We start from the raw sequence: 53,006 nt of genomic DNA on the forward strand, positions 1-53,006 counted from the left end.
GGGCTACCGCCCGCCTGCGCCCGAAAGCATCGTGCCGATGGACCAGAGGCCGACGATGCACTAACAATCAAACCGGACCACCCGATGGGGGCACGCCAAGCCTCTGGATCAACCAGGGCTCCGAGGCCGAAGATGCGGAAACGGGCGAAGAAGCGGTCGCGGGAGGGGTCGAATGAAGCGGACAATCTGGACGACGGTCGCAATCCTTGTTCTGTTTCTGGTCTGGTACATCGCGGCAGATCGCATGACGCCGATCACCGGAAATGCGCGCGTCAAGGTGGTTGCCACCCAGATCGTTCCTCGCGTGACCGGCACGGTGACCGAAGTGCTGGTCGAGAATGGCGATGTTGTTTCGGCCGGGGACGTGTTGGTCAGGATCGACCGACGCCCCTACGAGATCGACCGGGAAAAGGCCGAGGCCGACCTGGCTTCGGCCACTCAGGAGGTCGGGGCATCGTCTGCGGACGTCAGCGCGGCGCAAGCCAGGGTTGCCCGTTCGCAGGTGGACCTGGACACGCTTCGGCTGCAAAGCGCGCGAATCTTCGCTCTCGAGAAGAAGGGTTTGGTTTCGATCGCCCAGGCGGATGACGCCAGGGGCAAACTGGCCGAGGCAGAAGCCAGCCTCGAGAACGCGAAGGCGGATCTGGAGAAGGCCAGGCAACGGCTGGGCGACGAAGGGCAGGACAATGCCAAGATCCAGCGAGCACTGGCCGCCCTTGCCGAAGCCGACCTGAACCTCGAATGGACAGAGTTGAAGGCGCCGGCGGACGGTGTCGTTTCCAATCTTCTGATCGCGCCGGGAACCTATGCCCGCTCTGGCAGCCCCCTCGTCACCTTCCTCGACGGGACGGATGTGTGGATCGAGGCCTACTTGACCGAGAACAATATCGGTCTGGCCCAGATCGGAACACCGGTCGAGGTGGTGCTGAACATGCATCCCGGCCGGGTTCTGAAGGGCGAGATCGAAAGCTTCAGCAGCGGGGTTTCCGTCAGCGGCGCCGATACGCCGGGTGAACTGGCAAGCGCGCCTTCGACAGCCGGTTTCCTGCGCGAGGCCGAACGCTTCCCGGTTCGCATCATCCTGCCAGGCTACGAGGCCGGCAGCCTTGAGGACGACCTGAGATTCCAGTTGAACGGTCAGGCGGATGTCATTCTCTACACGACCGACAATACGCTGATGAATTTCGTCGGCCGCATGTATATCAAAGCGGTGGCGTTCTTGTCCTATGCCTACTGAAGACCGGCGCGCGATCCTGCGATTGACCATCGGCACGGTCGGGGTGTTTGGCCTCGGGCTGCTCCTCGACTGGCCGCTCTCCTTCATCGGCGCAGTCTTCACGGCGCTGTTCCTGCAGGCACCGGCGCCGATGCAGATCAAGGTCGCGGCAAAGCTGTTTCTGTTCGCAATCCTGCTCATGTTCGGGTCGTGGGTCGTCTTTTCGCTCCTTGCCCCCTATCCGCTGGTGTTTCTGGGCGCTGTCGCCCTTGCGATCGTCCTGTCCTTCGGTTGGTCGATCGCCGGAGCAGGCATCCTGCCGGGCGTGCTGGCGTTGATGGCCGCGATGATGATCCCGAACATCATCGTGCAATCAAAGGAACTGGCCCTGGTCCTGGTGGCATGGATTCCGGGCAACCTTCTGATTGCCGGCTTTGCCTCGGCCCTGAGCTTCACGATCATCCCGGCAAAGCCGGCAGCGCCCGGCGCAGCGAAGCCCGAAACGCCCGCGCCGGATTTCGACCCAGTCCGCAGGCTGGTGCGCATGTCCCTGGTGACCGTACCCTTCGCGCTTGCCTTCTTTCTGTTCGGGTGGTCGGCCCTGCTCGTGCTGTTCTTCGTCGCGCTGCTGAGCCAGCAGCTTGCCGCCATGCCGGCCGCCGGCAAGAAGGTCGCCATCGGCATGCTGACCGCCAACCTGCTCGGCGCCGGCATTGCCGTCGTTTTCTACGAGATCAATGTCGTCGCGCCGAGCGCCATGACGGCCATATTGCTGGCAGTGTTCCTTTGCGTCTCGCTCGGAACGCTGAGCAAGTCCGACCACCCGCTGGCGCCCGCGGCAGGATCGGCCCTGTCGACCGTTCTCGTTGTCTATGGGGGCTCGATCGCGCCCTTTTCGGATGAAGCTGACGTAAAGAGCATCATCCGCGTGGTTCAGATCGGCCTCTCGGCCCTGATTGTGATTGTCTCGTACATGGTCGTCGACGAGTTCCTGCCCGAGCGGCGTTCCACGAAGCTGCCTGGCCGAACATGAGCGCCTGCCGTGCAGAGCGCGGAGTTTGGGATCGCCGTTTCATGCTCGGATGTCACGGTGTGGTGAGCAGCGCGTAGCCCGACGGACGCAAGGCGGTGGTTTCGGCGTGATCCGATTGGCTCATTCCAGGCGCCTCATCATCGTGTTGCTCTGGCAGTCATGCGCGAAGTCCGCAATTTGAAAAAAATGTCGGCAGTTCGTTGTGCATTGCTCTGACGGCCGGGCAACGCCCCTCTGCGCTTGCCGCCTGCCTCAGCGCCGGGGTTTCGCGCGCAGGGTCGGATCGGCCTGCGTCGGGTCCTCCGGCCACGGGTGCTTGGGATATTGCGCCCGCATGTCCTTGCGCACATCCGCATAGGAGCCGGCCCAGAACCCCGGCAGGTCGCGGGTGATCTGGATCGGGCGCTGCGCGGGCGACAGCAGGGTGATCTTCAGCGGCTGCCCCCCCACGACCGGGTGCCGCGTCACCCCGAACAGCTCCTGCAACCGCACCGCGATCTCCGGCGCCTCGCCGCCATAGTCGATCGGGATCTTCCGCCCCAGCGGCGTCGTGAACGAGCCCGGCGCCCGCCGGTCCAGTTCCTGCGCCTGCTCCCAGCTCAGCCGGGCCTTCAGCGCGGGCAGCAGATCGAACCGCTTCCAGTCCTCCGCCGATTTCACCCCTGACAGCATCGGCAGCAGCCACGCCTCCAGCGACTCCATCAGCCCCTGCGGCGAGAAATCCGGCAGGTCCGCCCCCTCGGCCCGCACCAGCTCGACCCGAGCGGCCAGCCGCGCCGCCGCGCCCTCCAGCCGCAGGCCCAGATCGCGCACCCCGTCCAGCATGGCGCGGGCGACCGCCTCCTCGGGCACATCCTTCCAGATACGGTCATCCAGCGTGATCGCCCCGAACCGCTCCTGCCGCCGCGCCACGACGCGCCGATCCCTGCGGGACCATTCGCAGATCTCGACCCATTCGATCTGATCGGCAAACAACTCCCGGATCTCGCGTTCCGAGATCTGCGCCGCAAGCCGGATCCGCGCCTCTCGCGGGTTTCCATCCGTGTCCACCGCCACGACATAGGGCGCGCCCGCGAGCGGGTCGTCACTGGCCAGAATGGCCCCCTTGCCCCCCGACAGAACGAAACGCGGCTCGTCGCCCTTGCGCCGCTGACCGATCCGGTCGGGATAGGCCATCGCCGCCATGGCCGCGACACCCTGCGCCCCCGCCGTCCCGGCCTGCCGCTTCAACCGCCCGGCCTCGGCCTTGATCCGCTCCAGCACGCCCATGTTCACCGGCCATGGCCGGTTGCGCTGAAACGCCTTGGCGTCCCGCAGCGCCTCCATCCGCAGCGCCAGGTCCGAGGGCGCCCCCCGCAGCGGATCGCGTTCCGCCATCAGCGCCGCCAGAGGGGCCGCGCCTTCGCCGGCCTGCAACAGCATGTGCCCCAGCCGCGGATGCAGCGGCAGCGCCGCCAGCGCACGCCCATGCGCCGTGACCCGCCCCTTGCCGTCCAGCGCCCCCAGCATGGTCAGCAGCGCCCGCGCCTCGGCCATCGCGCCCTCGGGTGGCTGCGTCAGCAGCGCCAGGTCCCCCGGCTCCGCCCCCCAGACGGCAAGCTCCAGAGCCAGCCCGGTCAGGTCCGCCGCTTCGATCTCGGCCGGCGGAAAGGCGGGCAGGGCGCCTTCCTCGCCCTTCGACCACAGCCGATAGCACACGCCTTCGGCCACGCGGCCCGCGCGCCCGGCCCGCTGGGTCGCCTCGGCCCGCGTGACCCGCTCGGTCACCAGCCGCGACATGCCCGAGCCCGGATCGAAGCGCGCCCGCCGGGCCTGCCCCATGTCCACCACCACCCGGATGTCGGGAATGGTCAGCGATGTCTCGGCGATCGAGGTCGCCAGCACCACCTTGCGCCCCGATTTCTCGGGCGTCAGCGCCGCGCGCTGGGCGGCAAAGGGCATCGCCCCGAACAGCGGCCGCAACACGCAATCCGGCGGCAGCTTTCCGGCCAGCGCGGCTTCGGCCCGCCGGATCTCGCGCTCTCCGGGCAGGAACACCAGCAGCCCGCCGCCACTGGCCCGGCTCTCGCGCTCGGCCCGCACCACCAGTTCGACCAGCGCCTCCAACCGGTCAGTCTGCGCGCGCAAGGGGCGCTCCAGCCACGTCGTCTCGACCGGGTGGCTGCGCCCTTCCGAGGTGACCAGCGGCGCTTCCATCAACCGCGCCACCGGCTCTGCGTCCAACGTCGCCGACATGGCCAGCAGGATCAGGTCGTCGCGCAGCGCCCCGGCCACTTCCAGCGCCAGCGCCAGCCCCAGATCGGCATTCAGCGAGCGTTCGTGGAACTCGTCGAAAATCACCGCGCCCACACCGGGCAGATCCGGCTCGGATTGCAGCATCCGCGTCAGAATCCCCTCGGTGACCACCTCGATCCGGGTGGCCCTGGACACCTTGACCTCGCCCCGCACCCGGTAGCCGACGGTCTCGCCCGCGCGCTCGCCTAGCGTCTCGGCCATCCGCTCCGCCGCCGCCCGCGCCGCCAGCCTGCGCGGCTCCAACATGACGATGCGGCCACCCGTCACCCCGGCCTCCAGCATCGCCAGCGGCACCCGCGTCGTCTTGCCCGCACCCGGAGGCGCCTGCAGCACGGCACGGCCGCGCGCTTTCAGCGCGGCGATCAGATCGGGCAGGGCGTCGTCTATGGGCAGTCTCATCATCCCGCCTTATCGCCAAAGCGCCGGCCCAGGTCCAGCGCCCGCCTGCGGCAAATCCCGCCACCTGCCGGGTCTGGACAAAACACCCTCCCCCACGTCATCTAGGCGAAATTCGCGCGGGGGGGAGATCCATGGACATCGAACAGCTGGCCGAAAAGATCCTGGCAGGCGACCGGCGGGCCCTGGCCCGCGCCATCACGCTGGTGGAAAGCCGGCGCGAGGATCACCGGGCGCAGGCCACCGAACTGCTGGAGCGCCTCTCCACCTCCGGTCGCCAGGCCCTGCGCATCGGCCTCTCGGGCACACCGGGCGTGGGCAAATCCACCTTCATCGAAAGCTTCGGCATGCTGCTGACGGGGCAGGGGCTGCGCGTCGCCGTGCTGGCGGTCGATCCCAGCTCCGCCCGCTCCGGCGGCTCGATCCTCGGCGACAAGACCCGGATGGAGCGCCTCAGCCGCGAGCCGGGCGCCTTCATCCGCCCCTCGCCCAGCCAGACCCATCTCGGCGGCGTCGCCCGCCGCACCCGCGAGGCGGTGGCGCTGTGCGAGGCGGCGGGCTTCGACGTGGTGCTGATCGAAACCGTCGGCGTCGGCCAGTCGGAAACCGTGGTCTCGGAAATGTCCGACCTGTTCCTGCTGCTGCTGGCGCCGGCCGGCGGCGACGAGCTGCAGGGCGTCAAGCGCGGCATCATGGAAATGGCCGACCTCATCCTGATCAACAAGGCCGACGGAGACCTGAAACCGGCCGCCACCCGCACCTGCGCCGACTATTCCGGCGCCCTGCGTCTGCTGCGTAAACGCCCGCAGGACCCCGAGGGGTTCCCCAAGGCGCTGATGGTCTCCGCCATCGAGGAACAGGGCCTGGCCGAAGCCTGGAACGAGATGCAGGCGCTTGCCAACTGGCGCAAGGAAAACAGCCACTGGGCCGCCAACCGCGCCGCGCAGGCCCGCTACTGGTTCGACCAGGAGGTCCGGCACGCCCTGCTGGCGCGCCTGGAAACCGACGCATCAAAGGCCGAGATGGAACGACTCAGCGCCGAGGTTTCCGAAGGCCGCCTCAGCCCCGCCGCCGCGGCCGAACGGATGCTGGCGGCCCTCAAGGCGCAATGACCTCACAGACCTTCACCTTTTGCCAAATACTCCCGCCGGAGGCATGGCCCTGAAAGGGCCATTTCCCGAATTCCGGCCGCAACCGGCGCAAAGGCAAAGATTTCGCGACACCCATCTTGACCCTTCGCGCGATTCCCACTACACGGCTCCAACCAGTTTTCGGGCGCGCCTAACGGCCGCGCCCCTTGTGATTTGGCAGACGATACTCTTGGCTGCCTCCAGAAACAAAGGATGAAACCATGTCGCGCCGTTGCGAACTGACCGGAAAAGGCCCGATGACTGGCAACAATGTCAGCCATGCCAACAACAAGACCAAGCGTCGCTTTCTGCCCAACCTGAACGACGTGACCCTGCAGTCGGAAACCCTGGGCCGTGGCGTCAAGCTGCGCATCTCGGCGGCTGCCCTGCGCTCGGTCGACCACCGTGGCGGTCTGGACGCGTTCCTGGCCAAGGCCAAGGACGAAGACCTGTCGCCCAACGCCCTGAAGGTGAAGAAAGAGATCGCCAAGGCACAAGCCTCGGCCTGATCCGCCTCCACCGGCACCGAATTTCGAAACCCCGTGCTGCTCCAGCGCGGGGTTTTCGCGTTGTGGCAAGAGGCGGGCGCAGTGTGACCCCGTTCACAGACAGGCCATCCAATACAGGCTAGAAAACCGGATCGTTGCCAAGCCGGTGAGTCCTCAAAATGCCTGCTGCCATATTTTCACGAACCTATGTTTTCCTCTCGACAGTGGCCCGCGCCATCAAGCAATGCGCCCAGATGCAAAGCGTGGTCAATCGCAGCCATGTGAGCCCGAATACGGCCCTCGGGTCGCAGAGGGATCACCGCCGCTGACCCACGGGGTCGAACGCCGATACGCCTTTTCGCGTTGCAGTCGGGGGGCTTGCTGTCGCAGGTGACCGATTGCGCTTGAAGCGCCCCGCGGCCCGCGCCTATAGATTCCGCGAGATGAAGACGGTTCTCCGCGCATATCTGGCGCTTGCGCTCGCGATGCTCGTGGCCCTGACCGGGCAGGGCCTTGCCGCCTCGCGTGGCCTGAACGCCGCCGTCGGCCAGATGGAGATCTGCACCGGCACCGGCCCGGTGGTCGTCTACATGGACGAACAGGGGCAGCCCGCGCAGCCGCCCCACTACTGCCCCGACTATGCCCTGACCGTGCTGGGGGCCATCGCCCCGGACCAAGCGCCGGTTCCGGTCGCCCCTCCCCGCGCCATGCCCGAGCCGTCTCGGACCGCGCACAGCCTGATCTCGCAACCGCTGCCCGCCACGCCGGCGCGCGCACCTCCGCTTTCTGCCTGACACATCCCAACCCTCAACATTGTCAGACAAACAGAATTCAAGGAGAGACGCGATGTCGCTCAAATCCACCCTGCTTGCAGCAGCCGCAACCCTCACCCTCGCCGGCGCCGCCCTGGCCGACGGCATGATCATGATCGAAGACGCCTATGCGCGCGCCTCGGGCATGAACGCCAAGGCCGGCGCCGCCTTCATGATGATCATGAACAAGGGCGAGACCGATGACCGCCTGATCGACGCCAAGTCGGACGTCGCCGCCAAGGTTGAACTGCACACCCACAAGATCAATGACGAGGGCGTGGCCCAGATGGTCCACGTCGAAGAAGGCTTTGCCATCCCCGCCGGCGAAACCCACATGCTGGCGCGCGGCGGCGACCATGTCATGTTCATGGGCCTGAAACAGCCCTTCGAACAGGGCGACATGATCCCCGTCACGCTGGTTTTCGAGAAAGCCGGCGAGATCGAAGTGGAAATCCCCGTCGATCTTGAGCGCAAGGACGGCGGCATGATGCACAAGAAGCACTCGAACTGAGGCAACGCCCGTCTTCAGGCCGCGCTGCGGCCCTCATCCATGCGTCAGGCCGGGCGTTGCCCGGCCTGTTTGCGCCTGTGGCCCAGGGGGGTGAACCGTCACCTGTTGACGACGCGCATCGACACCTGCTCGCCCGCGCGTTTGAACCGGCTGGCCATCACCAGCATGACCGCCGCGAAAGCCAGCGCCGAGAAGGCGATGGCCCAGCCCAGCGCCACCATCCCGCTGCCGGGCCAGAAGATCAGCACCAGCCCGATGATCAGCGCCACCAGCCCCGAATTGCGCACGGTGGGCCGTGCCGGATCCTGCGGGTGCATCTGCCCCAGCGACATCAGCGAGCCGATCCCGATGATCAGCGCCCAGGCCCCCAGCAGGAAGAAGGCGACCCGCGCGGTGCCCTCGGGCCAGATCAGCAGGACCAGCCCGATCAGCACCGCCCCGATGCCCGCGCCCCCGATCAGGCCACGCCGCCCGAATCCCAGCAGGGTCAGCCCGCCATCCAGTACCAGCAGCACACCCACCAGCCGCAGCAGCAGCGCGATGCTGCCCGTGGGCCAGAACAGCGCCGCGATGCCCACGGCCCCGGCCAGCACCCCGCGCAGCAGAAAGGTCCACCACAGATCCGCCAGAGTCTGCCCCAGCGCCTCGCGGCCCTCCAGGAGGTCATCCTCCATGATCTCGCCCTGGGGCCTGTCTGGTTCGGTCATCGCTCTCTCCCTGTCCGGTTTTGCGACAGCATAGCCCGCGCCGCGGCCCCGAGTCACCTCTGCCCCAGCAGCCCGTCCACCCAGGCCGGCACCACCTGCGTCGCGGGTCCGAACACGGTCTCGTCAAAGCTCGACACCCCGGCCGAGGGTTCAAGGTTCAGCTCGACCGTCCGTGCCCCGGCCGCGATCGCCTCGTGCACGAAGGCCGCCGCCGGATAGACCTGTCCCGAGGTGCCGATGGCGGCAAAGATCGAGGCCCCGGCCAGATGGTCATAGATCTCGTCCATGTGATAGGGCATCTCGCCGAACCACACCACGTCGGGCCGTGCGGTGGGACGGGTGCAGGCGGGGCAGGGCTCTCCCACCGCCATCTCGTCCGGGGCGGGCCAGCGATGGCCGCAGGCGGCGCAGAGCGCCCCGGCCAGCGTGCCGTGCATGTGGATCACCCCTTGCGCGCCGCCTGCCTCGTGCAGGCTGTCCACGTTCTGCGTGACGATCACCACCTCGCCCGGCCAGTTCCGCTGCAGCCGCGCCAGCGCCCGATGCGCCGCGTTGGGCTGGGCGCGCGCCGCCTGCACCCGCCGCGCATTGTAGAACCCCTGCACCAGCGCCGGATCGCGGGCGAACCCCTCGGGCGTGGCCACGTCCTCGATCGGATGGCGCGACCACAGCCCGCCCTCGTCGCGAAAGGTGCCCAGACCGCTTTCGGCCGAAATCCCGGCGCCTGTCAGAATGACGATCTTTTCCATGTCTCCCCCAGCCGATAGAACGACCCGCATGACCCAGCGAATCCTCTTTGTCTGTCTCGGTAATATCTGCCGTTCGCCCGCCGCCGAAGGTGTTTTTCGCGCCCGCCTGCCTCACCTGGCCGCCGACAGCGCTGGAACCGCCGGCTGGCATGTGGGCAAGCCGCCCTACGGGCCGATGCAGCAGGCCGCCCGCCGCCGCGGCCTCGACCTCGGCGGCCTGCGCGCCCGGCAGTTCACCCAAGCCGACTTTTCCCGCTTCGACCTGATCCTCGGGATGGACGCGGACAACGTCGCGGATATCGAGGCACAGCGCCCGCAGGGCAACGAGACACCCGCCCGCCTGCTGACCGATTTCGCCCCGGAAACCGGCGCGACCCATGTGCCCGACCCCTATTACACCCGCGATTTCGACGGCGCGCTGGACCTCATCGAAACCGCCGTCGAAGGGCTGCGGGCGCATCTGGCCTGACCCCGGCGGTCACGCCTCCAGCACCGCGAGGCGCCCGTTCAGCCAGGGCAGGCGCGCCACTGCCGGATCGACGATCTGGCTCTGCATCAGCCGCCGCATCATCTCGGCCACGTCACGCGGCACCTTGTCGGACCAGTCCGACCGGGTGAACAGCGAGATCGTGCGCGAAAAATCCCCGAACGGAACCGGAAAGGCGTCGATCTCGTCATGGAACCGCGCCGCCCGCATGTAGCCCAGCGGCGTCGTCAGCGCCCAGCCCAGCCGCCGCGCCACCATCGCCATCAGCGCCAGGTGCGAGCCGATCTCGAAGCGTTCCTCGAAGTCCAGCTTCTGCCGCGCCAGCTGCGCCTCGATCTGCCGGCTGATCAGCTGCTCGCGCGCGTAGCGCAGAAAGGGCAGGCCGCGCAGGGCCGCCAGGATGTCCGCACCGTCCGGCACGGCCCCCCTCGGCGCCACCAGGATGAACGGGTCCCGGACCAGAGGGTATTCCACCACGCCCTCCAGCACCTCGCCCGTATGGGCCGACACCGCCAGATGCAGCCGCTGCGACTGCAGCGCCTCGAAGATTTCCAGGCTGGGCAGGGTGATCAGCTTGAACTTCGTGCGGGTCAGGCTGTCGGCCAGCAGGGTCGCCAGCCGGGGCGTCAGGTCGTTGTCGAAATCGTCGATCAGCCCGATGGACAGGGTGCTGAGATGGCCCAGATCCATCACCATCAGCTCGCTCTGCGCCTGCTGCAGCTCGCTCAGCACCGCTTCTGTCCGGGCCAGAAAGCTGCGCCCGGCCTGCGTCAGCCGCATCGGGCGGCGGCCATGATCGACCAGATCGGTGCCCAAGGCCGCCTCGAGGTTGCGCAGCTGCTGGCTGACCGAAGGCTGGCTCAACCCGGTGATCTCGGCGGCCTGCGCCACCGATCCCGTCCGCGCGAGCGCTGCGAAAACCTCCAGCCCGCGCAGGGTTACCCCTTTCATCACCATGCCGCCGTCCCTTGCCGTTTAGCCATTACTGGTGGCAGGGCGGGGTCAGGTCAAGCCATCGTGGCCGCCCAAAGCCTAGCGGCAGGCGGCCTGCGCCAGCTGGCCGAAGGTTTCATAGCGATCCCACAACGCGTCGTCATGGGCCGATTTCGACATCTTGACGGTCTGCGCCTGATGCGGATCCCTGAACCACTTGGCGATGGTGCGCTGTTCCCGGGGCGACAGCGTGCCGTCCGCCACGTCCTGAATGCAGGTGCAGCGCTGCCGGGTGGCCTCGGGCCGGTTGGTCGCCAGACAGGCGCTCTTGATGTCGCCCGTGGCCGCCGGTGCCGGTGTCGGAAAGAATGCGGTCACGGCGACCGCGCAAATGGCTGAATTCAGAAAATGTCTCATGCTCTTGCCTTGTTCCGCCTGTCCGGAGGGGTCTGCGCCCCTCTCGTCAATGGGGGGAGTATGTCGGAGTGTCGGTCGTTTTTCAATCGGCGGGTGAAGGCGGGGTTGCGATTGCCCCCGGATGTCGCGTGGACGCCATGTGCGGCAAATCCCGGCCCCGCGCGACCGCCGGCGTCGTTCCACATGCCTTATCCCGCTTGACGGGGGCTCGATCTGCGGACATATCCCACCCCATGACAGACCTCGCTCATATCCGCAATTTCTCCATCGTCGCGCATATCGACCATGGCAAATCCACCCTTGCCGACCGGCTCATCCAGGAGACCGGGACGGTGCAGGATCGCGACATGAAGGAACAGCTGCTCGACAGCATGGATATCGAGCGCGAGCGCGGCATCACCATCAAGGCCAACACCGTCCGCATCGACTATACCGCCGACAATGGCGAGCACTACGTGCTGAACCTGATCGACACCCCCGGCCACGTCGACTTTGCCTACGAGGTCAGCCGCTCGATGCGCGCGGTCGAAGGCTCGCTGCTGGTGGTGGACTCGACGCAAGGGGTCGAGGCGCAGACGCTGGCCAACGTCTATCAGGCCATCGACGCGGATCACGAGATCGTGCCGGTGCTCAACAAGATCGACCTGCCGGCCTCCGACTGCGACCGCGTCGCCGAACAGATCGAGGACGTGATCGGCATCGACGCCACGGACGCCATCCGCGTCTCGGCCAAGACGGGTGAGGGGATCCACGAAACGCTCGAGGCGATCGTGCACAAGCTGCCCGCGCCCAAGGGCGAGCGCGACGCGCCGCTCAAGGCGATGCTGGTGGACAGCTGGTACGACGCCTATCTGGGCGTGATCGTCCTGGTCCGCATCATGGACGGCGTTCTGAAAAAGGGCATGCGGGTCAAGTTCATGTCGAACGGCACCCTGCACCATGTCGACCGCGTCGGCGTCTTCCGCCCCGAGATGCAGATGGTCGACCAGCTGGGCCCGGGCGAGATCGGCTTCCTCACCGCCTCGATCAAGCAAGTCCGCGACACCCGCGTCGGCGACACCATCACCAATGACCGCAACGGCTGCGAGGAACCGCTGCCGGGCTTCAAACCCGCGCAGCCGGTGGTGTTCTGCGGCCTGTTCCCCGTGGACAGCGCCGAATTCGAAGACCTGCGCGACGCGATCGAGAAACTGGCCCTGAACGACGCCAGCTTCTCCTACGAGATGGAGACCTCGGCCGCCCTGGGCTTTGGCTTCCGCTGCGGCTTCCTGGGTCTGCTGCACCTCGAGGTCATCCGCGACCGCATCGAACGCGAATACGATATCGAGCTCATTACCACTGCGCCGTCGGTGATCTATCACGTCTACATGAAAGACGGCGAAATGATCGAGCTGCACAACCCCGCCGACATGCCCGACATGTCCAAGGTCGACCACCTGGAAGAACCGCGCATCAAGGCCACCATCCTCGTGCCCGACGAATACCTGGGCGACGTGCTGAAGCTGTGTCAGGACCGCCGCGGCATCCAGCTGGACCTGACCTATGCGGGCAGCCGCGCGATGGTCGTCTATGACCTGCCGCTGAACGAGGTCGTCTTCGACTTCTACGACCGTCTGAAATCGGTGACCAAGGGCTATGCCAGCTTCGACTACCAGATGACCGGCTACCGGCAGGACAACCTGGTCAAGATGTCGATCCTTGTGAATGACGAGCCGGTGGACGCGCTGTCGGTCATGGTCCACCGCGACCGCGCCGAGACCCGCGGCCGCGCCATGTGCGAAAAGCTGAAAGAGCTGATCCCGCGCCACATGTTCAAGATCCCGATCCAGGCGGCCATCGGCGGCAAGGTCATCGCCCGCGAGACCCTATCCGCGCTGCGCAAGGACGTGACCGCGAAATGCTATGGCGGGGATGCCACGCGGAAGCGGAAGCTGCTGGAAAAGCAGAAGGCCGGCAAAAAGAAGATGCGCCAGTTCGGCAAGGTTGATATACCTCAGGAGGCATTCATCTCTGCGTTGAAAATGGATGGGTAAATGTTTCTATTCATTGATACAAATGTTTATTTGGATTTCTTTCGACTAAAGCAAGACTCTCTTGAAGAACTCCGAAAGCTAGTTGAACTGATAAAAGCGGGCAAGATCTCGCTGCTTTCAACGAATCAGCTAAAGGATGAATATTTAAGAAACCGGGACTCCGTGATTTCTCAGACGCTTAGCAAAATGGGGCAGAAGCGGGAGTACCCGTTCCCACCTGCAGTTTGAGAATTTGATGAGTTCGAACATGCAGTCAAGGCTCGAGATGAATTCGAAAAAAGTTACGCTAAACTGATAAGTAAATTCCGGGAGAGGGCGGAGTCCATCTCATTGGGTGCAGACAAGCTAACGTCGGAACTTCTCAATTTGGCCGAAGACATCGACGTGTCCGAAGAGCTTTTCCATCGAGCCATCAAACGTTGGCGGCTAGGAAATCCACCTGGAAAGGGCAAGAATACTGTTGGCGATGAAGTCAACTGGGAGTGTTTGCTGGAGTACTTTGATGGCAGAGGCGACGATTTGCATCTTATTTCGGTGGACGGTGATTATTCCAGTGAGCTAGATTCAAAATCTCTTAAGCCTATTTTGCGGAGAGACTGGGAGAAGGCGACCGTCGCGTCTCGTATTTTCTTGTACCGGAGTTTGTCAGAGTTTTTTCGAACTCACTTCCCAGCAATTAAGCTGGCAAGCGAGGTTAAGCTTCATTCGATAATCGATGAATTGGAAGCCAGCAGGTCATTTTCGAGAACGCACTCTGTAGTGTCGGAGTTGCTAGCTGAAGGTGAGCTAACCTTGGGCGCGGCTAATAGAATCCTCAAAATTGCCCAAAAAAATAACCAAGTGGGATGGATCGTCACAGACAAGGATCTCTATGAACTATTCTCCTTAATCAGGAGCGAGCATGGGACAAAACTGAGTAAAGCTGATAAAGAATACTTGGATAGAGTGGTTGATGAGGGCGAAGCCATTTGGGGCGAAGAAGGGGAAGATGAGATCCCGTTTTAATTTATCCGTTCAGTAGCTAGCGAATTGGAAGTGTGGGTTTTGAGAACACACTGTTACTGAAGTCGACCGAAGCCCCACAGTGCTGTTGGTACCGCCGGGCCTCGTCATGCTGAAAGCATGCCTGCGGCATGATCCACCCTCGTCAAACCGAAGGTCTGCCTCTACTAAAACGGGCGGCGCGCTTGCGCCCCGGGGCTCACCCCCTCGGGCCGGCGCTGCCCTCATCTCCGCCAATCAACCGCCACACCCGCGCTCGCCGCCGGGGCGATTTCATCCGACCAAGGTCCGCTGAGCCGGGGGGCGTTTCGTGATATCCTCCGCCCCTCATTATGGGAGGATACACCGATGAAACATCTGACGATCGCTTCCGCACTCTGGCTGTTCGCCGTGCCCGCTTTCGCCTTCCAATGCCCGACCGACATCGCCGCCATCGACGCGGCGCTGGCGGCAGGCACCGACCTCAGCGACGAGCAGATCGCGCAGGTCGAGGCCCTGCGCGACGAAGGCCAGAAACTGCACGACGCCGGGGATCACCAGGCCTCGGTCGATACGCTGGCCAAGGCCAAGGAAATGCTCGGCCTGAACTGATCCCGCCGCCCACCGGCAGACCCGGGCGGGGCCTCACCCCGCCCTGCGCCAGAACCGCCACCGGCGGCGTCGGGACACGCAAGCGATCTCGCCGCCCTCGACCGGTTCCAGCCCGCCGCGTTCCAGGATGCGGCGTTCCTCGGCGCGGGTCATCTGGATCTCGCGCACCCGCAGCGCCGCCTCGCGGGGGGTGACGTAATTGCCGTCCGGCCCCGGCTCCATCCCCGGTATCCCCTTGCCGCGCGACCACCAGCCGCGCAGCCCGCTCAGCGGGTGTTTCCAGCCGGTGGTGGCCTCGGCCTCCAGCTCCCAGATCCGGTTGGCCTCGGGGATCGAGACCAGTGCCGCCAGCGGGCGGCCGTGGCGGGTCAGCACGATCACCTCGCGCGGGTCCTGCGCCCGCATCACCAGCTGCCCCAGCTGGGCGCGGGCCTGCGAAACCGTGTAGCGCATCGGCGAATCTCCTTTTGTACGATTCGGAAGAATGGGGTGCTGATTCTGGTACAAAACGGTAAAAACCGGCCTCTGGCGGCGTTCGCAGGTGCAGAAAGCGGGGCGGGCGGCGCGATTTCGGGCCTCGCCGGATTTTCCCTCCGCAACTCTGCGTCAGATCGGAATTTCCAGACTTATCCACATCGCTTTCCCGGCGGATATCAACATTTTATCCCCGTCGAATTTTCATGCTGCGGTGCTATTTTCTTGTCTGAAACCGGGTCCGATGTAACAGTTTCCCTACCGCAAGGGTTCTTAGGAACCGGCGCGGTCGCAAGGGCCAGGGGGCCAAGGCGGTGAGGGGTGGACCTTCGGGATTTTCCTTGAACCGCAAGGGCTTACCGGTAGTTGGCCAGTCGTGATCGGGTCTCGTGCCCGGGGCGAGTGACCGGCTTCACAGAATGGCCTGTGCGTGCTGCAAGGCGCCTTAGGGGGCCGAGCGGCGGCGGGGGTTCCCTCGGAGCCCAAGCAACTGGGACGGAATGCCCTCTGGGGCGGCCCGTGCCGGCAAGGCGTCAGGAGCGTCCTATGGATGCATGCGAAGACCGCGTCTGAGCACCTGACGCCTTTTTCTTTTGCCTCGGGAGTTTCATACAGGCTACCACTCACAACAAACCCGAGAAGAAAAACGGGGTTCGACTGCGATGGCAATCGGACCCCGTTCTCAGCGTCAGCTGATGCATTACCGCGTCTATGCACCTGTGCCCCGATGAATACTATCGCGGGTCAGTGTTTTCAACCACATATTGCGGTTTCGGGTGTCTAGCCTGCGATATTTTGGGTGTGTGTCCATAGGGCAACCACTGGGTTCAAGTGGCTTCAGAACTTCCTCTGAAGGTCACCCGCCACGTCTTCGATGGCGTCGCCGGCCTTTTGGATATCCCGCCCGGCGCCTTTGGCCGTCTCGCAGGCTGTCAGCGTCAACAGGGTCACACCAATCAGGAACGCGCGGAACATCTTGCTCTCCGTCTCTGCTCGTTTGGTTTTCCCTAGCATCTCTGAAAGCCGTGTTCCAGATACCCGGCAAGCGGCTTATCGCCGGCGTAGCGCCGGGCCCACAAGCGCGGTGGCAACGAACAGAAGCGTCGCGGCGCACACGATGCTCGGGCCGGCTGGCGTGTCACCCAGATAGGCCCCGCCAAGCCCGCCGATCGCTGCGGTTCCGCCGAGCGCCGCTGCCGCGAAGGCCATGCTTTCGGGCGTGCGCACCAGCGGGCGGGCCGCTGCCGCCGGGATCACCAGAAGCGCCGCGATCAGAAGGACGCCGACCACCTTGATGGCGACAGCGACGACCAGCGCCAGGGCAAGGGTCAGCCACAGCTCTTCGCGCCTGGGGTCGATGCCCGAGGCCCGGGCTAGATCGGGGTTCAGTGTCGCGGTCAGCAGAGCGGACCAGCGCCAGGCCATCAGCCCCACGATCAGCGCGCCGCCCAGCCAGATCGCGGCCAAGTCGCCCCGGGTGACGGCAAGGATGTCGCCGAACAGAAAGGCGCTCAGGTCCAGCCGCACATCGGCCAGCAGCGACACCGCCACCATGCCGGCGGCCAGCGCGGTATGGGCCATCACGCCCAACAGCGTGTCCATCGCATAGCCGCGCCCGCGAAACACCGTCACGGTCAGCCCCATGACCAGCGCGGCCATGATGATCGCAGGCAGGAGCGGCAGAGAAAAGCTCAGGGCCAGCGCCACCCCAAGAATGGCGGCATGGGCGGTTGCCTCTCCGAAATAGGCCATGCGGCGCCAGACGACGAAACAGCCCAGGGGCGCGGCGGCAAAGGCGACGCCGAGCCCGGCGAGCGCGGCGCGGATCATGAAATCGTCAAGCATCACTGCGCCTTTTCATGTTCATGTTCGTGGTCATGGTGGTGATGGTCATGGTCGTGCGAATGGCTGTGCTGGTGGCGATACAGCGCCATCGTGCCCTTGGTGCCAGAGCCGAACAGGGCGCGGTATTCCGGGGCATCGGCCACCATCTGCGGCGAGCCCTGGCAGCAGATATGGCCGTTCAGGCACAGCACCCTGTCCGAGGCGGCCATGACCACATGCAGGTCGTGGCTGACCATCACGATCGCGCAGCCCAACTCTTGGCGGACCTGTTCGATCCGCTGGTAAAAGGCGGCGGCCCCCGGCTGGTCGAGGCCCTGCGTGGCCTCGTCCAGCAGCAGAAGCTGCGGGTGCTCGAGCAGCGCCCGCGCCAGCAGGACGCGCTGGAACTGCCCGCCGGACAGGTCGGTCATCTGGCGGTCGCTCAGGTCCGGAACACCGGCGTTGGCCAGCGCCTCGCGCGCCTTGGCGGCACTGACGCGGCGCGGCAGCCCCAGGAACCGCTGCACCGTCATCGGCAGCGAGGCATCCAGGGCCAGCTTTTGGGGAACATATCCGATCCGCAGCCCGGGCGCCCGCGTCACGCGCCCCTGCGCCAGCGGCACGGCGCCGATGAGCGCGCGCAGAAAGGTCGATTTCCCCGATCCGTTCGGACCGACTATGGTGACGATCTCTCCGGCCGCGATTTCGACGTCGATACCCTGCAGGATCGGCCGCCCGTCCAGACGCACGGACACGTCCTTTGCCGCGATCAGGGGGGCGGTCATGCCTGCGCTCCGGCGCAGTCGGGGCAGAGCCCTTCGGCCTCGACCACGATCCTTTCGATGTGAAACCCCGTCTTGCCGGCGGCAATGCCCAGGCGGCCTTGCGTCAACTCGGTCTCCGCCTCGGCCACCGCCTTGCATTGGCGGCAGACCAGAAAGGCCGGCACATGGTCGCGGGTCGGGTGGGCGCAGGCGGTATAGGCATTCAGGCGCTCGATCCGGTGGACGAACCCGTGCTGCACCAAAAAGTCCAGCGCGCGGTAGACCACGGGGGGTTGAGAGCCAATACCCTCGGCCGCGAGGATGTCGAGAATCTCATAGGCCCCCATCGCGCGGTGTTTCTCCAGCAGGATCTCCAGAACCCGGCGGCGGGCCGGGGTGAATTGCAGCTTGCGCTCGGCGCATTTGGACTCGGCCTGCGACAGGGCCGTGGCGATGCAGTGGCTGTGGTCGTGCTGGTGGAAACCGATCGTGGCCATGGGGTGCTCCGCGAGGATGTTTTCCGCTTGATATGTTATAACGTCGTCGCTATCAAGCACGCCAAGATGTAATAACATATCAATGCGAGGGTCCATGCTCCGGTTTTCTCTGGTTGCTGCGGTGTCTGTCTGGGCGGGTGCAGGCGTTGCTGACGTTCCGCGGGTCGCGACCGACATCGCGCCTGTTCATTCGCTGGTGTCGCAGGTCATGGAGGGCGTCGGGGCGCCGGACCTGATCCTGCGACCGGGCGCCTCGCCGCATGACTATGCCCTGCGCCCGTCCGAGGCGCGGGCGCTGCAGTCGGCGGACATCGTGGTGTGGGTCGGCGAGGCCCTGACCCCGTGGATGTCCAAGCCGCTGGAATCTCTTTCTCCGGATGCGCAGAAGCTGGAACTGATGGAGGTCGAGGGCACAGTTCTGCACGACTTCCGGGATCTGTCCGAGCAAGAGGAAGAACACGGGCGTGAAGAGGATCATCACGAGCACGACGAGCACACGGACGCGCACGGCCATGACCACGAAGGCGCGGACCCGCATGTCTGGTTGGACCCGGCGAACGCGCGTGTGTGGCTGACCCATATCGCCGACGCGCTGTCGGAACTCGACCCGGACAACGCGCCGCTCTACCGGAAAAACGCCCAAGCTGCGCGGGACCGGCTTGCGGGGCTGGAAGGCGATCTGGCGAAGCGACTGAGTGCGATGCAGGGTGTCGGCTACATCTCGTTCCACGATGCCTACCAGTATTTCGAAAAGAGGTTCGCGCTGGAGCCGGTCGGCACCATCAGCCTGAGCGATGCCAGCACGCCCGGCCCGGCGCGGCTAGCGGCGCTGAGGGATCGTGTCGCGGGCAGCGGCGTGCGCTGCGCCTTTTCCGAGCCGCAGTTCGATACACGGCTGTTCCAGGCGGCGATCGACGGGGAGCCGGTGAAGACATACGAGCTTGATCCGCTGGGTGTCGGACTTGAACCCGGCGCGGGGCTGTATCCCGCGCTGTTGGAAAAGATGGCCGCCAGTTTCGAGGCCTGCGCCAAAGGCGAATGAGCGCCTGCGTCAGGCCGAGCGGAACCCTTCGATCAACTGGCGCAGGCCAAACGCGGCGCCGGCGAAGATCGAGATGAAGGTGACGGGCGCGCTGATCGACAGCAGGCTGAAGGCGGTCATGCCCTGGCCCACGGTGCAGCCGATTGCCAGAACGGCGCCGACGCCCATGATCGCGGCGCCGACAATCTGGCGTCGCAACTCGCGCGGGTCTTCGCAGGCTTCCCAGCGGAAATGGCCGCGGATCATCGAGCCGATGAAGGCTCCGGTCCAGACACCGGCCACCGAGCCGACGGCGAAGGAAACCGGCCGCAGGCTGCCGGTCATGGCAAAGAGGATGGTTTCTCCGACCGGCGCCGAGAAGCTGTGCGAGACGACCGGAAGCGCCTCGAAACCATGCTCGGACACCCAGGCGGTGCCGCCCCAACCCGATACGATGGCCAAACCGACCACGAGGGACCAGAAGATTGCCTTGGGGCTTTGCCGCAGAGAGGCTCCGCTCAGGGCCGCGGCGCAGATCATGACCCCGATTGCAAGGCCAATGGCGCTGAGCGGCAAGCCGGTCAGTGCCGCGGCGTGGTGCGCAAGGCCCGGCGGGGTCTCGGACGTGACCGGAACCTGCGGGAAGAAGAAATTGCGAACCGGGGCCAGGGGGCCGCTCAGGGCGACATAGGTGAACACGCCCATCACCAGAACGATGACGAAAGACCTCAGATCACCGCCGCCGAGCCGGGCAATGGCGCCGTATCCGCAATTGCCGGACAACGCCATTCCGTATCCGAACATCAGCCCGCCGATGATCGAGGCCAGCGGCATCCAGCGGATCGACAGATAGTAGCTCTCGCCGGGGTCGAGCAGGCCGAATGCAATCAGCGTGAAGCTGCCCAGAACCGCGCTGCCGATGGCCAGGGCCCACATGCGCATGCGCAGGTCAGAACCGCCATAGAGCAGATCCTCGATGGCGCCGAGCGTGCAGAACCGCCCCAGCCGCGCGGCAAGTCCCAGCAGGATGCCCCCGCCAAAACCCACTGCGGCAACGATGTGGTGCTCGGTGAGAAATTCGAACATGGTGCTGCGCGCTCCGGTGACAAAAAGTCATTCCGAGGAACATGCAGATAATATCATGTGTGCGCAAGCAGAGTCACTGCCCTGGATGCGAGCAGGTTTCAAGAAAAAGAGAGCTCAGTTTCCAAGGATCGGAAACTCAGTCCTCTTCTTCGCAAAACAGTTCATAAACCGTTTCCAGCATACGCCGGGGTTTGTCATCGGCCAGACGGTAGTAGATCGCCTTGCCTTCACGGCGCGGAATGACCAGCCCTTCGAGCCGCAGGCGCGAAAGCTGCTGCGAAACGGCCGCCTGGCGCGCCGAAAGCAGGTCTTCCAGTTCGGTGACGGATTTCTCGCCGGACACGAGGTGGCACAGGATCATCAGCCGCCCTTCGTGGCTGATTGCCTTGAGAAAATTCGACGCGCGGGTCGCGTTTTCGACCATCTTGTCGAGTTCTTCTTCCGCCATATCACTTGAAAACTGGGGCAGTGCCATTGTCAAAGTTCCCTACATTCCCGAAAGCCGGTCTTGCGCGAAACCGAGTCGCGAATTGATTTGGTCCGTGCCGTTACACGCTTCCCGCAGGATTTTCCACAGGCAGGAACGAAATATTCGCAACTGATGTTTTGTCAGCTCAGCTTTCCTCTGTTTTTTGTGCTCCATAATTCGTGTGGGTTGTCAAAAGCCGCTCCAGAAGCGGCCAGAAAAAGTTCTCGCCCGGATAACCTTCCAGTCGGGCCAGCTCCTCGCCGCTTTCAACGACAATGAATGTCGGTGTGAAATGCACCGGGCGCTGCAGTTTCAGGTCGTGGGGTATGTCATGGCGCGAAACGCGCCGCAGCGGGGCAAACCGGCCTTCGGCTGTCTTGGGGTAGGCGGGCGCAATCTCTGCGTTCCAACGTTCGCACCAGGCGCATCCGGCCTCTTCGACCATCACGAGTTCGGCTGCCCGAGCAGGGGTCAGCGCCAAAACTGATAAGACGAGGACGATGAAAAACCGAAACATGGGCGCAGCAGTTGACCTTTTTGTTTCAGATAATGTAATATGAATGTATGAATTTTGCAACCGGGACGGTTGCCGAAAGGTCAGGCAGGTGGCGGAATGCTGGAAATCTCCCTGATGGGGGCCTTGGTCGCAGGGGTGCTGAGTTTCTTCACGCCCTGCATTCTGCCGATGGTGCCGTTCTATCTATCCTATCTCGGTGGGCTGAGCATCGCCGAACTGCGCGATGACGGAGAGATCGCGCCCGGTGCGCAGAAAAGACTGCTGATTTCGGCGGTGATGTTCGCGCTGGGCGTCACCACGATCTTCATGCTGCTGGGCATGGGGGCGACGGCCCTGGGCCAGTTGTTCGGCAGGTATCTGGATGCTCTGTCATACGTCGCCGCCGCGATCCTTCTGGTCTTCGGGCTGCATTTTCTCGGAGTTGTCCGCATCCCGTTGCTCTATCGCGAGGCCCGGCTTGAAAGCCGGGCCGAGGCCTCGACGGTTGCCGGCGCCTATCTGATGGGGCTGGCCTTTGGCTTTGGCTGGACGCCGTGTGTCGGCCCGGCCCTGGCCTCGATCCTGATGATCGCCTCGGGCATGGGCGAACTCTGGCGCGGCGCGTTTCTGCTTTTCGTCTATGGTGTAGGGATGACCGCCCCGTTCGTCATCGCGGCGTTGTTCGCCAAGCCGTTTCTGCACTGGGTCCAGCGACATCGCGCTGCCTTTGCCTGGGTCGAAAAGGCCATGGGCGCGATGCTGGTGCTGTTCGCCGTGCTGATTGCAACCGGCGGCGTGAACCTGATTGCCGACGCCATGATCCGGTGGGTGCCCGGATTTTCCAGCATCGGCTGAACAAGGGAGGAGCCTGACATGAAACACCTGATTGGCGGAGTGGTGGCGCTTGCGCTCGCGGCCCCGGTCTGGGCTTCTGAGTTGGGGGATGACGGTCTGCACAAGGCCGCATGGATGCGCGAAACCTTCAAGGATCTGGGCGAGGATTTCGCCGAGGCCCAGTCCGAGGGCAAGCGCCTGATGCTGCTGGTCGAGCAGCGCGGCTGTCTCTACTGCAAGGACATGCACGAAAACACCTTCACCGATCCGAGGGTGCTGAAGCTGCTGGAAGAAACCTATTTCCCCATCCAGATCAACCTGCATGGCGACACCGAGGTGGTGGACATGGATGGCGAGGTTCTCACCGAGAAGGAGGCCGCCCGTCGCTGGGGCGTCCTGTTCACGCCCACGATGATCTTCCTGCCGGTCGAGCCGGACCCCGAACGCTCTGCGGCGGAACAGGCGGTGGCGATCATGCCGGGGGCGTTTGCAGCCGGTACGACTCTGGACCTGCTGACCTGGGTCGCCGAAGAGCGATATCTCGACCAGTCCGAGGAAGATTTCCAACGTTATCACGCACGCATGATTCGCGAACGCGACGACGGAGACACCCGGTAGCCGGGAAATCATGCACCGTTCGGTCATGAAAATATCATTGCGAGACGCGGCTTTGTGGTGAAACAAAACAAAAAATTCACGATAATGAATTTGTTGTTGCGTCCGGCACCTGCTGTGCCCTACGGTATACCAACCGAATTCGCCGCGCCCGGGCGCGGCAGTCTAGGGGAGGACACATGAAACTAGCATCTCTGACATTGGCGGCGGCTCTGACGGGCGGCGTTGCGCTTGCAGGCGAAGTCGCTCCGAAGGAAGTGGCGTTCACCGAAGACGGAGCTATCGAGGCTTCCTTGACCGGAACCCCGGGCGACGCGGCCAACGGCGCGATGATCGTCGGAGAAAAGTCCAAGGGCAACTGCGTGGCCTGCCACCAGGTGTCCGCTCTGGCCGATGTCCCGTTCCAGGGTGAAGTCGGGCCCTCGCTCGATGGCGCCGGAAGCCGCTGGAGCGAGGCTGAACTGCGCGGGCTGGTGGCCAATGCGAAGAAAACGTTCGACGGCACGGTGATGCCGGCCTTCTACAAGGTCGATGGCTTCATTCGGCCGGGCGATGCCTATACCGGCAAAGCGCCGGCCGGGCCGCTCTCGCCCATTCTGAGTGCGCAGGAGATCGAGGACGTCGTCGCGTTCCTCATGACCCTGAAAGACGAGTCCTAACGGAAATATCAGCTGGCCGCGCGCAGCGCGCCCGGCGTTTTGTAAAGGAGAGAAACGATGGATTTCACACGTCGCGAAACCTTTGGCTTGGCCTTGGGTGCTGCGGCCCTGACCGTTCTGCCGTTCCGCGCCAACGCGGCGGCCGAGGACAGGATTGCCGAGTTCACCGGTGGGGCGGACATGGCCGAAGGCGGCGTTACGCTGACCGCGCCCGAGATCGCCGAGAACGGCAACACCGTTCCGATCGAGGTGAGCGCACCGGGGGCCTCGGCCATCATGGTTCTGGCCATGGGCAACCCCGAGCCCGGCGTGGCGACCTTCAACTTCGGTCCGCTGGCCGCGTCGCAGGCCGCATCGACCCGCATTCGTCTGGCCGGCACGCAGGATGTCGTGGCCATCGCCAAGATGGCCGACGGTTCCTTCGCCAAGGCCACCGCGACCGTGAAAGTCACCATCGGGGGCTGTGGCGGCTAAGTGCTGCCCTTCCGCAGAGACAGGAGAATTTGAAATGGCATCTGGTGTGAAACCCCGCGTCAAGGTCCCGAAATCCGCTGCCGCAGGCGAAGCGGTCACGATCAAGACCCTGATCAGCCACAAGATGGAAAGCGGTCAGCGCAAGGACAAGGAAGGCAACGTCATTCCGCGTTCGATCATCAACCGCTTCACCTGCGAGTTCAACGGTCAGATGGTCCTCGACGTGACGATGGAGCCGGCGATCTCGACCAACCCGTATTTCCAGTTCGAGGCGACTGTCCCCGAGGCAGGCGAGTTCGCCTTTACCTGGTATGACGACGACGGCTCGGTCTACGAAGAAAAGAAGGCGATTAAGGTCGCGTAACCCGCGATCAGGATCCCGCCCGCGGGGATGGCGGGCGGGGGCGATCACCCAAGGGAGGAAACCGAATGAACTTCAAGGCAATGACCGCGATTGCCGTCATCGCGACCGCGCCGCTTGCGGCGCTGGCAGGTCCGGACGAGGACAAGCTGGTCGTCAATGGCGAGATCGAGATGGTCACCAAGACCGCCGCGCCGGCGCATCTGTCTGACGCGCTGGACGAGATCTATTCCGGCTGGCGATTCCGCTCGGACGAGACGCAGGCGCTTCAGATGGATGACTTCGACAACCCGGCGATGGTGTTCGTCGATCAGGCCCAGGACGCCTGGGATACCGTCGAGGGGACCGAAGGCAAATCCTGCGCGTCGTGCCACGATTCCGTCGAGGAAAGCATGGCAGGCGTCCGTGCCGTCTATCCCAAGTGGAATGAAGAGGCCGGCGAGGTTCGGACCCTGGCGATGCAGATCAACGACTGCCGCGAAAACAAGATGGGCGCTGAAAAGTGGAAGTATACCGGCGGCCAGATGGCAGCGATGGAGGCCCTGATCTCGGTCCAGTCCCGCGGCATGCCGGTCAACGTGGCGATTGACGGTCCGGTCAAGGAAACTTGGGAAAAGGGCAAGGAAATCTACTATACGCGCTATGGTCAGCTGGAGCTGAGCTGCGCCAATTGCCACGAGCAGAACTATGGCAACATGATCCGCGCCGACCACCTCAGCCAGGGGCAGATCAACGGGTTCCCGACCTATCGCCTGAAGAATGCCAAGCTGAACACCGCGCATGCGCGCTTCAAGGGGTGTGTGCGCGATACCCGCGCCGAAACCTTCAAGCCGGGCAGCGACGAGTTCGTGGCGCTCGAGCTTTACGTCGCCTCGCGCGGCAACGGCCTGTCGGTCGAGGGACCGTCTGTCCGCAACTGAACACTGCAAGCCCCGCGCCCAAGTCTGGTGCGGGGTTTGTTCCGTCAATCAAATTCAAACATGCGAATATTATGCATGTGTAAACGGGAAAGCTGATCAAGATGATCTCGCGTCGTGATTTTTTGCAAGTCTCTATGGCCGCTTCGGCCCTTGTGGGGGCGTCTGGTTTCGGCAACTGGGCCCGGCTGGCCGCGCAGCAGGCTTTGACCCAGGATCAGCTGCTGGAATTCGAGACCTTTGGCAACATCAGCCTGATCCATGTCACCGACATTCACGGCCAGCTCAAACCGATCTACTTCCGCGAGCCGGAAATCAATCTGGGGGTCGGTGACAACCGAGGCAAGGTTCCCCACATCACCGGCGCCGATTTCCGCAAGGCCTACGGCATCGCCGATGGCAGCCCCTCCGCCTATGCCCTGACCTATGACGACTTTTCCTCCCTGGCCAGAACCTATGGCCGCGTCGGGGGCATGGACCGCGTCGCGACCGTGGTGAACGCGATCCGCGCGGACAGGCCGGATGCCCTGCTGCTTGACGGCGGCGATACCTGGCACGGCTCCTACACCTGTTATCACACGGCCGGTCAGGACATGGTCAACGTCATGAACGCGCTCAAGCCGGATGCGATGACCTTCCACTGGGAGTTCACGCTGGGCAGCGACCGGGTGAACGAAATCGTCGAGGGCCTGCCCTTTGCGGCGCTGGGCCAGAACATCTTTGACGCCGAGTGGGACGAACCGGCCGAGTTGTTCAAGCCCTACAAGTTCTTCGACCGCGGCGGCGCCAAGATCGCCGTGATCGGTCAGGCCTTCCCCTACATGCCGATCGCCAACCCGCGCTGGATGTTCCCGGAATACTCGTTCGGCATCCGCGACGAGAACATGCAGGCGATGGTGGACGAGGTACGCGCGCAGGGCGCGGACGTGGTCGTCGTCCTGTCGCATAACGGCTTTGACGTGGACAAGAAGATGGCCGGCAAGGTGCAGGGCATCGACGTGATCCTCTCGGGCCACACCCACGACGCGCTGCCCGAGCCGGTCCTGGTCGGCAAGACCCACATCATCGCCAGCGGCAGCAACGGCAAGTTCGTCAGCCGCGTGGATCTGGACGTGCGCGACGGTCAGATGATGGGCCTGCGCCACAAGCTGATCCCGATCTTCTCGGACTTGATCGCACCCGACCCGGCCATGACCGCGCTGATCGAGGAACAGCGCGCGCCTTACGCTGCCGATCTGGCCGAAGTGATCGGCCAGACCGACTCGCTGCTCTATCGGCGCGGCAATTTCAACGGAACCTGGGACGACCTGATCTGCGACGCGCTGATCTCCGAGCGCGAGGCCGACATCGCCATGTCGCCGGGCGTGCGCTGGGGGCCGAGCCTGATCCCGGGCGACGACATCACCCGCGAGGACATCTGGAACGTGACCTCGATGTCCTACGGGCAGGCTTATCGCACCGAGATGACCGGCGAGTTCATCAAGGTGATCCTCGAGGACGTGGCCGACAACATCTTCAACCCCGATCCCTACTACCAGCAGGGCGGCGACATGGTGCGCATCGGTGGCATGGGCTATCGCATCGACATCAACAAGCCGCAGGGCGAGCGGATCAGTGAAATGACCCTGCTCAAGACGGGCGAGGCCATCGACCCGGCCAAGACCTATGTCGTCGCTGGTTGGGCCAGCGTCAACGAGGGCACCGAGGGTCCGATGATCTGGGACGTGGTGGAAAGCCACATCCGCAAGCAGGGCACCGTTACGGTGAACCCGAACAACTCGGTCAAGGTCGTGGGCGCCTGAGCGCCCCGGTGGACACAATTTTTCGAGCATTCGCGGGCGCGGGTGCCGGGATTTTCAAGGAGGCAAGTTTGAGATGAGTGAGAACTCTTCGAAAAAGGCCCCGTCGCGGCGGCAGTTCCTGACCGGAGCTGCCGCGGCAGGGGCAGGGGCGGTCGCAGCGGGCGCGGCACGGGCGGCAGGCCCGGACCCGCTGATCACCCAGGTGCAGGAATGGGCAACCGGAACCGGCGATGGCGTCGATGCTACGCCCTATGGCCTGCCGATCCGGTTCGAAAAGGATGTCGTGCGCCGCAACGTGGAATGGCTGACCGCCGACACGATCAGCTCGATCAACTTCACGCCGATCCACGCGCTTGACGGCACGATCACCCCGCAGGGCTGCGCCTTCGAGCGCCACCACTCGGGCGCGATCGAGCTGCGCAAGGAAGATTACCGGCTGATGATCAACGGTCTCGTCGATACGCCGCTGGTCTTCACCTACGAGGATCTCGAGCGTTTCCCGCGCGAAAACCGCATCTATTTCTGCGAATGCGCGGCCAACACGGGCATGGAATGGGCGGGCGCACAGCTGAACGGCGCGCAGTTCACCCACGGCATGATCCACAACATGGAATATTCCGGCGTGCCGCTGCGCACCCTGCTGGAAGAGGCCGGCGTGAAACCCGAAGGCAAGTGGGTCTATGTCGAGGGCGCCGATGCCAGCTCGAACGGCCGCTCGATCCCGCTGGAAAAGGCGATGGACGACGTGCTGGTCGCCTTCAAGGCCAATGGCGAGGCTCTGCGCAAGGAACATGGCTATCCCGTCCGCCTCGTCGTGCCGGGCTGGGAAGGCAACATGTGGGTCAAGTGGCTGCGTCGGGTCGAGGTGTTGGAAGGCCCCGTCGAAAGCCGCGAGGAGACATCGAAATATACCGACACGCTGGCGGATGGCACCAGCCGCAAATGGACTTGGGTGATGGACGCCAAGTCGGTCATCACCTCGCCCAGCCCGCAGGCGCCCATCACGCATGGCCCGGGCCCGCTGGTCATCACCGGCCTTGCCTGGTCCGGCCGTGGCGCGATCACCGGCGTCGATGTGTCGATTGACGGCGGCAAGAACTGGAGGCCCGCGCGGCTGGCCGCGCCCGGAACCGACAAGGCGCTGACCCGCTTCTATCTCGACTTCGAGTGGGACGGGTCCGAAATGCTTCTGCAGAGCCGGGCAAAGGACTCGACCGGTTACGTCCAGCCGACCAAGGCGCAGCTGCGCGAGGTGCGCGGCGAGAACTCGATCTATCACAACAACTGCATCCAGACCTGGTGGGTCAAGGCAACCGGAGAGGCCGAGAATGTCGAAGTTTCTTAATCTGCTGGTTGGAACTGCGCTGGTGTCGACCTTCGCCGCCGCGCCGGCAATGGCGGAAAAATTCGGGCTGGGCCGTCCGGCGCTGCCCGAGGAAATCGCCGCCTGGGATCTGGACGTGTCGCCCGACGGAACCGGCCTGCCAGCCGGATCGGGCTCGGTCGAGGATGGCGAGATGCTGTTCTCGGACCACTGCGCCATCTGCCACGGCGACTTTGCCGAAGGGGTGGACAACTGGCCCAAACTGGCCGGCGGTCAGGGGACGCTGGCGGACAAGGATCCGCTCAAGACCGTCGGGTCCTACTGGCCCTACCTGTCAACGGTCTGGGATTATGTCCACCGCTCCATGCCATTTGGCAACGCGCAGACGCTGACTGCGGACGACACCTATGCCATCGTGGCATATATTCTTTACTCGAACGATCTTGTGGAGGATGATTTCGTCCTGTCGAACGAGAACTTTCTCGAGGTCGAAATGCCTAATGCGGACGGTTTCATCATAGATGACCGCGAAGAGGCCGAAGCGCATTTCTGGACCGACACACCTTGCATGGAAAACTGCAAGGAGTCGGTCGAGATCACCATGCGCGCGGCAGTTCTCGACGTGACACCGACCGAAACCCGCGCCAAGAAGGTGCAGGAGCTGATCCGCAAGACCAAGCCTGAGCCACGCGAGGATGCGGCGGTTGAAGAGGTGAAGGCGGAGCAGGCAGCAGTTTCCGAGGAAGCAGCGGCGCCGGCGGAAGAGACCGCCGCTCTTGATCCGGAACTGGTGAAGGCTGGCGAGAAAGTCTTCAAGAAGTGCAAGGCCTGTCACCAGGTCGGTGAGGGCGCCAAGAACAAGACGGGGCCTCTGCTCAATGGTATCGTGGGCGCCGCGGCTGGCCAGGCCGAGAAGTATAAATACTCGAAGGTCATGAAGGCAGCCGCCGAAGAAGGTCTGGTCTGGTCGGAAGAGGAACTCGCGGCATTTCTGGCGAAGCCCAAGGCGTACATGAAAGGAACCAAAATGTCTTTCGCGGGTCTGAAATCAGAGGAAGATATTCAGGCTGTCATCGCCTACCTGAAAAGCTTCCCGCAGTAAGATGCGCTGGTTGGGAGGAGCTTTTCTGGCCTGGGGCGTGCTGGCTGGCACGGCCTGGGCCGAGGAGGAGGCCACCCGGATCGGTGATCCCGAACGGGGGGCCGAGATCTTTGGAAAATGCGCGTCCTGCCACGAAGTCGGGCAGGGCGCGAAGCATCGCGTCGGGCCGCATCTGAACGGCATTTTCGACCGCAAGGTCGCGCAGTTCGAGGATTACAACTATTCCGAAGGGATCGAGCGCGCGCGCCGAGACGGGATGGTCTGGAACCTCAAGAACCTAGACGCCTACCTGGAAAACCCCAAGACCCTGGTCAGCGGCACGCGGATGAACTTTGCCGGCCTCAAGAACAAGCGCGACCGGGACGACGTTCTGGCCTATCTGCGCCAGTTCTCGGCCAACCCGCAGGACATCCCCGAGGCCGCGCCGACCGCGCGCAAACGCGAGGTGGAATTGCCGCCCGAGGTCTTGGCGATCATGGGTGATCCGGATTACGGTGAATACCTGTCAACCGAGTGTACGACCTGCCATCAGGTTGACGGCGAATATGATGGTATCCCGGTCATCACCGGTTGGATTGAAGAGGATTTCGTGGTCGCGATGCATGCCTACAAAAGAAAGATAAGGCCACACCCGGTCATGCAGATGATGGCCGGGCGTCTCTCGGATGAAGAGATTGCAGCACTGGCCGCATATTTTGGAGCGCTGGAGTGAAAACTCCGGCGCTTTTTACTTAGGGAGGAGGAACACATGAAACTCAACAGACGGACTTTTCTGGGAACAGGGGTCGCGGCGGCAACCGCGTTGCAGGCCCCGATGGTGTTGGGCGCCGGCAAGCCGCGCGTGGTGGTGATCGGCGGCGGTGCGGGCGGCGCGACGACGGCGCGCTACATCGCCAAGGGGGCGAAGGGCGCGGTCGACGTGACCCTGGTCGAACCGACCCGGACCTACTACACCTGTTTCTTCTCGAACCTCTATCTGGGCGGGTTCCGGGAGTTGTCCTCGCTGGCCCATAGCTACGGCAAGCTGGCCTCGGACTACGGCATCAATGTCGTGCACGACTGGGCCATCGGCATAGACCGCGACGCCAGAACGGTTTCTCTGGCCGGTGGCGGTATGCTCAACTACGACCGGCTGGTCCTGTCGCCGGGCATCGACTTTGTCGATGGCGCGGTCGAGGGCTGGGACGTGACGGCGCAGAACAAGATGCCTCATGCGTTCAAGGCGGGCTCGCAGACCGAGCTGCTGAAGGCGCAGATCGAGGCCATGCCCGAAGGCGGCGTGTTCGCCATGGTGGCGCCGCCCAACCCGTTCCGCTGTCCTCCGGGCCCCTACGAGCGGGTCTCGATGGTCGCCCATGTCCTCAAGGAGCGGAACCCGACGGCCAAGATCATCATTGCCGACCCCAAGAACAAGTTTTCCAAGATGGCGCTGTTCCAGGAGGGTTGGGCCAATCACTATGAGGGCATGATCGACTGGATCAACGGTGACTTCGGCGGCGGCAATGTCTCGGTCGATCCGGACGCCATGACCGTCACCATCGATGGCGAGGAAACCAAGGTCGATGTCTGCAACGTCATTCCCGCGATGAAGGCGGGTCGCATCTGCGAGATGGCCGGCATCACCGAGGGCAACTGGGCGCCGGTCACCGGGCACACGATGCAAAGCCGGATCGACGAGAACATTCACGTTCTGGGCGATGCCTGCGCGCAGGGCGACATGCCGAAATCGGGATTCTCGGCCAATTCGCAGGCCAAGGTGGCGGCGATGGCGGTGTTGTCGGCGCTGACCGACTCCAAGCTGTTCCCGGCCAAGTTCTCGAACACCTGCTGGTCGCTGATCGACACCAATGACGGGGTCAAGGTCGGCGCGACCTACGAGGCGACCGACGAAAAGATCGCCAAGGTGGATGGCTTCATCAGCCAGACCGGCGAGGATGCCGAACTGCGCCAGGCCACCTACGAGGAAAGCGTCGGCTGGTATGCCGGCATCACCGCCGACATCTTCGGCTGAGCCCAGTCTGCGGGTCTGGTCCTCTCAGGACCAGGCCTTGCGGAAGGAATGCGGCGGCGCCCCGTATTTGGCGCGGAACTGCCGCGACAGGTGGCTGGTATTGGCAAACCCCGTGGCCGCGGCGATCTCGGCCACGGTCATGTTGGTTTCATTCAGATAGGTGAACGCGCGCGAGATACGCAGGTCCAGGTAATAGGCCATCGGCCCCTGGCCCAGGTAACGCTTGAACAACCGCTCCAGCTGCCGCCGGGAAATGCCCAGCTGCTCGCTCAACTCGCTGCAGGACAGGGGGTCTTCAAGCTCCGACTCCATCAACTCGATCGCCTTCAGCAGCGCCGGGTTTCGGCTGCCGATGATGACCGACTGCGCCGAGCGTTGCGGCGACCTGTTGCCCGATCGCATGTGGATGCACATGTCGGCCACCATGATCGCCAGTTCCGGGCCGTGGCGCTCTTCGATCAGGGCCAGCATCATGTCGATGGCCGAATTGCCGCCGCCGCAGGTGGTGATGCGCCCATCGGCCTCGAAGATGTTGGGGGTCGGCATCAGGTTTGGGAACGCTTCGACGAAACCGGGTTGGTTTTCCCAGTGCAGCGTGAACTTGCGACCATCCAGCAGACCGGACTTGGCCAAGGCAAAGGCGCCGGTGCAGATCCCGCCCAGTGAACGGCCGAACCGATATTCCCGGCGCAGCCAGTTGAGGACCGCCGGAGAATAGCTCCGCTCGGGTTCCACCCCGGCACAGACAAACCCCATGGCATCGGGCGGCAACTGCGCCATCGCCTCGTCCGGGGTGATCCGCAGCCCGTTCGAGCAGGTCACCGGCTCGCCCGTCTCGGTCATGGTGTGCCAGGTGTAGAGCTGTTTCTTGGTCAGCTGGTTGGCGATGCGCAGCGGCTCGATCGCGGCGGCGACCGCCAGCATCGTGGCCTTGGGCAGCAGCAGGAAGTAGAATTTCTGCGGCGGCCCGTCATACCTGAGCGTCAGGTTCGCGGACGCGCCTTTGGGGACGAAGGGGTCTCGGGACATGGCTGGCTTACCGGGTGCGGCTGGCTTGGCTTTGCCGATGCCGTTTTGTTTCGGGGGTTGGTCGCATTTGTTGCCATAGACCGAGAGGGATGGCCGGTTGCGTCAAAATTCCGGCAAAACAGGATACCATTGCGACAGCCGCGCCGCTTTCCAGCCTGCACGAAAACGTCCGGCGGCCCTTGCAGCCCCCCCGAGGCGACACTAAGACTCGTGTAACCCTTCTCGGGATAACGTCCCGATCCATCGCAAAGAGCAGGCAGGTTCCGAATGTTCGATCCAGTTGACACCTACATGAATACGCTTGTCCCCATGGTGGTCGAGCAGACCAGCCGGGGCGAGCGCGCCTATGACATCTTTTCCCGTCTGCTGAAAGAGCGGATCATTTTCATCAACGGTCCGATCCATGACGGGATGAGCCACCTGATCGTGGCGCAGCTTCTGCACCTGGAGGCAGAGAATCCGAACAAGGAGATCTCGATCTACATCAACAGCCCCGGCGGCGTGGTGACCAGCGGCCTGTCGATCTATGACACGATGCAGTACATCAAGCCGAAATGCTCGACGCTGGTGATCGGTCAGGCGGCCTCGATGGGATCGCTGCTGCTGGTGGGCGGCGAGCCGGGCATGCGCTTTTCGCTGCCCAACAGCCGCATCATGGTGCACCAGCCCTCGGGCGGGTATCAGGGTCAGGCCAGCGACATCATGATTCACGCGGCCGAGACGCAAAAGCTCAAGGACCGGCTGTATGACATCTACGTCAAGCATACCGGCCAGTCCAAGAAGGCGGTTGAAAAGGCGCTGGACCGCGACAATTTCATGTCGCCGGAAGAAGCCAAGGAGTGGGGCCATATCGACGAGATCGTCGAAAGCCGCGCGAAAATCGGCGATGACGAGGCGTAAGACAAAATCGCGTCTGTCCCGAAATCCTGAGGTGTCGGGGCATAATTTGCGATTGTAGCGACCGAAGTGCTGGCCTAAGCTATAGCTGGCGGCAGAGAGTGGCCCCGAGAGGGGCCACAAGGACGGAGCCCGAAAGGTAGATCATGGCGACGAATTCAGGCGGTGACAGCAAGAATACGCTCTACTGCAGCTTCTGCGGCAAGAGCCAGCACGAGGTGCGCAAGCTGATCGCAGGCCCGACGGTGTTCATCTGCGATGAATGCGTCGAACTTTGCATGGACATCATCCGTGAAGAGACCAAGGCCAGCGGCCTGAAGTCCAAGGATGGCGTGCCCACACCCAAGGACATCTGCGAGGTGCTGGACGATTACGTGATCGGCCAGGCCACTGCCAAGCGGGTGCTCTCGGTGGCCGTGCACAACCACTACAAGCGCCTGAACCATGCGCAGAAGGCCGGCAGCGATATCGAACTGGCCAAGTCGAACATCCTGCTGATCGGCCCGACGGGCTGCGGCAAGACCCTGCTGGCGCAGACGCTGGCGCGGATCCTCGACGTGCCGTTCACCATGGCCGATGCGACCACGCTGACCGAGGCCGGTTACGTGGGCGAGGATGTCGAGAACATCATCCTCAAGCTGCTTCAGGCCAGCGAATACAATGTCGAACGCGCGCAGCGCGGCATCGTCTATATCGACGAGGTCGACAAGATCACCCGCAAGTCGGAAAACCCCTCGATCACCCGCGACGTGTCGGGCGAGGGCGTGCAGCAGGCCCTGCTGAAGCTGATGGAAGGCACCGTGGCCAGCGTGCCGCCGCAGGGCGGGCGCAAGCACCCGCAGCAGGAATTTCTGCAGGTGGACACCACCAACATCCTGTTCATCTGCGGCGGCGCCTTCGCCGGCCTCGACAAGATCATCGCACAGCGCGGCAAGGGCTCGGCCATGGGCTTTGGCGCCGACGTGCGCGACAACGATGAACGCGGCGTGGGTGAGATCTTCCAGGATCTCGAGCCCGAGGACCTTCTGAAATTCGGCCTGATCCCGGAATTCGTGGGCCGTCTGCCGGTGCTGGCGACGCTCGAGGATCTCGACGAGGACGCGCTGGTCACCATCCTGACCAAGCCCAAGAACGCGCTGGTCAAGCAGTATCAGCGCCTGTTCGAACTGGAAGACACCGAGTTGGACTTCACCGAGGATGCGCTCAAGGCGATCGCCAGGCGCGCGATCGAACGCAAGACCGGCGCGCGCGGGCTGCGCTCGATTCTCGAGGACATCCTGCTGGACACCATGTTCGAACTGCCGGGGATGAAGAACGTGACCAAGGTCGTCGTCAACGAAGAGGCGGTGAACTCGGATGCGCAACCGCTGGTCATCTACGCCGACGCCGCCAAGGAGTCGGCCTCGGCCGGATAAAAGGGCTGAAACGGGAACCATCACGGCGCGGGTCATTCCGCGCCGTTTTTACGTGAGGGCACCATGACGATTCGCAGGATTTCTTCCGGTGGGGAGTTCGAGGCCAAGGTCGGCTATTGCCGGGCCGTGGTCGCCGGCGGTTTCGTGCATGTGGCGGGCACGGTCGGGCAGGGGAAGGACGCGGCCGAACAATGCCGTTCGGCGCTGTCGATCATCGAAAAGGCGCTGGCCGAGGCCGGGGCCTCGTTCGCCGATGCCGTGCGCGTCACCTACATGCTGCCCGACCGGCACGAGTTCGAGCAATGCTGGGAGATCCTGGCGGACACCTTCGGGGCCAACCCTCCGGCGGCGACGATGATCGAATGCGGGCTGATCGACCCGAAATACCGCATCGAGATCGAAGTCACGGCGGTGCTGCCCGAATAGGCCCTGCGGCTAGCTGGCTCTGGACCTCGGCGCGCCTTTGGTCCATACCTGCCGTGGACGAAAAGCCGGAGGCTGCCGATGGGAATCCTGAACACTCTTTTGCGGGCCGTGACGTGGTGGAACGGCGCGACCCTCAACACCCAGATCTACACCGCGCGCAAGGGCATCAAGGTCGGTGAGGACGATCAGGGCAACGTGTTCTACCGCAACGAAGACGACAGCAAGCGCTGGGTCATCTTCAACGGCGAGGCCGAGGCCAGCCGCATCGACCCCGACTGGCACGGCTGGCTGCACCGCACATGGGACGAACCCCCGACCGACAAGCCCCTGCAGCACAAGCCGTGGGAAAAGCCGCACCAGGAAAACCTGACCGGAACGGCCCTGGCCTATGCGCCGGCCGGCTCGCTCCGCCGCCCGGAGCCGATCGAACGTTCCGACTACGAGGCCTGGAGCCCGGAATAATCGAGGCGACCTGATGGCGACCCACAACACGACCGAAGTTCTCGTCGGCGGCGCGGTGCTGGCCTTTGCCATCGCCTTTGGCGTCTATGCCAGCCAGTCCACCGGCCTGTCGCAGGGTCGCGACGGGTATGAACTCGGCGCGTCGTTCCGCTCGTTGGAAGGGGTCACGGTGGGCACCGATGTCCGTCTCGCCGGCGTCAAGATCGGCGCGGTTACGGATGTCACCCTCAATCCGGAAAGCTATCGGGCCGACACCACGTTCTCGGTGTCCGAAGGCATCCTGATCCCCGATGACAGCGCCGCGGTGATCTCGTCAGAGGGGTTGCTGGGCGGCAATTTCGTGGAAATCATGCCGGGCGGATCGCCCTTCTATTTCGAGCCGGGCGACATGATCGAGGACACGCAGGGCGCGGTCAGCCTGATCTCCCTGCTGGTCAAGTTCGTGGCCGGAGACGGGAGCAACGGCGAATGATCCGCATCTTGGCAGCCGTTTTCGCACTGTTGGGCGGCGCGGCTTGCGCGCAGGACGACGTCACCTCGGCCCCTGGCGCGATCCTGCGTGGTCTGGACAAGGTGAACGGGCATACCGTTGACGTCGAACTCGAGAGTGGCCAGACGGCGACCGTGTTCGGCCTCGACGTGGCGCTGGGTGATTGCCGCTACCCGGTGGACAACCCGACGGGCGACGCCTTCGCCTATCTCACGATCTGGGAGCAGGGCCGGACGGACGAGCTGTTCGACGGCTGGATGATCGCCTCGTCCCCGGCGCTGAACGCGCTGGATCATGCGCGTTACGACGTCTGGGTGATTCGCTGTATGACGCCCTGAGGCGTCTGTTCCACCGGCGCCGTGAAATCGGCGCTGCCCTCAAGCGCCTCGGCCAGCAGTTTCCGGTATTCCGCCCTTGGAATCTCGATGGCCCCGAGCGAGGCCAGATGCGAAGTCAGGAACTGCGTGTCGAACAGGCTGAATCCGGTTTGGCTCAGCCTGTCCACCAGATAGGCCAGCGCGATTTTCGAGGCATCCGTGCGGCGCGAAAACATGCTTTCGCCGAAGAAGGCGGTGCCCAGGGCCACGCCATACACGCCCCCGACGAGGGTATCCCCCTCCCAGACCTCGACCGAGTGGGCATAGCCGCGCCTGTGCAGCACGTCATAGACGCGGCGCAGTTCGGTGTTGATCCAGGTCTCGGCCCGGTCGGCGCAGCCCTCGACCACGCCGGAAAAATCGCGGTTTATGGTGATCTCGTATTCCGCCTTGCGGAGTCGCCGCGCCAGAGAGCGCGAGATGTGAAACCCGTCCAGCGGAAAGATGCCCCGGAATTGCGGATCGACCCAGAACAGCTCCGGGTCGTCGCGATGTTCGGCCATCGGAAAGATCCCGATGGAATAGCCGTGCAGCAAGAGTTCCGGGGTCAGGCTCATCCGGGATGCTCCCGGGCCGGGGGGAAAGCCCGGCCCGCAGCCTTACTGCGCCATGTTCTCCGCAAGCCAACGCTCCAGCCAGTGGATGTTGTAGTCGCCGCTTTGGATATCGGGCTCTTGCAGCAGGGCATGGAACAGCGGAACGGTGGTGTCCACGCCGTCCACGATCAACTCGCCCAGGGCGCGTTGCAGGCGCGCCAGCGCTTCGCTGCGATCGCGGCCATGCACGATCAGCTTGCCGATCAGCGAGTCGTAGTAGGGCGGGATCGAGTAGCCGTTGTAGAGCGCGGAATCCATCCGCACGCCAAGGCCGCCCGGCGCGTGATAGGCCGTGATCTTGCCCGGGCAGGGCGAGAAGTTCGGCAGTTTTTCCGCGTTGATCCGGACCTCGATGGCGTGGCCGTTGATGACCAGGTCTTCCTGTTTGAATGACATCGGCAGACCCTCGGCCACGCGAATTTGTTCGCGCACCAGGTCGACGCCGAAGATCGCTTCGGTCACCGGGTGTTCCACTTGCAGGCGGGTGTTCATCTCGATGAAGTAGAACTCGCCGTTTTCATAGAGGAACTCGATCGTGCCCGCGCCGATATAGTTGATCTTGGCAACCGCATCCGCGCAGATCTTGCCGATGCGGGCGCGTTCCTCGGGGGTGATGCAGGGGCCGGGGGCCTCTTCGAACACCTTCTGGTGGCGGCGCTGCAGCGAGCAGTCGCGCTCGCCCAGATGGACCGCATTGCCCTTGCCGTCGCCAAAGACCTGGATCTCGATATGGCGGGGCGTGGTCAGGTATTTCTCGATATAGACCTCGTCGTTGCCGAAGGCGGCCTTGCCCTCGGCCCGCGCGGTCATGAAGGCGCTTTCCATCTCGGCCGCGGTCTGCGCCACTTTCATGCCGCGCCCGCCGCCGCCGGCGGTGGCCTTGATGATGACCGGATAGCCGATCTCTTCGCCGATGCGCTTGGCGGTGGCCAGATCGGGCACGCCGCCGTCCGAGCCGGGCACGCAGGGCACGCCCAGTTCCTTCATCGTGTCCTTGGCGGTGATCTTGTCGCCCATGATGCGGATATGTTCCGCGGTGGGGCCGATGAAGGTGATGCCGTGGTCTTCGACGATCTGCACGAAATCGGCGTTTTCGGACAGAAAGCCATAACCGGGGTGGATCGCCTGCGCGCCGGTGATCTCGCAGGCCGAGATGATGGCCGGCATCGACAGGTAGCTTTGCGGGCCGGGGGCCGGGCCGATGCAGACCGATTCGTCGGCCATGCGCACATGCATCGCGTCGCTGTCGGCGGTGGAATGCACGGCGACCGTGGCAATCCCCATTTCCCGCGCGGCGCGGATCACGCGAAGAGCGATCTCGCCTCGGTTGGCAATCAGGATCTTGTCGAACATGCGTGATCCTTACTCGATGATGACCAGAGGCGTTCCGAATTCCACGGCATCGCCGTCGCCCACCAGGATCCGCTTGACGGTGCCGGCCTTGGGCGCGTGGATGTGGTTCATGGTTTTCATCGCCTCGACGATCAGCAGCGTGTCGCCTTCCGACACGTTGGAGCCGACGGAGACGAAGGGTGCAGCACCCGGTTCGGGTTGCAGATAGACGGTTCCCACCATCGGCGAGGTCACGGCGCCGGGGTGGCTGGCCGGGTCTTCGGCAGGCGCGGCGGCCGGGGCCGGGGCGGCAGCGGCAGCGGGTGCTGCCGCAGGGGCGGCGGGCGCGGGGACAGCCACCTGCACCGGGGCAGCGGCGGTCTGGGAGATGCGGCTGACGCAGACGTTCAGGCTGTCGTCCTCGCCATATTCGCGTTTGACCTGCAACTCGGTCAGGTCGTTTTCGCGCAGCAGCTCGGCCAGTGCCTTGATGAACGCGACATCCGCTTCGTGTCTGTTGTCTGTCATGAGTGTCCTCGACGGTTCCCCTTGGCCCGACTGTTCCTGTGGGCTCTGATCAATTTGGCGGCGTTATAAGCCATGCGACAGGCCATGAAAAGCGCCCTCATAGGCGCTCAGATGGGGTCGCGGGACAAAATTTGCCAGACCTTGCGCGGATCAAAGCGGCATGCCCGACAGTTTCGCCACCAGTTCCGAGAGCTTGCGGGCACCGAATTTTTCCAGCAGGCGTGCCCGGTGGGCCTCGATGGTGCGATAGCTCAGGCCCAGCTCGGCGCCGATTTCCTTGGCGGAGAGACCGCGACAGGACAGAATGGCCACTTCGCGTTCGCGCTGGGTCAGTTCGACGATGGGGCGCTCTTCGGAGATGTCGGAGAAACTCCAGATCCCGTGCCGGAACGGGTCGTCTGGCGTCAGCGACCGTCCCCGCGCCCGGCACCAGAACAGGTCGCCGTTGCGCCGGCGCATGACGCGCTCGTCGGTGTAGTAACCGGTCTCGCGCATGGCCTCGAGCCCGCGCGCGCCGATCCTCTCCCAGTCGGCTACCGAGGGGTAGAGGTGCAGCAGCGGCATGTTGCGGTAGTCCGCCTCTTCGCCGCCGAACATGCGCGCGAACTGCATGTTGCAGCGCCGGATGATCCGGTTCTCCAGTTCGACAAGGCCGATCGGGGCGTATTCGAAGGCGGGGTCGCTCATGGCTGCATGGTGCCGAGTATTTTTACGGAATTGAAGAGGCTGCCGGCCGGATCGTAGGATTTTGCCATAGTTTCCGGGGAGGAGAAATGAGGCAGATTGCATATCCAGAGCGAATGCCGCCCTTGAGGCGACATGGTGAACCGGCGGCGGTCGGAGCAGTCGCATGAACATCGCTCTGTGGCTTCAGCGTCAGGCGCAGCTGAACGCGGATCGGCCGGCGCTGTTTTCCGGTCGCGACATGGTGGCGGATTACGGCGGCTTTCACCAAAAGGCGTCGCGGGTCGCGGGCTGGCTGGTCGCCCAAGGCGTCAGGCCGGGCGACCGGGTGGCGATCTTCATGAAGAACTGCCCCGACTACCTGATCGCGCAATATGCCATCTGGTATGCCGGTGCCGCAGCGGTGCCGGTCAATGCCAAGCTGCACGGGCGCGAGGTAGCCTACATCCTCGGCAATTCGGGAACCGGCGTCACCTTCACCTCTCCGGGGCTGACCGAGGCCCTGGTCGAGGCGGGCATCGAGGGCAGGCTTGTCGATATCTCGGGGCCGGACTACACCGCCGCCCTGACGCACGCGCCGATAGCCGAACCGGTCCATCGTGCGCCCGAGGACCTCGCGTGGCTGTTCTACACTTCGGGCACCACGGGCAAGCCCAAGGGGGTCGTGATTACCCACCGGATGCTGATGGGTGTTTCGCTGGCCTATGGGTTCGACGTGGACGAGGTCAGCGCCGAGGATGCCATCCTCTATGCCGCACCGATGAGCCACGGGGCGGGGCTCTACAACATGGTGCATGTTCTGGCGGGTGCGCGCCATGTCTGCCCGGCCTCGGGCGGGTTCGACGAGGCCGAGATATTCGATCTGGCGCGCCATTTCGGCCGGGTGCAGATGTTTGCCGCGCCGACGATGGTCAAGCGGATGACCGACGTCGCCAAGGCCACCGGCGAAAGCGGAGAAGGCCTGCGCACGGTCGTCTACGCGGGCGGGCCGATGTACCTGGCGGACATCATCGAGGCGGTGGATCATTTCGGCCCCGTTTTCGTGCAGATCTACGGGCAGGGCGAATGTCCGATGGGAATCACCGCGCTGTCCCGGCACGACGTGACCGACCGCAGCCACCCGCGCTGGAAGGAACGCCTTGCAAGCGTCGGCCGGGCGCAATCGACGGTCGAGGTCCGGATCGGGGATGAGACGGGCGCGGCCCTGCCTGCCGGCAGCCATGGCGAGATCATGGTGCGCGGCGATGTGGTCATGCCGGGATACTGGCAGAACCCCGAGGCGACGGAAAAGACGCTGGTGGACGGCTGGTTGATGACCGGCGACATGGGCTTCATGGACGCGGACGGATACGTCACCCTGCAGGACCGGTCCAAGGATCTGATCATCTCGGGCGGGTCCAACATCTATCCGCGCGAGGTCGAAGAGGTTCTGCTGACCCACCCGCAGGTGACCGAGGCCTCGGTCGTGGGCCGGCCGCACCCCGAGTGGGGCGAAGAGGTGGTCGCCTTCATCGTGGGGGATGCCGACCCGGCGGATCTCGACCGGCTCTGCACCCAGAACATCGCCCGGTTCAAGCGGCCCAAGGCCTACCTGTCGGTCGCTGAACTGCCCAAGAACAACTACGGCAAGGTTCTGAAAACCGAGCTGCGCAGGATGCTGGAGGAACAGTCATGACCGATTTGACAGGAAAGACCGCACTGGTCACGGGCTCGGTTCAGGGGATCGGGCTGGCCATAGCCGAGGCGCTGGCCGGCGCCGGGGCGCGCATTGCCGTGCATGGGTTGGCCGAGGCCGGGCAGATCGAAGAGGTCTGCCGCCACCTGCGCGACATGGGCGCGCCGGAGGCCGCGTTTTTTGCGGGCGACCTGCGCAACCCCGAGGAAATCGACGCCCTGATGCAGGCCGTCGCCGATTGGGGTGGGGCGGACATTCTGGTCAACAATGCGGGCATCCAGCACACGGCCTGGCTGGCCGACATGCCGCGCGAAACCTGGGACGCGATCCTGGCCATCAATCTCAGCGCGGCGTTCCAGACGATGCAGGCTGCGCTGCCGCTGATGGCCGAGCGCGGCTATGGCCGGGTGATCAACATTGCCTCGGTGCATGGGTTGGTGGCCTCGAAACAGAAAGCGCCCTATGTGGCGGCCAAGCATGGGCTGGTCGGCCTCAGCAAGGTCGCCGCCCTGGAATACGCCTCGCGCGGCAATCGCAAGCGCGGAGGCGTGACGGTCAACTGCATCTGCCCGGGCTGGACCAACACCGCCATCATCGAACCGCAGATCCAGGAACGCATGGCCGCCTTTGACGGCGATCGGGACGCGGCCATCGCCGACATGCTGAAGGAAAAACAGCCCTCGCTGCGGGGCTCGGACCCGTCGGAAATCGGGGCGCTGGCCCTGTGGCTGTGTTCGGAGCTTGCGCATAATCTGACCGGCGCAGCGATCCCGGTCGATGGGGGATGGACAGCGCAATAGGACTGCTCCGGGCAGCGGCCTGCCGCACCGCCTGCACGGCGTGCAGACAAAAAAATGGGCCGGCTGATCGTTCGCCGGCCCGAAGTGGTCCGCACGGCAGGTCGGCCGTGCGACGGGGAGTGTTTCGTCAGATCGCCAGATATTCGGCGCGTAGTTCCTCGTTCTCGAGCACTTCGGCGGCGGTTCCGTCGAATACGATGCCGCCGGTGTCGAGGATCACTGCGCGATCCGCGAGTTCCAGTGCCCTTACAGCGTTCTGCTCGACGATAATGGTCGTCATGCCCTGTTCCTTGATGTGGATCAGCGTTTTCTCGATTTCATCCACGATCACCGGGGCCAGACCCTCGTAGGGCTCATCCAGCAGCAGCACCTTGATGTCGCGGGCCAGCGCGCGGGCGATGGCCAGCATCTGCTGCTCGCCGCCGGACAGCGTGACGCCCTCCTGCTTGCGGCGTTCGCCGAGGCGGGGGAACAGTTCGTAGAGGCGGTCCAGGGACCAGCCGATCGGCGGCGCGATCTGGGCAAGCTGCAGGTTCTCCTCGACCGTCAGGCCCGGAATGATCCGCCGGTCCTCGGGCACCAGGCCCAGACCGGCCGCCGCGGCCTGATAGCTGGTCATGTTGTGCAACGGCTGGTGATCCAGCCAGATTTCGCCGTGGCGCACCTCGGGCGAGCCGGTGCGGGCGATTGACCGCAGCGTCGATGTCTTGCCCGCGCCGTTGCGGCCCAGAAGGGCGAGGATCTCGCCTTCGTGCACGTTGAAGCTGATGCCCTGCACGATATAGCTTTCGCCATAGTACGAGTGCATGTCCCAGACCGACAGAAACGCCGGGGCCGTCTGCGCCACGTTGGCGTTCTTGGAGAAATCGGGTTTGACGTTCATCTCTTGATCCTCCTTACGCCGTTTCGCCCAGATAGGCTTCGCGGACCTTCGGGTTGCCGCGGATGTTCTGCGGTTCGTCCTCGACCAGCGGCGTGCCCTGCGCCAGAACCGTGATGCGATCGGCCAGGCTGAACACCACGTGCATGTCATGTTCGATGATGGCGATGGTGATGTCGCGCTCGTCCGAGATCTGCTTGAGCAGGTCGATGGTGTTGTTGGTGTCGGCCCGCGCCATGCCGGCGGTGGGTTCGTCCAGCAACAGCAGGCGCGGCTTCTGGCTGAGGCACATGGCGATTTCCAGCCGCCGCTTGTCGCCGCGCGACAGAGAGGCCGAGTGCATGTGCCGCTTGTCGGCCATGCCCATCTCTTCCAGCATCTGTTCGGCCTGCTCGATGACTTCCCGCTCGTTTTCGACGGTTTCGTAGGCATGCATGCGGAAGGCCCCGTCGCGCATGGCGAAGATCGGGATCAGCATGTTTTCCATCACGGTCAGCTCTCCGAAAATCTCGGGGGTCTGGAACACGCGGGAGATGCCCATCTGGTTGATTTCATAGGGGGCCCGCCCCAGCACCGACTGGCCGTCGAACATGACCGAGCCGGTATCGGGGATCAGCTTGCCCACCAGGCAGTTCAGCAGGGTCGACTTGCCAGCGCCGTTCGGCCCGATGATGGCATGGACGGTGTTTTCCTTGACGCTCAGGTTCACGTTGCTCAGTGCCTGAAGGCCACCGAACCGTTTGCCCACGTCCTTGACTTCGAGAATACCCATGGGTGTGTCTCCTTATTCCGCAGGCTCGGTTTTGCCCGAAGGCTTGTCGGTTTCACCGGACCGCTTGCCACGGATCCAGTTGATCAGGCGTTGACCGCCCTCGACCAGGCCACCCGGCAGGAAGATCACCACCAGCATGAACAGGATGCCCAGCGTCAGGTGCCAGCCCTTGCCCACGAACGGATGCAGCACGGCGACGACGAAGTCCTCCATCCCGTCGGGCAGGAAGGCGAACCAGCCATGCAGGACGCTGTCATTGATCTTCGAGAAGATGTTCTCGAAATACTTGATGAAGCCTGCGCCCAGAACCGGACCGATCAGCGTGCCGGTGCCGCCGAGGATGGTCATCAGAACGACCTCGCCCGATGCGGTCCACTGCATGCGCTCGGCGCCGGCCAGCGGGTCCATCGCCGCCATCAGGCCGCCGGCCAGACCGGCATACATGCCCGAGATCACGAAGGCCGCCAGCGTGTAGGGCCGCGAGTTGAGACCGGTATAGTTCATCCGCTGCTGGTTCGACTTCACCGCGCGCAGCATGATCCCGAAGGGCGAGCGGAAGATGCGGATCGCCAGGTAGAAGACGATCATCATGACGACGGCGCACAGGTAGTAGCCCGCGTTGAAGTCGAAGCTCCAGGCGCCCACGTCCAGCGTATAGGTCGAGCGCATCGACAGGCCGAACAGGTGCGGCAGATCGGGCAGACCTTCGCGGTGGAAGATCTGCGGGTCATCCGCGTAGACCTGCAGGCCGGTTTCGCCGTTGGTCAGGTTGAACTTGGGGTTCGACAGCACCGAATAGGCCAGCGCAAAGCTCATCTGCGCGAAGGCCAGCGTCAGGATCGAGAAATAGATCCCCGACCGGCGCAGGCTGACATATCCGATCAGCAGCGAGAACAGCCCGGCGATGACGATGCTCAGGGCGATGGCCGGGATGACGTTGTAGCTGAGCAGCTTGAACATCCACACGGCCGAGTAGGAACCTATGCCCAGAAAGGCCGCGTGGCCGAAGGACAGGTATCCGGTCAGCCCGAACAGGATGTTGAACCCGATGGCGAAGATGCCGAAAATGACGAACCGCTGCATCAGGTCCGGATAGCCCGCGTTGAACTGCGCCATGGCGCTGTCGGCGGGGAAGGGGTTCAGGATGAAGGGCGCCAGCAACGTCAGAAGCGCGACGATGATCAGCAGGCTTGTGTCTTTCTTGTTCAGTCCCAGCATGGCTTATTCCTCCATCACGCCTTTGCGGCCCATCAAACCCCGCGGACGGGTCAGAAGAACGATGATGGCGACAAGGTAGATGATGATCTGGTTGATGCCCGGGATCGTGGTGGTCGCCCAGGTGGTCGAGGCAAAGCTTTCGAGGATGCCCAGCAGGAAGCCGGCCAGAACGGCGCCGGGCAGCGAGCCCATGCCGCCGACGACCACGACCACGAAGCTGAGAACCAGGAAGTCCATGCCCATGTGATAGTTGGGCGGGTTCAGCGGGCCGTACATGACGCCTGCCAGACCAGCCACGGCGGCGGCGATGCCGAACATGATGGTGAACCGCCGGTCGATGTTGATGCCCAGAAGGCCCACCGTTTCCCGGTCGGCCATGCCGGCCCGTACGACCATGCCGAAGGTGGTGAACTGCAGGAACGAGAACACACCCCCGATGATCACGACCGCGAACAGGAAATAGACCAGACGCCAGATCGGATAGATGATGGCGTTCGGGTCAAAGCCAAGCGCCACGCCCAGATCGACGGACCCGCTGAGCGCCGCAGGCGGCGGGGTCTGGATGGGGTTGGCGCCGAAGAAATACTTGACGATCTCTTGCAGGACGATGGCCAGGCCGAAGGTGACCAGGATCTGATCGGCGTGTGGACGCTTGTAGAAATGCTTGATCAGGCCGCGCTCCATCGCATAGCCCACGCCCAGCATGATCGGGATGGCGAACAGGATGGCCAGTGGCACGGACCAGTCGATGATGACCGCGCCCAGCTCGGGGCCGAACCAGCTTTCGACATAAGGTGTCTTCACCTTCAGCGGGTTGCCCAGAAAGTCGGTCTGGGTCTCGTCGATGACCTCGTAGCTGAGGCTGAAGATCTTCTGAAGCGTGACGGCGCAGAAGGCGCCGATCATGAACAGGGCCCCGTGGGCAAAGTTCACCACGCCGAGCGTGCCGAAGATCAGCGTCAGCCCCAGCGCGATCAGCGCATAGGCCGAGCCCTTGTCCAGCCCGTTCAGAATTTGCAGTAGGATTGCGTCCATTGTCCTTACCTTTGACTGGTCCCGGCAGCTCTCCCCGGTCGTCTGACCGGGAAGAGCCGTGTTGCGGACTCAGAGATTTCCTTGTGGAAAATCCCGCGCCGGGGTTATGCGCCCGGGTTGCACTTGCCCAGGTCGCCGCCGGCGAACATCGGGTGATCGGGTGCGTATTCCACCTGTGCCCGCGGGGTGATCTCGACGATCTCCAGCGTGTCATAGGCGTTGGTCGGGTTCATGTTGCCCCGCACGACCAGCACGTCCTTGAAGCACTGGTGGTCATCGGCGCGATAGAGCGTCGGACCATTGCCCAGCCCGTCGAACTCGAAGCCTTCCAGGGCCTCGACGACGCCGCAGGGGTTGAAGGTGCCGGCGCGTTCGCACGCATCCGCGTACAGCAGAACCTGTGCATAGCAGGTCTGGGCCGAGTTCGACGGCGGCTTGCCGTATTTCTCGCCGAAGGACTTCACGAAGGCCTTGGTGCCCTCATCCTGCAGCTGCCAGTTCCAGTTCATCGAACCCAGCACGCCCTTGATGTTCTCGCCCGCACCTGCGGCCATCAGTTCCGAATACAGCGGAACGACGATCTTGAAGTCCTTGCCGTTCACGACCTTGTCCAGCAGGCCGAACTGGATCGCGTTTGTCAGCGAGTTCACCATATTGCCGCCGTAGTGGTTCAGAACCAGCACGTCCGCGCCCGAGTTCAGAACCGGCGCGATATAGGACGAGAAGTCGGTCGAGGCCAGCGGGGTCTTGACGGTGTTGACCGTCTCCCAGCCCATCGCCTCGGTCGAGGCCACGATCGACTCTTCCTGGGTCCAGCCCCAGTTGTAGTCGGCGGTCAGGTGATAGGCCCGGCGATCGGTGCCCATTTCCTTGGCCAGCACCGGCGCCAGCGCCGCGCCCGACATGTAGGCGTTGAAGAAGTGGCGGAAGCCGTTGGCCTTCTTGTCCTTGCCGGTGGTGTCGTTGGCGTGGGTCAGACCGGCCATGAAGATCACGCCCGCCTCCTGGCAGAGGCCCTGAACCGCCACGGCCACGCCCGAGGACGAGCCGCCGTTGATCATGATCGCGCCGTCCTTCTCGATCATCGACTTGGCCGATGCGCGCGCCGCGTCCGACTTGGTCTGGGTGTCGCCGGTGACGAACTCGACCTTCTTGCCCAGGATGCCGTTGCCTTTCAGCGCCTTCGACGTGAAGGTGTTCAGGCAGCCGCCGTCGCCTTCGCCGTTCAGATGCTCGACCGCCAGCTGTTGCGCCAGCAGTTCGTCATTGCCTTCCTCGGCATAGGGGCCGGTCTGCGGCACGTTGAAGCCCAGCGTGACCGTGCCGCCGGTCGGTTCGTTGGTATAGGCCGCGGCCGACGAGGCGGTAAAGATCGTCGGCAGGGCAACGCCGGCCCCGGCAACCGCGCCGGTTTTCAGCACGCCACGACGTGTGACGGGTTTGTTGGACATAGTTTCCTCCCAATTTCCCAGATAGCGCCCTTTGGCTCCTCTTCCGCAGGGCGCGGGCACAATATGTGCAAAGCAAGTATGAGGGGGGATAAGAAAATTTCGCAATAAACCCTTTAAAACGCACCATTATTCTGAAAATATATGCACAGAATATGGCTTTGTTTTGTAAATTTTCTTATTTTGCGTTGCAGAAAGCCGTTGATATTCGGGGAAAAAGGGGGGTGAGGAGCGTTATGGCCCGTGACACTTTGACAGGCAGCCGGATCCGCGAGAGGCGTCTGATTGCCGGGCTGCGGCAAGCCGATCTGGCGCGCAACGTCGGAATCTCGCCCTCCTACCTCAACCTGATCGAACATAACCGCCGCAGAATCGGCGGCAAGCTGCTGGTGGACATCGCCTCCGCCCTGTCGGTCGAGCCCTCGATGCTGACCGAAGGCGCCGAGGCGGCGTTGATCGCGGCCCTGCGCGAGGCGGCTGCCGACGCCACCAACGTTCAGGCCGAAACGGACCGGGTTGACGAGTTCGCGGGGCGGTTCCCGGGATGGGCCAGCGTGCTGGCGCAGACGCACCGCCGCATCGGGTCGCTCGAGCGCACCGTGGAAACCCTGTCGGACCGGCTGACCCACGACCCGCACCTGGCCTCCTCGTTGCACGAAGTGCTGTCGACGGCGGCCGCGATCCGCTCGACCGCCGCGATCCTGGCCGAGCCCGGCGAGATCGAACCGGAATGGCGCGACCGGTTTCACCGGAACATCCATCAGGACGCCGAACGCCTTGCGGAAAGTTCGAGGGCGCTGGTGGGGTATCTGGACGAGAGCGAAGCCGAGGACGACCATCGCGGCGTGCCGATGGAACAGGTCGAGGCGTTCTTTGCCGCGCATGGATATCACTTCCCGCAGATCGAGGACGGAGAAGAGGTCGCGAGCGTCGCTCTGGACGATCTGGAGTCCAGCGCCGCCAGACTGATCGCGCGGAGAGTGCTGGAGGAATACGCCGCCGATGCCCGGGCGCTGCCGCTGCAGGCCCTGGCCGCAGAGCTTCGGGATGATGAGATCGATCCGTTGCAGCTTGCCGTGCGAACGGGCGTGGATTTTGCGACGGTGCTGCGCCGCCTGGCCTGTCTGCCAGAGAGCCTGATGCCGCGCGCCACGGGGCTGGTGCTGTGCGATGCCTCGGGCAGCATCCTGTTCCGAAAGTCCGTGCCGGGCTTTGCGTTGCCGCGCCATGGCGAGTCATGCCCGCTGTGGCCGCTGTTCACAGCGCTGAACCGCCCTTTGGTGCCGATCCGGCGGCGCGTCGCGCAGATGGGCCGTGCGGCGGCGGAATTCGATTGCTACGCCATCGCCTGGCCGCAAAAGGTGACCGAGTTCGACGCCGATCCGATCTACCGCTCTGCGATGCTCATCCTGCCCGTCGACAGCGCCGATTTTGGCCGGTTGAACGCGCAGCAGGTCGGCAGCAGCTGCCGGATCTGCCCCAAAAGCGATTGCGCGGCCCGGCGCGAGCCATCGATTTTGAGCGAAGGTTTTTGACAGTTCTGCAAAGGCAGGGATAATCTGAGCGGGGATGACAGGCGGCCCGGACGCCGCCTGGCCACGGGAGGAAAGGGCAAGGATGAGCCGCAAGGTTCTGCTGATAGAAGACGAACCCAACATCACCGAAGCGATCAGGTTTCTTCTGACCCGAGAGGGCTGGCAGGTCGAGACCCATGCCGAGGGAACTGATGCCGTCGAGGTGATTGTCGCTTCGCGACCCGATCTGGTCATTCTGGACGTCATGCTGCCGGGCAAGAGCGGCATGGACATCCTGCGCGACCTGCGCGAACTGGAAGGGATGAGCAAGCTGCCCGTGCTGATGCTGACGGCGCGCGGCCAGTTGCGCGACCGCGAAATGGCCGAAAAGGCGGGCGTAAGCCGGTTCATGACCAAGCCGTTTTCGAATACCGAGGTCCTGACGGCGGTGCGTGATCTGCACGCCCAGGCCTCGCAGGGATGAACGAGAAACGAAACCCGGATGCCGAACCGGCAGTGGCGCCGCCGCCGGTCTTTCTGGAACGGCAAAGCTATCGCCGCCGGCGTCTGGCGGACGCGGCGCGGCTGTTGCCGATTCTCGGGGCGGGGCTGTTCGCCATTCCGCTGCTTTGGCCCGCCGAGCCGGGAGAGGCCGATCCGGTGACCATGTCCTCGGCCATCACCTATGTCTTTCTCTGCTGGGCCTTTCTGATCGTGGCAGGCGCCGCTTTCGGCGTTGCCGCCAAGCGCATGCCGGCACGAGAGGCCAAAGAGCCGGAGTCCGAGTGATGGCAACGCTGAACGTTCTGGTGCTTGTCTGCCTGGGCTACGTGGTCCTGCTGTTCGGCGTGGCCTTCGCGGCCGATCGCCTGGCCGCCACCGGTCGCAGCACCTGGTTGCGCACGCCGCTTGTCTACACCCTTTCGTTGTCGATCTACTGCACCGCCTGGACCTTCTACGGAGCGGTCGGCTACGCGGCCCGCTCGGGGCTGGAATTCGTGACGATCTATCTGGGTCCGACCCTTGTCATGGTCAGCTGGTGGTGGGGCCTGCGCAAGCTGGTGCGGGTGGGGCGCAGCCAGCGGGTCACCTCGATCGCTGACCTGATCTCGTCGCGCTACGGCAAGTCGAACACGCTGGCGATCTGCGTGACCGTTCTGGCCGTGCTGGGGGTCACGCCGTATATCGCGCTGCAGTTGCAGTCGATCACCCTGTCGTTCAGCATCTTTGCCGAGGCCGACCCGTCGAGCATCTACAACGAGGCGTCCAGCGTATTCTGGGTGTCGGCGGGGCTGGCCATGTTCGCCATCCTGTTCGGCACCCGCAATCTGGATGCGAACGAACGCCATCACGGCGTGGTGACCGCAATCGCCATCGAGGCGGTGGTCAAGCTGGTCGCGCTGCTGGCCGTCGGCATTTTCGTCGTCTGGGGCGTCGCCGGGGGCGTCGGCCCGATCATGGACCGCATCGACGCCTCGGAAATCGGCCAGTGGAGCGTCGACCGGGGGCGTTGGACCGCGATCACCTTCCTGGCCGCTGCCGCCTTTGTCTGCCTGCCCCGGATGTTCCAGGTCATGGTCGTTGAAAACGACGACGAACGCCACCTGCGCACGGCTGCCTGGGCCTTTCCGCTCTACCTTCTGCTGATGAGCCTGTTCGTGGTGCCGATCGCGGTGGTCGGTCTGGACCTGATGCCCGAAGGCTCCAATCCCGACCTGTTCGTTCTGACCATCCCGCTGGCGCTGGGCAACGACTGGCTGGCCATGCTGTCCTTCATCGGCGGGTTCTCGTCGGCGACCTCGATGGTGATCGTGGCGGCCATGGCGCTGTCGACCATGGTGTCGAACCATATCGTCATGCCGATCTGGCTGAGTTCGCAGGGCGGGCGGGCCTCGGTTTCGGGCGATGTGCGTGACATCGTCCTGTTCTCGCGCCGCGTTTCGATCGCCGCCATCATGGCGCTGGGGTTTTTCTACTATCGGCTGTCCGGCGGCGGCGCGGCGCTGGCCTCGATCGGCCTGATCGCCTTTGCCGGGATCGCCCAGATCCTGCCGGCGCTGGTGGGGGGGCTGTTCTGGCGCGGCGCCACGCGAACCGGCGCACTTGTCGGCCTGACCGTGGGGTTCGGGCTGTGGGTCTATACGCTGCTTCTGCCGGGCATGGGTGGCGCGCTGATGCCGCCGGAGGTTTTGCAGAACGGACCGCTCGGGCTCAGCTGGCTGCGGCCGCAGGCCCTGTTCGGCATCGACGGCATGGACCCGATGGTGCATTCGGTGATGTGGTCGCTGTCGCTGAATGCGGCGGCCTTCTGCATTGCCTCTCTGGCCAGCTTCCCCAGCCCGCTCGAACGCTTGCAGGGGGCGCAGTTCGTCAATGTCTTCGACCACTCGGCGGGGCCGCGTGGCTGGACCGGGTCGGTCGCGCAGAGCGAGGACCTGATGATCATGACCCAGCGGATTCTGGGGGCCGCCGAGGCGCACGAGTTCTTCCAGAAGGAGGCCGAGCGGCAGGGCGGGCGGGGATACCTGCCCGAACCGACCCCGGCCTTTCTGGAGGCTCTCGAACGTGAATTGAGCGGCTCGGTCGGGACCGCCACGGCACACGCGATGATCGGCCAGATCGTCGGCGGCTCGTCCGTCTCGGTCGAGGATCTGTTGGCCGTGGCCGACGAATCCGCGCAGCTGCTGGAATATTCCGGCCAGCTCGAGGCGAAATCGGCCGAACTGACCCGGACGGCCCGCAAACTGCGCGAGGCCAACGAGAAGCTGACCCAGATCTCGATGCAGAAGGACGCGTTTCTGGGGCAGGTAAGCCACGAGTTGCGCACGCCGATGACCTCGATCAGGGCATTCTCCGAGATCATGCGCGACACCGAGGGGCTGACCGCCGAAGAGCGCACGCGCTATGCCGCGATCATCCACGACGAGTCGATGCGCCTGACGCGGCTGCTGGATGACCTGCTGGATCTCAGCGTTCTGGAAAATGGCCAGGTCAATCTCAACATGGGCGACGGGACGCTCAAGGATGTGCTGGACCGCGCCGTGTCCACCGCGCTGACCGGTGCCGAGCGCCCGATGCGCGTCCGGCGGAACCGGGCCGCGGAACGCATTCCGCTGCACACCGATCTGGATCGGCTGGCCCAGGTCTTCATCAACGTGATCTCGAATGCGCAGAAATACTGCGACGCGCCGGAACCGTCCCTGAAGATTTCGGTCCACGATGTCGGCGGTCAAGTGGTGGTGGATTTCATCGACAACGGCAGCGGCATCCCGCCCGAGGCGCAGTCGATGGTGTTCGAGAAATTCGCCCGCGTCGGATCGGACAAGGCCGGCGGCGCCGGGCTGGGGCTGGCCATCTGCCGCGAGATCATGCAGCGGCTGGGCGGTGAGGTGGGCTATCTGTCCGGGGCGGGCGGCGGCGCGTTCCGCGTCAGCCTGCCGCTGGCCTACAAGCAGGCCGCGCAATGACAGGCAGATAAAGACATTCGTAACCTCAGTCGGGTTAGACCGGATCTGCAATCAAGGCTTTTGCAGCAGGTCCCGAACATCATGACGACAGAGGTGGAAACGCGAACGGTCCTGGCCCGCAAGCTGCGGCTTGAGCGGGACAGGACCGAGGAGAGTCCGCGATCCCTCTTGCGCGCGTTGCGTCTTGGCCTGGCGCGGGGCGCGAGCGAGGTCATGAACCTGAAGGCTTCCGTCATCGGCGCAAGGCAGTCATGCCGGGAACAGGACGACCTGCCCCAGGTTCTGGCCGATGGGCAGCTTTACCTTGTCCTTTCGTCGCCCGAGGGGGCGAGGGCTGCTGCCTGCATCGACCCGGACTGTGTCTGCGCGATCATACAGCAGCAGACCACCGGGCAGGTGACGCCCGGGCAGACCGAAAGCCGGAAATACAC

Annotated in this window: 59 protein-coding genes (1 of these 59 running past the window's edge); 36 read left to right on the top strand and 23 right to left on the bottom strand. The window is 64.1% G+C overall.

The window, feature by feature from the left end; translation table 11 throughout:
• The first annotated feature begins 172 nt into the window (after window positions 1–172).
• Both AVO45_RS15555 and AVO45_RS15560 read left to right on the top strand, forming a co-directional pair.
• Window positions 173–1,237, top strand: coding sequence for an HlyD family secretion protein (locus tag AVO45_RS15555; RefSeq protein WP_068348751.1), 1,065 nt, complete (start codon window positions 173–175; stop codon window positions 1,235–1,237).
• A complete protein-coding gene (locus AVO45_RS15560) occupies window positions 1,227–2,249 on the top strand; it encodes a DUF2955 domain-containing protein (RefSeq protein ID WP_068348754.1) in 1,023 nt (340 codons plus the stop codon). The genes AVO45_RS15555 and AVO45_RS15560 overlap by 11 nt, the downstream gene beginning before the upstream one ends.
• 252 nt (window positions 2,250–2,501) lie before the next feature.
• Here AVO45_RS15560 and hrpB read toward each other — a convergent pair whose 3' ends face one another.
• Entirely contained in the window at window positions 2,502–4,946 is a 2,445-nt protein-coding gene (hrpB, locus tag AVO45_RS15565) for an ATP-dependent helicase HrpB (protein WP_068348756.1), read from the bottom strand.
• A 128-nt stretch (window positions 4,947–5,074) separates the two neighbouring features.
• Here hrpB and meaB point away from each other — a divergent pair, with 128 nt between their 5' ends.
• From meaB to AVO45_RS15585, 4 genes are all read left to right on the top strand, one after another.
• Window positions 5,075–6,052, top strand: a complete 978-nt coding sequence (meaB, locus tag AVO45_RS15570) for a methylmalonyl Co-A mutase-associated GTPase MeaB (protein WP_068348759.1) — start codon at window positions 5,075–5,077, stop codon at window positions 6,050–6,052.
• 239 nt (window positions 6,053–6,291) lie between these two features.
• Entirely contained in the window at window positions 6,292–6,579 is a 288-nt protein-coding gene (gene rpmB, locus AVO45_RS15575) for a 50S ribosomal protein L28 (RefSeq protein WP_040634222.1), read from the top strand.
• A 422-nt stretch (window positions 6,580–7,001) separates the two neighbouring features.
• Window positions 7,002–7,352: a hypothetical protein gene (locus AVO45_RS15580; RefSeq protein ID WP_068348762.1), complete on the top strand. Its 351-nt coding sequence runs from the start codon at window positions 7,002–7,004 to the stop codon at window positions 7,350–7,352.
• A 52-nt stretch (window positions 7,353–7,404) separates the two neighbouring features.
• Window positions 7,405–7,881 (top strand): copper chaperone PCu(A)C, encoded by a 477-nt coding sequence (locus AVO45_RS15585; RefSeq protein WP_068348766.1) that lies wholly within the window; start codon window positions 7,405–7,407, stop codon window positions 7,879–7,881.
• Between the two features lie 98 nt (window positions 7,882–7,979).
• On the opposite strand, the gene AVO45_RS15590 is transcribed toward AVO45_RS15585, so the two are convergent.
• Both AVO45_RS15590 and AVO45_RS15595 read right to left on the bottom strand, forming a co-directional pair.
• Window positions 7,980–8,588, bottom strand: a complete 609-nt coding sequence (locus AVO45_RS15590) for an HdeD family acid-resistance protein (RefSeq protein ID WP_068348770.1) — start codon at window positions 8,586–8,588, stop codon at window positions 7,980–7,982.
• A 53-nt stretch (window positions 8,589–8,641) separates the two neighbouring features.
• Complete coding sequence (locus AVO45_RS15595; RefSeq protein ID WP_068348773.1) at window positions 8,642–9,337, bottom strand: NAD-dependent deacylase; 696 nt, start codon at window positions 9,335–9,337, stop codon at window positions 8,642–8,644.
• Between the two features lie 28 nt (window positions 9,338–9,365).
• Here AVO45_RS15595 and AVO45_RS15600 point away from each other — a divergent pair, with 28 nt between their 5' ends.
• On the top strand, window positions 9,366–9,806 hold the full coding sequence (locus AVO45_RS15600; protein WP_068348776.1) for a low molecular weight protein-tyrosine-phosphatase: 441 nt from the start codon (window positions 9,366–9,368) through the stop codon (window positions 9,804–9,806).
• 9 nt (window positions 9,807–9,815) lie between these two features.
• On the opposite strand, the gene AVO45_RS15605 is transcribed toward AVO45_RS15600, so the two are convergent.
• Window positions 9,816–10,781, bottom strand: coding sequence for a LysR family transcriptional regulator (locus AVO45_RS15605; protein ID WP_068348779.1), 966 nt, complete (start codon window positions 10,779–10,781; stop codon window positions 9,816–9,818).
• 75 nt (window positions 10,782–10,856) lie between these two features.
• The gene (locus AVO45_RS15610; protein WP_068348782.1) at window positions 10,857–11,174 is read right to left on the bottom strand and encodes a hypothetical protein; all 318 of its coding nucleotides are present in this window, start codon (window positions 11,172–11,174) and stop codon (window positions 10,857–10,859) included.
• A gap of 233 nt (window positions 11,175–11,407) precedes the next feature.
• Here AVO45_RS15610 and lepA point away from each other — a divergent pair, with 233 nt between their 5' ends.
• The 4 genes from lepA (at window position 11,408) to AVO45_RS15630 (ending at window position 14,800) form a co-directional block, all read left to right on the top strand.
• Complete coding sequence (gene lepA / locus AVO45_RS15615; RefSeq protein ID WP_068348784.1) at window positions 11,408–13,207, top strand: translation elongation factor 4; 1,800 nt, start codon at window positions 11,408–11,410, stop codon at window positions 13,205–13,207.
• Entirely contained in the window at window positions 13,208–13,435 is a 228-nt protein-coding gene (locus AVO45_RS20215; RefSeq protein WP_068348787.1) for a PIN domain-containing protein, read from the top strand.
• A 102-nt stretch (window positions 13,436–13,537) separates the two neighbouring features.
• Window positions 13,538–14,212: a PIN domain-containing protein gene (locus tag AVO45_RS15625; RefSeq protein ID WP_068348791.1), complete on the top strand. Its 675-nt coding sequence runs from the start codon at window positions 13,538–13,540 to the stop codon at window positions 14,210–14,212.
• 345 nt (window positions 14,213–14,557) lie between these two features.
• Window positions 14,558–14,800, top strand: coding sequence for a hypothetical protein (locus tag AVO45_RS15630; protein ID WP_068348794.1), 243 nt, complete (start codon window positions 14,558–14,560; stop codon window positions 14,798–14,800).
• 33 nt (window positions 14,801–14,833) lie between these two features.
• Here the strand turns inward: AVO45_RS15630 and AVO45_RS15635 are convergent, their stop codons facing one another.
• The 5 genes from AVO45_RS15635 to AVO45_RS15650 form a co-directional block, all read right to left on the bottom strand.
• Window positions 14,834–15,253, bottom strand: a complete 420-nt coding sequence (locus AVO45_RS15635) for a type II toxin-antitoxin system Phd/YefM family antitoxin (protein WP_068348797.1) — start codon at window positions 15,251–15,253, stop codon at window positions 14,834–14,836.
• A gap of 858 nt (window positions 15,254–16,111) precedes the next feature.
• A complete protein-coding gene (locus AVO45_RS19490; RefSeq protein ID WP_082688832.1) occupies window positions 16,112–16,249 on the bottom strand; it encodes an entericidin A/B family lipoprotein in 138 nt (45 codons plus the stop codon).
• 75 nt (window positions 16,250–16,324) lie between these two features.
• On the bottom strand, window positions 16,325–17,119 hold the full coding sequence (locus tag AVO45_RS15640) for a metal ABC transporter permease (protein ID WP_068348802.1): 795 nt from the start codon (window positions 17,117–17,119) through the stop codon (window positions 16,325–16,327).
• Entirely contained in the window at window positions 17,119–17,883 is a 765-nt protein-coding gene (locus AVO45_RS15645) for a metal ABC transporter ATP-binding protein (RefSeq protein ID WP_068348805.1), read from the bottom strand. Before AVO45_RS15645 ends, AVO45_RS15640 begins: the two co-directional genes overlap by 1 nt.
• The gene (locus AVO45_RS15650; protein WP_068348808.1) at window positions 17,880–18,359 is read right to left on the bottom strand and encodes a Fur family transcriptional regulator; all 480 of its coding nucleotides are present in this window, start codon (window positions 18,357–18,359) and stop codon (window positions 17,880–17,882) included. The genes AVO45_RS15645 and AVO45_RS15650 overlap by 4 nt, the downstream gene beginning before the upstream one ends.
• Before the next feature lie 94 nt (window positions 18,360–18,453).
• Between AVO45_RS15650 and AVO45_RS15655 the strand changes: the two genes are divergently transcribed.
• The gene (locus tag AVO45_RS15655; protein WP_068348810.1) at window positions 18,454–19,401 is read left to right on the top strand and encodes a zinc ABC transporter substrate-binding protein; all 948 of its coding nucleotides are present in this window, start codon (window positions 18,454–18,456) and stop codon (window positions 19,399–19,401) included.
• 9 nt (window positions 19,402–19,410) lie between these two features.
• Here AVO45_RS15655 and AVO45_RS15660 read toward each other — a convergent pair whose 3' ends face one another.
• From AVO45_RS15660 to AVO45_RS15670, 3 genes are all read right to left on the bottom strand, one after another.
• Window positions 19,411–20,466, bottom strand: a complete 1,056-nt coding sequence (locus AVO45_RS15660; RefSeq protein ID WP_068348813.1) for a YeeE/YedE family protein — start codon at window positions 20,464–20,466, stop codon at window positions 19,411–19,413.
• 136 nt (window positions 20,467–20,602) lie between these two features.
• Window positions 20,603–20,941 carry an ArsR/SmtB family transcription factor gene (locus tag AVO45_RS15665; RefSeq protein ID WP_068348816.1) on the bottom strand — a complete coding sequence of 113 codons (339 nt, stop codon included), beginning with the start codon at window positions 20,939–20,941 and terminating at the stop codon, window positions 20,603–20,605.
• Between the two features lie 139 nt (window positions 20,942–21,080).
• Window positions 21,081–21,452 (bottom strand): thioredoxin domain-containing protein, encoded by a 372-nt coding sequence (locus AVO45_RS15670; RefSeq protein ID WP_068348820.1) that lies wholly within the window; start codon window positions 21,450–21,452, stop codon window positions 21,081–21,083.
• A 96-nt stretch (window positions 21,453–21,548) separates the two neighbouring features.
• Between AVO45_RS15670 and AVO45_RS15675 the strand changes: the two genes are divergently transcribed.
• The 11 genes from AVO45_RS15675 (at window position 21,549) to AVO45_RS15725 (ending at window position 31,530) form a co-directional block, all read left to right on the top strand.
• Window positions 21,549–22,286 (top strand): cytochrome c biogenesis CcdA family protein, encoded by a 738-nt coding sequence (locus tag AVO45_RS15675; RefSeq protein WP_068348823.1) that lies wholly within the window; start codon window positions 21,549–21,551, stop codon window positions 22,284–22,286.
• Window positions 22,287–22,304: 18 nt separating this feature from the next.
• Window positions 22,305–22,883 (top strand): thioredoxin family protein, encoded by a 579-nt coding sequence (locus AVO45_RS15680; protein ID WP_068348826.1) that lies wholly within the window; start codon window positions 22,305–22,307, stop codon window positions 22,881–22,883.
• Between the two features lie 176 nt (window positions 22,884–23,059).
• Window positions 23,060–23,539 carry a sulfur oxidation c-type cytochrome SoxX gene (soxX, locus tag AVO45_RS15685; protein WP_068348829.1) on the top strand — a complete coding sequence of 160 codons (480 nt, stop codon included), beginning with the start codon at window positions 23,060–23,062 and terminating at the stop codon, window positions 23,537–23,539.
• Between the two features lie 57 nt (window positions 23,540–23,596).
• Window positions 23,597–24,013, top strand: coding sequence for a thiosulfate oxidation carrier protein SoxY (soxY, locus tag AVO45_RS15690; RefSeq protein ID WP_068348832.1), 417 nt, complete (start codon window positions 23,597–23,599; stop codon window positions 24,011–24,013).
• Between the two features lie 34 nt (window positions 24,014–24,047).
• Window positions 24,048–24,377 (top strand): thiosulfate oxidation carrier complex protein SoxZ, encoded by a 330-nt coding sequence (gene soxZ / locus AVO45_RS15695; protein ID WP_068348835.1) that lies wholly within the window; start codon window positions 24,048–24,050, stop codon window positions 24,375–24,377.
• A gap of 65 nt (window positions 24,378–24,442) precedes the next feature.
• Complete coding sequence (gene soxA, locus AVO45_RS15700; RefSeq protein WP_068348839.1) at window positions 24,443–25,294, top strand: sulfur oxidation c-type cytochrome SoxA; 852 nt, start codon at window positions 24,443–24,445, stop codon at window positions 25,292–25,294.
• A gap of 101 nt (window positions 25,295–25,395) precedes the next feature.
• Window positions 25,396–27,093, top strand: coding sequence for a thiosulfohydrolase SoxB (soxB, locus tag AVO45_RS15705; RefSeq protein WP_068348841.1), 1,698 nt, complete (start codon window positions 25,396–25,398; stop codon window positions 27,091–27,093).
• A gap of 73 nt (window positions 27,094–27,166) precedes the next feature.
• Window positions 27,167–28,438, top strand: coding sequence for a sulfite dehydrogenase (gene soxC / locus AVO45_RS15710; RefSeq protein ID WP_068348844.1), 1,272 nt, complete (start codon window positions 27,167–27,169; stop codon window positions 28,436–28,438).
• Entirely contained in the window at window positions 28,422–29,519 is a 1,098-nt protein-coding gene (locus AVO45_RS15715; RefSeq protein ID WP_068348847.1) for a c-type cytochrome, read from the top strand. Before soxC ends, AVO45_RS15715 begins: the two co-directional genes overlap by 17 nt.
• Window position 29,520: 1 nt before the next feature.
• The gene (locus tag AVO45_RS15720) at window positions 29,521–30,231 is read left to right on the top strand and encodes a c-type cytochrome (protein WP_068348850.1); all 711 of its coding nucleotides are present in this window, start codon (window positions 29,521–29,523) and stop codon (window positions 30,229–30,231) included.
• Between the two features lie 36 nt (window positions 30,232–30,267).
• A complete protein-coding gene (locus tag AVO45_RS15725; protein ID WP_068348853.1) occupies window positions 30,268–31,530 on the top strand; it encodes an NAD(P)/FAD-dependent oxidoreductase in 1,263 nt (420 codons plus the stop codon).
• A 24-nt stretch (window positions 31,531–31,554) separates the two neighbouring features.
• Here AVO45_RS15725 and AVO45_RS15730 read toward each other — a convergent pair whose 3' ends face one another.
• A complete protein-coding gene (locus tag AVO45_RS15730) occupies window positions 31,555–32,559 on the bottom strand; it encodes a GlxA family transcriptional regulator (protein ID WP_068348856.1) in 1,005 nt (334 codons plus the stop codon).
• A gap of 267 nt (window positions 32,560–32,826) precedes the next feature.
• Between AVO45_RS15730 and AVO45_RS15735 the strand changes: the two genes are divergently transcribed.
• The 6 genes from AVO45_RS15735 (at window position 32,827) to AVO45_RS15760 (ending at window position 36,587) form a co-directional block, all read left to right on the top strand.
• Complete coding sequence (locus tag AVO45_RS15735) at window positions 32,827–33,459, top strand: ATP-dependent Clp protease proteolytic subunit (protein WP_068348858.1); 633 nt, start codon at window positions 32,827–32,829, stop codon at window positions 33,457–33,459.
• Window positions 33,460–33,602: 143 nt separating this feature from the next.
• Entirely contained in the window at window positions 33,603–34,871 is a 1,269-nt protein-coding gene (gene clpX / locus AVO45_RS15740) for an ATP-dependent Clp protease ATP-binding subunit ClpX (RefSeq protein WP_068348861.1), read from the top strand.
• Window positions 34,872–34,934: 63 nt separating this feature from the next.
• The gene (locus AVO45_RS15745) at window positions 34,935–35,297 is read left to right on the top strand and encodes a RidA family protein (protein WP_068348864.1); all 363 of its coding nucleotides are present in this window, start codon (window positions 34,935–34,937) and stop codon (window positions 35,295–35,297) included.
• Window positions 35,298–35,375: 78 nt separating this feature from the next.
• Complete coding sequence (locus tag AVO45_RS15750; RefSeq protein WP_068348867.1) at window positions 35,376–35,759, top strand: NADH:ubiquinone oxidoreductase subunit NDUFA12; 384 nt, start codon at window positions 35,376–35,378, stop codon at window positions 35,757–35,759.
• A 13-nt stretch (window positions 35,760–35,772) separates the two neighbouring features.
• On the top strand, window positions 35,773–36,231 hold the full coding sequence (gene mlaD, locus AVO45_RS15755; RefSeq protein WP_068348870.1) for an outer membrane lipid asymmetry maintenance protein MlaD: 459 nt from the start codon (window positions 35,773–35,775) through the stop codon (window positions 36,229–36,231).
• The gene (locus tag AVO45_RS15760) at window positions 36,228–36,587 is read left to right on the top strand and encodes a DUF2155 domain-containing protein (RefSeq protein WP_205627903.1); all 360 of its coding nucleotides are present in this window, start codon (window positions 36,228–36,230) and stop codon (window positions 36,585–36,587) included. The genes mlaD and AVO45_RS15760 overlap by 4 nt, the downstream gene beginning before the upstream one ends.
• Here AVO45_RS15760 and aat read toward each other — a convergent pair.
• The 4 genes from aat to AVO45_RS15780 all read right to left on the bottom strand — a co-directional run bounded on the left by aat (window position 36,551) and on the right by AVO45_RS15780 (window position 39,769).
• On the bottom strand, window positions 36,551–37,183 hold the full coding sequence (gene aat / locus AVO45_RS15765) for a leucyl/phenylalanyl-tRNA--protein transferase (RefSeq protein WP_068348873.1): 633 nt from the start codon (window positions 37,181–37,183) through the stop codon (window positions 36,551–36,553). The two genes, AVO45_RS15760 and aat, sit on opposite strands and share 37 nt — an antisense overlap.
• A 42-nt stretch (window positions 37,184–37,225) precedes the next feature.
• Window positions 37,226–38,575, bottom strand: a complete 1,350-nt coding sequence (gene accC, locus AVO45_RS15770; RefSeq protein ID WP_068348875.1) for an acetyl-CoA carboxylase biotin carboxylase subunit — start codon at window positions 38,573–38,575, stop codon at window positions 37,226–37,228.
• A gap of 9 nt (window positions 38,576–38,584) precedes the next feature.
• The gene (gene accB / locus AVO45_RS15775) at window positions 38,585–39,082 is read right to left on the bottom strand and encodes an acetyl-CoA carboxylase biotin carboxyl carrier protein (RefSeq protein WP_068348877.1); all 498 of its coding nucleotides are present in this window, start codon (window positions 39,080–39,082) and stop codon (window positions 38,585–38,587) included.
• 150 nt (window positions 39,083–39,232) lie between these two features.
• Entirely contained in the window at window positions 39,233–39,769 is a 537-nt protein-coding gene (locus tag AVO45_RS15780) for a helix-turn-helix domain-containing protein (RefSeq protein WP_068348880.1), read from the bottom strand.
• Between the two features lie 163 nt (window positions 39,770–39,932).
• On the opposite strand from AVO45_RS15780, the gene AVO45_RS15785 reads away from it, so the two are divergent.
• Window positions 39,933–41,441 carry a class I adenylate-forming enzyme family protein gene (locus AVO45_RS15785; RefSeq protein ID WP_068348883.1) on the top strand — a complete coding sequence of 503 codons (1,509 nt, stop codon included), beginning with the start codon at window positions 39,933–39,935 and terminating at the stop codon, window positions 41,439–41,441.
• Window positions 41,438–42,241: a 3-hydroxybutyrate dehydrogenase gene (locus tag AVO45_RS15790; protein ID WP_068348887.1), complete on the top strand. Its 804-nt coding sequence runs from the start codon at window positions 41,438–41,440 to the stop codon at window positions 42,239–42,241. Before AVO45_RS15785 ends, AVO45_RS15790 begins: the two co-directional genes overlap by 4 nt.
• Window positions 42,242–42,368: 127 nt before the next feature.
• On the opposite strand, the gene AVO45_RS15795 is transcribed toward AVO45_RS15790, so the two are convergent.
• The 5 genes from AVO45_RS15795 to AVO45_RS15815 form a co-directional block, all read right to left on the bottom strand.
• Window positions 42,369–43,124, bottom strand: a complete 756-nt coding sequence (locus AVO45_RS15795) for an ABC transporter ATP-binding protein (RefSeq protein ID WP_068348890.1) — start codon at window positions 43,122–43,124, stop codon at window positions 42,369–42,371.
• Between the two features lie 13 nt (window positions 43,125–43,137).
• Window positions 43,138–43,893 (bottom strand): ABC transporter ATP-binding protein, encoded by a 756-nt coding sequence (locus AVO45_RS15800; protein ID WP_068348893.1) that lies wholly within the window; start codon window positions 43,891–43,893, stop codon window positions 43,138–43,140.
• A 12-nt stretch (window positions 43,894–43,905) separates the two neighbouring features.
• Entirely contained in the window at window positions 43,906–45,111 is a 1,206-nt protein-coding gene (locus AVO45_RS15805; RefSeq protein WP_068348897.1) for a branched-chain amino acid ABC transporter permease, read from the bottom strand.
• Window positions 45,112–45,114: 3 nt separating this feature from the next.
• Complete coding sequence (locus tag AVO45_RS15810) at window positions 45,115–46,146, bottom strand: branched-chain amino acid ABC transporter permease (protein WP_068348900.1); 1,032 nt, start codon at window positions 46,144–46,146, stop codon at window positions 45,115–45,117.
• A 104-nt stretch (window positions 46,147–46,250) separates the two neighbouring features.
• Complete coding sequence (locus tag AVO45_RS15815) at window positions 46,251–47,597, bottom strand: substrate-binding protein (protein ID WP_068348904.1); 1,347 nt, start codon at window positions 47,595–47,597, stop codon at window positions 46,251–46,253.
• Between the two features lie 233 nt (window positions 47,598–47,830).
• Between AVO45_RS15815 and AVO45_RS15820 the strand changes: the two genes are divergently transcribed.
• From AVO45_RS15820 to AVO45_RS15840, 5 genes are all read left to right on the top strand, one after another.
• Entirely contained in the window at window positions 47,831–49,129 is a 1,299-nt protein-coding gene (locus tag AVO45_RS15820) for a helix-turn-helix transcriptional regulator (RefSeq protein ID WP_068348907.1), read from the top strand.
• 82 nt (window positions 49,130–49,211) lie between these two features.
• The gene (locus tag AVO45_RS15825) at window positions 49,212–49,592 is read left to right on the top strand and encodes a response regulator transcription factor (RefSeq protein WP_068348910.1); all 381 of its coding nucleotides are present in this window, start codon (window positions 49,212–49,214) and stop codon (window positions 49,590–49,592) included.
• Window positions 49,589–49,897 (top strand): hypothetical protein, encoded by a 309-nt coding sequence (locus AVO45_RS15830; protein ID WP_068348913.1) that lies wholly within the window; start codon window positions 49,589–49,591, stop codon window positions 49,895–49,897. The genes AVO45_RS15825 and AVO45_RS15830 overlap by 4 nt, the downstream gene beginning before the upstream one ends.
• Window positions 49,897–52,575, top strand: coding sequence for an ATP-binding protein (locus AVO45_RS15835; protein WP_068348915.1), 2,679 nt, complete (start codon window positions 49,897–49,899; stop codon window positions 52,573–52,575). The genes AVO45_RS15830 and AVO45_RS15835 overlap by 1 nt, the downstream gene beginning before the upstream one ends.
• Window positions 52,576–52,656: 81 nt before the next feature.
• Window positions 52,657–53,006 carry the start of a flagellar motor switch protein FliM gene (locus AVO45_RS15840; RefSeq protein ID WP_157770182.1) on the top strand. It continues 784 nt past the right edge of the window, so the window shows 350 of its 1,134 coding nt (coding positions 1–350); it begins with the start codon at window positions 52,657–52,659; its stop codon lies beyond the right edge, outside the window.

Source organism: Ruegeria marisrubri (assembly GCF_001507595.1).
In the GTDB taxonomy this organism is placed as follows: Bacteria; Pseudomonadota; Alphaproteobacteria; order Rhodobacterales; family Rhodobacteraceae; genus Ruegeria; species Ruegeria marisrubri.

What these genes read in the sequence shown, in the direction of transcription:
- AVO45_RS15725 (WP_068348853.1), top strand. Translation starts at nt 30,268, where the DNA reads ATGAAACTCAACAGACGGACTTTTCTGGGAACAGGGGTCGCGGCGGCA.
- AVO45_RS15825 (WP_068348910.1), top strand. Translation starts at nt 49,212, where the DNA reads ATGAGCCGCAAGGTTCTGCTGATAGAAGACGAACCCAACATCACCGAA.
- AVO45_RS15610 (WP_068348782.1), bottom strand. Translation starts at nt 11,174, where the DNA reads ATGAGACATTTTCTGAATTCAGCCATTTGCGCGGTCGCCGTGACCGCA.
- AVO45_RS19490 (WP_082688832.1), bottom strand. Translation starts at nt 16,249, where the DNA reads ATGTTCCGCGCGTTCCTGATTGGTGTGACCCTGTTGACGCTGACAGCC.
- meaB (WP_068348759.1), top strand. Translation starts at nt 5,075, where the DNA reads ATGGACATCGAACAGCTGGCCGAAAAGATCCTGGCAGGCGACCGGCGG.
- aat (WP_068348873.1), bottom strand. Translation starts at nt 37,183, where the DNA reads ATGAGCCTGACCCCGGAACTCTTGCTGCACGGCTATTCCATCGGGATC.
- AVO45_RS15580 (WP_068348762.1), top strand. Translation starts at nt 7,002, where the DNA reads ATGAAGACGGTTCTCCGCGCATATCTGGCGCTTGCGCTCGCGATGCTC.
- AVO45_RS15675 (WP_068348823.1), top strand. Translation starts at nt 21,549, where the DNA reads ATGCTGGAAATCTCCCTGATGGGGGCCTTGGTCGCAGGGGTGCTGAGT.
- hrpB (WP_068348756.1), bottom strand. Translation starts at nt 4,946, where the DNA reads ATGATGAGACTGCCCATAGACGACGCCCTGCCCGATCTGATCGCCGCG.
- soxY (WP_068348832.1), top strand. Translation starts at nt 23,597, where the DNA reads ATGGATTTCACACGTCGCGAAACCTTTGGCTTGGCCTTGGGTGCTGCG.
- AVO45_RS15650 (WP_068348808.1), bottom strand. Translation starts at nt 18,359, where the DNA reads ATGGCCACGATCGGTTTCCACCAGCACGACCACAGCCACTGCATCGCC.
- AVO45_RS15555 (WP_068348751.1), top strand. Translation starts at nt 173, where the DNA reads ATGAAGCGGACAATCTGGACGACGGTCGCAATCCTTGTTCTGTTTCTG.
- AVO45_RS15585 (WP_068348766.1), top strand. Translation starts at nt 7,405, where the DNA reads ATGTCGCTCAAATCCACCCTGCTTGCAGCAGCCGCAACCCTCACCCTC.
- AVO45_RS20215 (WP_068348787.1), top strand. Translation starts at nt 13,208, where the DNA reads ATGTTTCTATTCATTGATACAAATGTTTATTTGGATTTCTTTCGACTA.
- AVO45_RS15590 (WP_068348770.1), bottom strand. Translation starts at nt 8,588, where the DNA reads ATGACCGAACCAGACAGGCCCCAGGGCGAGATCATGGAGGATGACCTC.
- AVO45_RS15680 (WP_068348826.1), top strand. Translation starts at nt 22,305, where the DNA reads ATGAAACACCTGATTGGCGGAGTGGTGGCGCTTGCGCTCGCGGCCCCG.
- soxA (WP_068348839.1), top strand. Translation starts at nt 24,443, where the DNA reads ATGAACTTCAAGGCAATGACCGCGATTGCCGTCATCGCGACCGCGCCG.
- AVO45_RS15810 (WP_068348900.1), bottom strand. Translation starts at nt 46,146, where the DNA reads ATGGACGCAATCCTACTGCAAATTCTGAACGGGCTGGACAAGGGCTCG.
- AVO45_RS15630 (WP_068348794.1), top strand. Translation starts at nt 14,558, where the DNA reads ATGAAACATCTGACGATCGCTTCCGCACTCTGGCTGTTCGCCGTGCCC.
- AVO45_RS15660 (WP_068348813.1), bottom strand. Translation starts at nt 20,466, where the DNA reads ATGTTCGAATTTCTCACCGAGCACCACATCGTTGCCGCAGTGGGTTTT.
- AVO45_RS15745 (WP_068348864.1), top strand. Translation starts at nt 34,935, where the DNA reads ATGACGATTCGCAGGATTTCTTCCGGTGGGGAGTTCGAGGCCAAGGTC.
- soxC (WP_068348844.1), top strand. Translation starts at nt 27,167, where the DNA reads ATGAGTGAGAACTCTTCGAAAAAGGCCCCGTCGCGGCGGCAGTTCCTG.
- AVO45_RS15595 (WP_068348773.1), bottom strand. Translation starts at nt 9,337, where the DNA reads ATGGAAAAGATCGTCATTCTGACAGGCGCCGGGATTTCGGCCGAAAGC.
- accB (WP_068348877.1), bottom strand. Translation starts at nt 39,082, where the DNA reads ATGACAGACAACAGACACGAAGCGGATGTCGCGTTCATCAAGGCACTG.
- AVO45_RS15720 (WP_068348850.1), top strand. Translation starts at nt 29,521, where the DNA reads ATGCGCTGGTTGGGAGGAGCTTTTCTGGCCTGGGGCGTGCTGGCTGGC.
- AVO45_RS15830 (WP_068348913.1), top strand. Translation starts at nt 49,589, where the DNA reads ATGAACGAGAAACGAAACCCGGATGCCGAACCGGCAGTGGCGCCGCCG.
- AVO45_RS15785 (WP_068348883.1), top strand. Translation starts at nt 39,933, where the DNA reads ATGAACATCGCTCTGTGGCTTCAGCGTCAGGCGCAGCTGAACGCGGAT.
- AVO45_RS15600 (WP_068348776.1), top strand. Translation starts at nt 9,366, where the DNA reads ATGACCCAGCGAATCCTCTTTGTCTGTCTCGGTAATATCTGCCGTTCG.
- soxZ (WP_068348835.1), top strand. Translation starts at nt 24,048, where the DNA reads ATGGCATCTGGTGTGAAACCCCGCGTCAAGGTCCCGAAATCCGCTGCC.
- AVO45_RS15805 (WP_068348897.1), bottom strand. Translation starts at nt 45,111, where the DNA reads ATGCTGGGACTGAACAAGAAAGACACAAGCCTGCTGATCATCGTCGCG.
- AVO45_RS15640 (WP_068348802.1), bottom strand. Translation starts at nt 17,119, where the DNA reads ATGCTTGACGATTTCATGATCCGCGCCGCGCTCGCCGGGCTCGGCGTC.
- AVO45_RS15790 (WP_068348887.1), top strand. Translation starts at nt 41,438, where the DNA reads ATGACCGATTTGACAGGAAAGACCGCACTGGTCACGGGCTCGGTTCAG.
- AVO45_RS15605 (WP_068348779.1), bottom strand. Translation starts at nt 10,781, where the DNA reads ATGGTGATGAAAGGGGTAACCCTGCGCGGGCTGGAGGTTTTCGCAGCG.
- AVO45_RS15730 (WP_068348856.1), bottom strand. Translation starts at nt 32,559, where the DNA reads ATGTCCCGAGACCCCTTCGTCCCCAAAGGCGCGTCCGCGAACCTGACG.
- AVO45_RS15820 (WP_068348907.1), top strand. Translation starts at nt 47,831, where the DNA reads ATGGCCCGTGACACTTTGACAGGCAGCCGGATCCGCGAGAGGCGTCTG.
- AVO45_RS15795 (WP_068348890.1), bottom strand. Translation starts at nt 43,124, where the DNA reads ATGAACGTCAAACCCGATTTCTCCAAGAACGCCAACGTGGCGCAGACG.
- AVO45_RS15560 (WP_068348754.1), top strand. Translation starts at nt 1,227, where the DNA reads ATGCCTACTGAAGACCGGCGCGCGATCCTGCGATTGACCATCGGCACG.
- soxX (WP_068348829.1), top strand. Translation starts at nt 23,060, where the DNA reads ATGAAACTAGCATCTCTGACATTGGCGGCGGCTCTGACGGGCGGCGTT.
- accC (WP_068348875.1), bottom strand. Translation starts at nt 38,575, where the DNA reads ATGTTCGACAAGATCCTGATTGCCAACCGAGGCGAGATCGCTCTTCGC.
- AVO45_RS15715 (WP_068348847.1), top strand. Translation starts at nt 28,422, where the DNA reads ATGTCGAAGTTTCTTAATCTGCTGGTTGGAACTGCGCTGGTGTCGACC.
- AVO45_RS15735 (WP_068348858.1), top strand. Translation starts at nt 32,827, where the DNA reads ATGTTCGATCCAGTTGACACCTACATGAATACGCTTGTCCCCATGGTG.
- clpX (WP_068348861.1), top strand. Translation starts at nt 33,603, where the DNA reads ATGGCGACGAATTCAGGCGGTGACAGCAAGAATACGCTCTACTGCAGC.
- AVO45_RS15670 (WP_068348820.1), bottom strand. Translation starts at nt 21,452, where the DNA reads ATGTTTCGGTTTTTCATCGTCCTCGTCTTATCAGTTTTGGCGCTGACC.
- mlaD (WP_068348870.1), top strand. Translation starts at nt 35,773, where the DNA reads ATGGCGACCCACAACACGACCGAAGTTCTCGTCGGCGGCGCGGTGCTG.
- AVO45_RS15645 (WP_068348805.1), bottom strand. Translation starts at nt 17,883, where the DNA reads ATGACCGCCCCCCTGATCGCGGCAAAGGACGTGTCCGTGCGTCTGGAC.
- AVO45_RS15665 (WP_068348816.1), bottom strand. Translation starts at nt 20,941, where the DNA reads ATGGCACTGCCCCAGTTTTCAAGTGATATGGCGGAAGAAGAACTCGAC.
- soxB (WP_068348841.1), top strand. Translation starts at nt 25,396, where the DNA reads ATGATCTCGCGTCGTGATTTTTTGCAAGTCTCTATGGCCGCTTCGGCC.
- AVO45_RS15835 (WP_068348915.1), top strand. Translation starts at nt 49,897, where the DNA reads ATGGCAACGCTGAACGTTCTGGTGCTTGTCTGCCTGGGCTACGTGGTC.
- lepA (WP_068348784.1), top strand. Translation starts at nt 11,408, where the DNA reads ATGACAGACCTCGCTCATATCCGCAATTTCTCCATCGTCGCGCATATC.
- AVO45_RS15635 (WP_068348797.1), bottom strand. Translation starts at nt 15,253, where the DNA reads ATGCGCTACACGGTTTCGCAGGCCCGCGCCCAGCTGGGGCAGCTGGTG.
- AVO45_RS15750 (WP_068348867.1), top strand. Translation starts at nt 35,376, where the DNA reads ATGGGAATCCTGAACACTCTTTTGCGGGCCGTGACGTGGTGGAACGGC.
- AVO45_RS15780 (WP_068348880.1), bottom strand. Translation starts at nt 39,769, where the DNA reads ATGAGCGACCCCGCCTTCGAATACGCCCCGATCGGCCTTGTCGAACTG.
- rpmB (WP_040634222.1), top strand. Translation starts at nt 6,292, where the DNA reads ATGTCGCGCCGTTGCGAACTGACCGGAAAAGGCCCGATGACTGGCAAC.
- AVO45_RS15760 (WP_205627903.1), top strand. Translation starts at nt 36,228, where the DNA reads ATGATCCGCATCTTGGCAGCCGTTTTCGCACTGTTGGGCGGCGCGGCT.
- AVO45_RS15800 (WP_068348893.1), bottom strand. Translation starts at nt 43,893, where the DNA reads ATGGGTATTCTCGAAGTCAAGGACGTGGGCAAACGGTTCGGTGGCCTT.
- AVO45_RS15655 (WP_068348810.1), top strand. Translation starts at nt 18,454, where the DNA reads ATGCTCCGGTTTTCTCTGGTTGCTGCGGTGTCTGTCTGGGCGGGTGCA.
- AVO45_RS15815 (WP_068348904.1), bottom strand. Translation starts at nt 47,597, where the DNA reads ATGTCCAACAAACCCGTCACACGTCGTGGCGTGCTGAAAACCGGCGCG.